This is a genomic window from Clostridium chromiireducens, assembly GCF_003575225.1.
GTDB classification, from domain to species: Bacteria; Bacillota; Clostridia; order Clostridiales; family Clostridiaceae; genus Clostridium; species Clostridium chromiireducens.
In genome coordinates this window covers 1-57,671 of sequence record NZ_QXDJ01000010.1, presented here as the reverse complement: position 1 = coordinate 57,671, position 57,671 = coordinate 1, and the positions used below count along the sequence as shown (strand labels likewise).

At 28.9% G+C, this 57,671-nt stretch carries 45 protein-coding genes, 7 tRNA genes, 1 rRNA gene and 1 riboswitch (1 of these 54 running past the window's edge); of the genes, 10 read left to right on the top strand and 43 right to left on the bottom strand.

What is annotated here, in order from left to right; all coding sequences use genetic code 11:
- Positions 1–104, bottom strand: partial view of a spore maturation protein gene (locus D2A34_RS25200; protein WP_119368249.1) — the start only. The gene continues 421 nt to the left of window position 1, outside the view; 104 of the gene's 525 nt are visible here — the first part of the coding sequence; its start codon is at positions 102–104; its stop codon lies off the left edge, out of view.
- Positions 105–156: 52 nt separating this feature from the next.
- Positions 157–732, bottom strand: coding sequence for a nucleoside recognition domain-containing protein (locus tag D2A34_RS25195; RefSeq protein ID WP_119368248.1), 576 nt, complete (start codon positions 730–732; stop codon positions 157–159).
- Between the two features lie 110 nt (positions 733–842).
- Here D2A34_RS25195 and D2A34_RS25190 point away from each other — a divergent pair, with 110 nt between their 5' ends.
- The gene (locus tag D2A34_RS25190; protein ID WP_119368247.1) at positions 843–1,028 is read left to right on the top strand and encodes a hypothetical protein; all 186 of its coding nucleotides are present in this window, start codon (positions 843–845) and stop codon (positions 1,026–1,028) included.
- A 136-nt stretch (positions 1,029–1,164) separates the two neighbouring features.
- Here the strand turns inward: D2A34_RS25190 and D2A34_RS25185 are convergent, their stop codons facing one another.
- From D2A34_RS25185 to D2A34_RS25165, 5 genes are all read right to left on the bottom strand, one after another.
- A complete protein-coding gene (locus D2A34_RS25185; RefSeq protein WP_119368246.1) occupies positions 1,165–2,538 on the bottom strand; it encodes an MATE family efflux transporter in 1,374 nt (457 codons plus the stop codon).
- On the bottom strand, positions 2,531–2,974 hold the full coding sequence (locus D2A34_RS25180) for a MarR family winged helix-turn-helix transcriptional regulator (protein WP_119368245.1): 444 nt from the start codon (positions 2,972–2,974) through the stop codon (positions 2,531–2,533). The genes D2A34_RS25185 and D2A34_RS25180 overlap by 8 nt, the downstream gene beginning before the upstream one ends.
- Before the next feature lie 260 nt (positions 2,975–3,234).
- Positions 3,235–4,233, bottom strand: a complete 999-nt coding sequence (locus D2A34_RS25175; protein ID WP_079438552.1) for a LacI family DNA-binding transcriptional regulator — start codon at positions 4,231–4,233, stop codon at positions 3,235–3,237.
- A gap of 252 nt (positions 4,234–4,485) precedes the next feature.
- Positions 4,486–7,599, bottom strand: a complete 3,114-nt coding sequence (ileS, locus tag D2A34_RS25170; RefSeq protein ID WP_119368244.1) for an isoleucine--tRNA ligase — start codon at positions 7,597–7,599, stop codon at positions 4,486–4,488.
- A 704-nt stretch (positions 7,600–8,303) separates the two neighbouring features.
- Positions 8,304–9,356, bottom strand: coding sequence for an FtsZ/tubulin family protein (locus D2A34_RS25165; RefSeq protein WP_079438550.1), 1,053 nt, complete (start codon positions 9,354–9,356; stop codon positions 8,304–8,306).
- A gap of 450 nt (positions 9,357–9,806) precedes the next feature.
- Positions 9,807–9,896: riboswitch (cyclic di-GMP riboswitch) on the top strand.
- Positions 9,897–10,171: 275 nt separating this feature from the next.
- Between D2A34_RS25165 and D2A34_RS25160 the strand changes: the two genes are divergently transcribed.
- Positions 10,172–10,981, top strand: a complete 810-nt coding sequence (locus D2A34_RS25160) for a helix-turn-helix domain-containing protein (RefSeq protein ID WP_079438549.1) — start codon at positions 10,172–10,174, stop codon at positions 10,979–10,981.
- A gap of 64 nt (positions 10,982–11,045) precedes the next feature.
- On the opposite strand, the gene D2A34_RS25155 is transcribed toward D2A34_RS25160, so the two are convergent.
- Entirely contained in the window at positions 11,046–12,389 is a 1,344-nt protein-coding gene (locus D2A34_RS25155; RefSeq protein ID WP_079438548.1) for a sensor histidine kinase, read from the bottom strand.
- A 3-nt stretch (positions 12,390–12,392) separates the two neighbouring features.
- Positions 12,393–13,076, bottom strand: coding sequence for a response regulator transcription factor (locus tag D2A34_RS25150; protein WP_079438547.1), 684 nt, complete (start codon positions 13,074–13,076; stop codon positions 12,393–12,395).
- Between the two features lie 343 nt (positions 13,077–13,419).
- On the opposite strand from D2A34_RS25150, the gene D2A34_RS25145 reads away from it, so the two are divergent.
- Positions 13,420–13,641 (top strand): (2Fe-2S)-binding protein, encoded by a 222-nt coding sequence (locus D2A34_RS25145; RefSeq protein ID WP_079438546.1) that lies wholly within the window; start codon positions 13,420–13,422, stop codon positions 13,639–13,641.
- A 157-nt stretch (positions 13,642–13,798) separates the two neighbouring features.
- On the opposite strand, the gene D2A34_RS25140 is transcribed toward D2A34_RS25145, so the two are convergent.
- The gene (locus D2A34_RS25140) at positions 13,799–14,518 is read right to left on the bottom strand and encodes a 2-phosphosulfolactate phosphatase family protein (RefSeq protein ID WP_079438545.1); all 720 of its coding nucleotides are present in this window, start codon (positions 14,516–14,518) and stop codon (positions 13,799–13,801) included.
- A gap of 59 nt (positions 14,519–14,577) precedes the next feature.
- The gene (gene mnmL / locus D2A34_RS25135; protein ID WP_079438544.1) at positions 14,578–15,504 is read right to left on the bottom strand and encodes a tRNA modification radical SAM protein MnmL/YtqA; all 927 of its coding nucleotides are present in this window, start codon (positions 15,502–15,504) and stop codon (positions 14,578–14,580) included.
- 279 nt (positions 15,505–15,783) lie between these two features.
- Here mnmL and D2A34_RS25130 point away from each other — a divergent pair, with 279 nt between their 5' ends.
- Positions 15,784–16,860 carry a YkvI family membrane protein gene (locus tag D2A34_RS25130; RefSeq protein ID WP_079438543.1) on the top strand — a complete coding sequence of 359 codons (1,077 nt, stop codon included), beginning with the start codon at positions 15,784–15,786 and terminating at the stop codon, positions 16,858–16,860.
- Between the two features lie 55 nt (positions 16,861–16,915).
- Complete coding sequence (locus tag D2A34_RS25125) at positions 16,916–17,872, top strand: radical SAM protein (protein WP_079438542.1); 957 nt, start codon at positions 16,916–16,918, stop codon at positions 17,870–17,872.
- 139 nt (positions 17,873–18,011) lie between these two features.
- On the opposite strand, the gene D2A34_RS25120 is transcribed toward D2A34_RS25125, so the two are convergent.
- The 5 genes from D2A34_RS25120 to murI all read right to left on the bottom strand — a co-directional run bounded on the left by D2A34_RS25120 (position 18,012) and on the right by murI (position 23,816).
- Positions 18,012–21,182, bottom strand: a complete 3,171-nt coding sequence (locus tag D2A34_RS25120; RefSeq protein WP_079438541.1) for a S8 family serine peptidase — start codon at positions 21,180–21,182, stop codon at positions 18,012–18,014.
- A gap of 110 nt (positions 21,183–21,292) precedes the next feature.
- Positions 21,293–21,961, bottom strand: a complete 669-nt coding sequence (locus D2A34_RS25115; protein ID WP_079438540.1) for a helix-turn-helix domain-containing protein — start codon at positions 21,959–21,961, stop codon at positions 21,293–21,295.
- 2 nt (positions 21,962–21,963) lie between these two features.
- Entirely contained in the window at positions 21,964–22,335 is a 372-nt protein-coding gene (locus D2A34_RS25110) for a DUF3783 domain-containing protein (RefSeq protein ID WP_079438539.1), read from the bottom strand.
- Between the two features lie 45 nt (positions 22,336–22,380).
- Positions 22,381–22,905 carry a peptidylprolyl isomerase gene (locus tag D2A34_RS25105; RefSeq protein WP_119368243.1) on the bottom strand — a complete coding sequence of 175 codons (525 nt, stop codon included), beginning with the start codon at positions 22,903–22,905 and terminating at the stop codon, positions 22,381–22,383.
- A 101-nt stretch (positions 22,906–23,006) separates the two neighbouring features.
- Positions 23,007–23,816, bottom strand: coding sequence for a glutamate racemase (gene murI, locus D2A34_RS25100; RefSeq protein WP_079438537.1), 810 nt, complete (start codon positions 23,814–23,816; stop codon positions 23,007–23,009).
- 330 nt (positions 23,817–24,146) lie between these two features.
- On the opposite strand from murI, the gene D2A34_RS25095 reads away from it, so the two are divergent.
- Positions 24,147–25,256, top strand: coding sequence for an HD-GYP domain-containing protein (locus tag D2A34_RS25095; protein WP_079438536.1), 1,110 nt, complete (start codon positions 24,147–24,149; stop codon positions 25,254–25,256).
- A 120-nt stretch (positions 25,257–25,376) separates the two neighbouring features.
- On the opposite strand, the gene D2A34_RS25090 is transcribed toward D2A34_RS25095, so the two are convergent.
- The 7 genes from D2A34_RS25090 to trhA form a co-directional block, all read right to left on the bottom strand.
- Positions 25,377–25,613 (bottom strand): hypothetical protein, encoded by a 237-nt coding sequence (locus D2A34_RS25090; protein ID WP_079438535.1) that lies wholly within the window; start codon positions 25,611–25,613, stop codon positions 25,377–25,379.
- Between the two features lie 156 nt (positions 25,614–25,769).
- The gene (gene carB, locus D2A34_RS25085) at positions 25,770–28,979 is read right to left on the bottom strand and encodes a carbamoyl-phosphate synthase large subunit (protein ID WP_079438534.1); all 3,210 of its coding nucleotides are present in this window, start codon (positions 28,977–28,979) and stop codon (positions 25,770–25,772) included.
- A gap of 14 nt (positions 28,980–28,993) precedes the next feature.
- On the bottom strand, positions 28,994–30,043 hold the full coding sequence (carA, locus tag D2A34_RS25080) for a glutamine-hydrolyzing carbamoyl-phosphate synthase small subunit (RefSeq protein WP_079438533.1): 1,050 nt from the start codon (positions 30,041–30,043) through the stop codon (positions 28,994–28,996).
- A 1,067-nt stretch (positions 30,044–31,110) separates the two neighbouring features.
- Complete coding sequence (mgsA, locus tag D2A34_RS25075) at positions 31,111–31,470, bottom strand: methylglyoxal synthase (RefSeq protein WP_079442219.1); 360 nt, start codon at positions 31,468–31,470, stop codon at positions 31,111–31,113.
- Positions 31,471–31,798: 328 nt separating this feature from the next.
- Positions 31,799–33,043 carry a glutamate-5-semialdehyde dehydrogenase gene (locus tag D2A34_RS25070; protein WP_119368242.1) on the bottom strand — a complete coding sequence of 415 codons (1,245 nt, stop codon included), beginning with the start codon at positions 33,041–33,043 and terminating at the stop codon, positions 31,799–31,801.
- Between the two features lie 18 nt (positions 33,044–33,061).
- The gene (gene proB, locus D2A34_RS25065) at positions 33,062–33,874 is read right to left on the bottom strand and encodes a glutamate 5-kinase (protein WP_119368241.1); all 813 of its coding nucleotides are present in this window, start codon (positions 33,872–33,874) and stop codon (positions 33,062–33,064) included.
- A gap of 227 nt (positions 33,875–34,101) precedes the next feature.
- Positions 34,102–34,749, bottom strand: a complete 648-nt coding sequence (gene trhA / locus D2A34_RS25060; RefSeq protein ID WP_079442216.1) for a PAQR family membrane homeostasis protein TrhA — start codon at positions 34,747–34,749, stop codon at positions 34,102–34,104.
- 223 nt (positions 34,750–34,972) lie between these two features.
- Here trhA and D2A34_RS25055 point away from each other — a divergent pair, with 223 nt between their 5' ends.
- Complete coding sequence (locus D2A34_RS25055; protein WP_079442215.1) at positions 34,973–35,566, top strand: DUF1836 domain-containing protein; 594 nt, start codon at positions 34,973–34,975, stop codon at positions 35,564–35,566.
- A gap of 254 nt (positions 35,567–35,820) precedes the next feature.
- Positions 35,821–37,416 carry an ABC-F family ATP-binding cassette domain-containing protein gene (locus tag D2A34_RS25050; RefSeq protein ID WP_079442214.1) on the top strand — a complete coding sequence of 532 codons (1,596 nt, stop codon included), beginning with the start codon at positions 35,821–35,823 and terminating at the stop codon, positions 37,414–37,416.
- Between the two features lie 109 nt (positions 37,417–37,525).
- Here the strand turns inward: D2A34_RS25050 and D2A34_RS25045 are convergent, their stop codons facing one another.
- The 3 genes from D2A34_RS25045 to D2A34_RS25035 form a co-directional block, all read right to left on the bottom strand.
- Positions 37,526–38,314 carry a Cof-type HAD-IIB family hydrolase gene (locus D2A34_RS25045; protein WP_079442213.1) on the bottom strand — a complete coding sequence of 263 codons (789 nt, stop codon included), beginning with the start codon at positions 38,312–38,314 and terminating at the stop codon, positions 37,526–37,528.
- A 26-nt stretch (positions 38,315–38,340) separates the two neighbouring features.
- Complete coding sequence (locus D2A34_RS25040; protein WP_079442212.1) at positions 38,341–40,068, bottom strand: ferredoxin hydrogenase; 1,728 nt, start codon at positions 40,066–40,068, stop codon at positions 38,341–38,343.
- 237 nt (positions 40,069–40,305) lie between these two features.
- Complete coding sequence (locus D2A34_RS25035; protein ID WP_119368240.1) at positions 40,306–40,902, bottom strand: TetR/AcrR family transcriptional regulator; 597 nt, start codon at positions 40,900–40,902, stop codon at positions 40,306–40,308.
- Between the two features lie 391 nt (positions 40,903–41,293).
- On the opposite strand from D2A34_RS25035, the gene D2A34_RS25030 reads away from it, so the two are divergent.
- The gene (locus tag D2A34_RS25030) at positions 41,294–42,184 is read left to right on the top strand and encodes a phosphatidylserine decarboxylase (protein WP_079441908.1); all 891 of its coding nucleotides are present in this window, start codon (positions 41,294–41,296) and stop codon (positions 42,182–42,184) included.
- A 45-nt stretch (positions 42,185–42,229) separates the two neighbouring features.
- On the opposite strand, the gene D2A34_RS25025 is transcribed toward D2A34_RS25030, so the two are convergent.
- The 3 genes from D2A34_RS25025 to D2A34_RS25015 form a co-directional block, all read right to left on the bottom strand.
- Positions 42,230–42,304: transfer RNA gene (locus tag D2A34_RS25025), tRNA-Arg, on the bottom strand.
- A 182-nt stretch (positions 42,305–42,486) separates the two neighbouring features.
- Positions 42,487–43,392, bottom strand: coding sequence for a sensor histidine kinase (locus D2A34_RS25020; protein ID WP_119368239.1), 906 nt, complete (start codon positions 43,390–43,392; stop codon positions 42,487–42,489).
- 279 nt (positions 43,393–43,671) lie between these two features.
- Positions 43,672–44,154 carry a DUF1189 family protein gene (locus D2A34_RS25015; protein WP_079441906.1) on the bottom strand — a complete coding sequence of 161 codons (483 nt, stop codon included), beginning with the start codon at positions 44,152–44,154 and terminating at the stop codon, positions 43,672–43,674.
- Positions 44,155–44,375: 221 nt separating this feature from the next.
- On the opposite strand from D2A34_RS25015, the gene D2A34_RS25010 reads away from it, so the two are divergent.
- Positions 44,376–45,554 (top strand): L,D-transpeptidase, encoded by a 1,179-nt coding sequence (locus tag D2A34_RS25010; protein ID WP_079441905.1) that lies wholly within the window; start codon positions 44,376–44,378, stop codon positions 45,552–45,554.
- A gap of 86 nt (positions 45,555–45,640) precedes the next feature.
- Here the strand turns inward: D2A34_RS25010 and addA are convergent, their stop codons facing one another.
- The 14 genes from addA to rrf all read right to left on the bottom strand — a co-directional run bounded on the left by addA (position 45,641) and on the right by rrf (position 57,612).
- Positions 45,641–49,372, bottom strand: a complete 3,732-nt coding sequence (gene addA / locus D2A34_RS25005) for a helicase-exonuclease AddAB subunit AddA (RefSeq protein ID WP_119368238.1) — start codon at positions 49,370–49,372, stop codon at positions 45,641–45,643.
- Positions 49,373–49,428: 56 nt separating this feature from the next.
- Positions 49,429–52,926: a helicase-exonuclease AddAB subunit AddB gene (addB, locus tag D2A34_RS25000; RefSeq protein WP_119368237.1), complete on the bottom strand. Its 3,498-nt coding sequence runs from the start codon at positions 52,924–52,926 to the stop codon at positions 49,429–49,431.
- A 22-nt stretch (positions 52,927–52,948) separates the two neighbouring features.
- Positions 52,949–53,446: a GNAT family N-acetyltransferase gene (locus D2A34_RS24995; protein WP_119368236.1), complete on the bottom strand. Its 498-nt coding sequence runs from the start codon at positions 53,444–53,446 to the stop codon at positions 52,949–52,951.
- Between the two features lie 173 nt (positions 53,447–53,619).
- A tRNA-Ser gene (locus D2A34_RS24990) sits at positions 53,620–53,710 on the bottom strand.
- 32 nt (positions 53,711–53,742) lie between these two features.
- Positions 53,743–53,833: transfer RNA gene (locus D2A34_RS24985), tRNA-Ser, on the bottom strand.
- 201 nt (positions 53,834–54,034) lie between these two features.
- Positions 54,035–54,125: transfer RNA gene (locus D2A34_RS24980), tRNA-Ser, on the bottom strand.
- 35 nt (positions 54,126–54,160) lie between these two features.
- Positions 54,161–54,251 (bottom strand) — tRNA-Ser (locus tag D2A34_RS24975).
- Positions 54,252–54,401: 150 nt separating this feature from the next.
- Positions 54,402–54,629, bottom strand: coding sequence for a DUF1667 domain-containing protein (locus D2A34_RS24970; protein WP_119368260.1), 228 nt, complete (start codon positions 54,627–54,629; stop codon positions 54,402–54,404).
- 16 nt (positions 54,630–54,645) lie between these two features.
- Positions 54,646–56,040 (bottom strand): NAD(P)/FAD-dependent oxidoreductase, encoded by a 1,395-nt coding sequence (locus tag D2A34_RS24965; protein ID WP_119368235.1) that lies wholly within the window; start codon positions 56,038–56,040, stop codon positions 54,646–54,648.
- Between the two features lie 2 nt (positions 56,041–56,042).
- On the bottom strand, positions 56,043–56,564 hold the full coding sequence (locus D2A34_RS24960) for a transcription repressor NadR (protein ID WP_119368234.1): 522 nt from the start codon (positions 56,562–56,564) through the stop codon (positions 56,043–56,045).
- Positions 56,565–56,580: 16 nt separating this feature from the next.
- A complete protein-coding gene (locus D2A34_RS24955; protein WP_119368233.1) occupies positions 56,581–57,087 on the bottom strand; it encodes an HD domain-containing protein in 507 nt (168 codons plus the stop codon).
- 243 nt (positions 57,088–57,330) lie between these two features.
- Positions 57,331–57,406, bottom strand: a tRNA-Ala gene (locus tag D2A34_RS24950).
- A 1-nt stretch (position 57,407) separates the two neighbouring features.
- Positions 57,408–57,484, bottom strand: a tRNA-Ile gene (locus D2A34_RS24945).
- 11 nt (positions 57,485–57,495) lie between these two features.
- A 5S ribosomal RNA gene (gene rrf / locus D2A34_RS24940) occupies positions 57,496–57,612 on the bottom strand.
- Positions 57,613–57,671 lie beyond the last annotated feature (59 nt).

Below are 57,671 nucleotides of genomic sequence, written 5' to 3'. Positions count from 1 at the left end.
CCTTCAATAAACCACTCATAGACCTTTCGTCCCTTAAACATTCCATATGTTATAATAAGTAAAAATATTATTGGTATTATGCTTTTACTCAAATAATTGAACATACTATTTATTATTCCTCCTGTACAATTAATTATGATGATACTATTACATTTCCTAAAAATATCTCTGCAAAATTTTACAACATATGACTCCAACTATTGCTGCAGTTGTGGTAGATACTAGCGTGGGTAGTATTATTACTCCTGCATTTGCTGAATTACAAGCTGCCCTTATTGAAATTATCGTAGACGGTATTAACTGAATACATGTCGCATTTAAGACTAAAAAAAGTGCCATGTCATTAGTTGCAGTTCCTTTATCCCTATTAAGCCTATCCATTTCTTCCATTGCTTTAATTCCGAAAGGCGTTGCAGCATTAGAGAGTCCCATCATATTGGCAGTAAGATTCATCACTATAGCACCTAGAGCCTTTTCATCCTTAGCTACTTCTTTAAATATACGTTTAAGAATAGGCTTTAACAATTTAGATATTTTTCCTGTAAGACCACTATTTTCCGCAACCTTCATAACTCCACACCAGAAACACATTATTCCTGTAAGTTCTATAATGAAAGTTACGGTACTGCTACTAGAATTTACTATAGCCTTAGAAATTACTTCTCCATTTCCACTTAGTAATCCAACTAAAATACCAAAAAATATTAAGATGAACCAAATATAATTTATCATATTCTCCCCCATAGTATAATTGTTCTTTACATTTATATTCCTTGCACTTATTTTTTAGTAGTGATAGGATATAGTTACTAAACATAATTATATTTAAGAGGAGAACTTTTATGGACGATTTAAATTTAAAAATAGCTCAACAAGATGTAGAGGAAGCTTTAAAAACTGTAGAAGATATAGAAAAATTTATAACTGATAGTGAACCTTCAAAGGAACTACTAAAAGAAAAATTTATTAATCTATCATCTAGAGTTCAGAAATTAGAGAATATTTTAAAAACCGAAGGAATCCTTTAAACTACATATAATATAATTAAAAGCACAGGTATACTACTGTATTCCTGTGCTTTATATATTGTTTTTATATACCCATTCCCTAGATATAAGTTGTTATTTCGATAAAGTTTAAGGCAAATATTTAAATTCAAATCCTTTAATTTTCAAGTATAACTTTTTGTGATTTTTTATTTTCTACTAGTTCCCTTGATTTTCTTACAAACACCACATATGTTATTATCACTGATAAAAAGTCAGAAGTCGCTCCTGCAATCCATACTCCATCTAATCCCTTAAACATAGGGATTATTAAGAGACATGGAATCAATATTATAACCTGCCTTAACAGACTTAATAACATTGATATTTTAACTTTTCCAGTAGATTGGAAGTAATTAGTGACTATAATTTGCCCTCCTACAAATGGAAGCATAAGTAAAAATATTCTCATTCCGTGGGATGTAACTTCTATAAGAGAAGGATCATTGTTAAACACTTTAACTAATAGCTCTGAAGCTGATTCTATAACTATAAATCCTGCTGTAACAATTATAGTTGCCGCAATAACTCCATATCTTACAGCTTGCTTTACTCTATCATATTTTTTGGCTCCAAAGTTATATCCTATTATAGGCTGAAGACCTTGATTTAATCCAAAAATCGGCATTAAAAACACCATAGCTAGACTAACTATTATTGTCATAGCGCTTACTGCTATATCTCCACCATATATTTGCAAAGAATTATTTGCAATTATTTGCACGGCGCTTTGGGCAATTTGCATGCTAAATGGACTTATCCCTATAGCAATTATACCCATTACAGATTTTTTATCGAGTCTTAAATTCTTCTTCCTAATTTTAAGGGTACTAGATCCTTTAGTAAAATAATATAAAATCCAAATACTGCTTATTAATTGTGCAACAACGGTTCCAAGTGCTCCTCCTCTAACTCCTAAATTAAAACCAAATATAAATATAGGGTCTAATATAATATTTATAATAGCGCTCATAAGCATTGATGCCATTGCTATTTTAGGACTTCCATCGCTTCTAATTGAATGATTAAGACCAAAGCTAATCATATTAAATATACATCCAATAAAAATTACTTGAATAAAATCTTCTCCGTAACCTATAATATTTTCGCTTGCTCCAAACATTTTTAATAATGGATTTGAAAATACTAGTCCAAATACTGTTAAAAAAATACTTATTATTATTATTAGTGTGAATGCATTCCCTAGTAACTTTTCAGCGCTTTCTTTATCATGCTCTCCAAGCTTTATTGATATCTTTGTAGCTGTACCAATTCCAATTAACATACCAAATGCTAATATTATAGTCATAAGTGGCATAGTTACTCCAACACCAGCCATAGCTAGATTTCCTATTCCTTCTATATGCCCAATAAATATTCTATCAATAATATTATATAAAGTATTTACTAACATACCTATAATAGCTGGAATAGAAAACTCCAACAATAATTTCCCTACACTCATTTCTTCTAATCTCTTTTGATTATTCATATAATTCCCCCTTACTTATCAAAGAACTTTTAGATAGTTTATTTAATAATTTCATTAATTCTTCAGATTCCTCATTGGTAAAACAATTTCTAATTTTATCTTCCCATTCTTCCATTATTAAAAATACTTCTTCTCTTATTTGCTCTGATTTTTCTGTGAGTTCCAGCATATAAGCCCGTCTATCACTTTCCTTTTTAATTCTCCTGACATAACCTTTATCTTCTAGTTTCTTTATAGCTCTCGCTGTAGTTGCTTTATCTAGCTTAACCTTCTCTGTTAATTCTTCCTGTGTTATTCCTGGATTCTTATAAAGATTTAACAAGAATAGGTATTGGCCTGAACCTATTTCAAACTTACTAAATCTTTTGCTAAAATACATACAGCTAGATCTATGAATCTCACCAATATATTTGCCTATATGTTGGTAACCTTCCATCTCTCTTCTCTCCTATCATACAATTAGATAAATATAGTCTCATACACTGCCCATATTTATCACATATTCAAATTAATGGTTGCACTAATTATATTAACATTAGATAGTTGCGAATGCAACTACCTGGATTTTGCACAATAAATGACTGTTTCAAAATAATTAAGTATTATTTTGAAACAGTCATCTTAAAACTTATAGATTAATTATTTTAGTAATCATTAAAATCAAATATAGATTTTAGAAATTACTTTTATTCCTTACTAGACAGTACTTTCTCTTTCAACTAACTGATGCTCTAAAACATAATGTGGTTCATCTAATTCTTTTTTATTTAACATTTTAATAAGCATTCTCATTGCAACTGATCCCATGTCATAAGTTGGTTGAGAAATTGTTGTAATCTTTGGATAGAATATTGATGCTGCAAAATTATCATTAAATCCAACCACGCTAACATCTTTAGGAACTTTTATTTTATTGTCTCTTAGAGCATTTATTGCGCCCATTGCTATATCATCTGATGCACATATGACACCCTTAAACTTCTTATTTTGTTTTAAGAATTTTTGTATTCCTTCGTATCCACTTTTTACTTTCATTGAGCTTAGGTACACTAACTCAGAATCTATTTCAATTCCTGATTCTTTCATGGCATTTTCATACCCGATATACCTATCTCCCCATGCATTTCTGCTTTCCTTTTCTGGTCCTATAAAAGCAATTTCTTTTATTCCTTTTTCAATTAATAACTTTGTGCTATCATAACTAGCCTTAACGTTATCAATTGTTACACTCGGTAATAGTCCTTCTTTATCTCTAGTTTCAACTAACACGGTTTTTAAATCTAATTCATTGATTAATTCTAATATTTCTTCATTTAAAGAACTACTCATGTAAATTACACCATCAACCATTTTTTCTTTAAGTACTCTTAAATATTCTTTTTCCTTTTCTATATCAAGGTCTGAATTACACAATATTATATTGTAATCGTATATATTTGAAACGTCCTCAGCACCTCTTACAATCTCTGGATAGAATTGATTTGATATATCCGGAAGTAAAATTCCTATTGTTTTTGTTCTTTGAGTTTTTAAACTTCTTGCGACTATATTAGGTCTATATCCAAGTTTCTTAATTGCATCTAATACCTTTTTCTTAGTATCTTCGTTTACTACATCGATATCATTTAAAACTCTAGAAACAGTTGCAATTGATACTCCAGCCTCTTTTGCAACATCCTTAATAGAAGTAGCCATTATTATTCCTCCTTTGAATTTTTCTAGATAATTTCATTATACTAATATATTACATTATAAATCAACAGAACTTACAATAATTTATTATTTTATTCTAAGTTTTGTCAGAAATCATAGTTTTTAAACTTAAATTCATAATTTTATTAAAAGATCTTAAGTATAATAATAAGTTAGTATTATTTTAACTAGAATTAATATAAAACAAAATGGCTAGGAACTCCAAGAGAATCTTTTTATTCCTAGCCGATTTCATTATTTTATTACTTCGACATTCATATTTAGCACTTCACCATTTATAACTGTTTCTGAGTAATCAGTTTCTTGGTTATAAATAATTTCAGAAGTTAAAGTTTCTTTCTTAATTGTTTCTTCAAATTTTCTAATAATATCTATTAACATATTATTATTTGCTACATAAAGGTTAATCCTATCTGCAACTTCAAACCCTTTATCTTTTCTCATGTTCTGAATCTTTGAAATAATTTCTCTTACATGCCCTTCTTCTTGAAGTTCTGGTGTTACTGTTGTATCTAAAACAACTCCTAGTTCACCTTCCCCTGCAAATGCATAACCTTCTAATCCCTGCATAGTAACTAAAAGATTTTCGTTTGTAAGAACTATTTCTATATCATTGACAACTATAGTTTCGCTTCCACCATTTTGAATCTTTTGAGCTAATTCCATTTGATTCTTTTCTGAAATTGCCTTTCTGATTTGAGGAATTAATTTACCGTACATTTTACCTATAACAGGTAGGTTAGGTTTAATTTCGAAGTTAACATATTTAGAAAGGTCAGCTCCTAATTCAACCATCTTGATATTTAATTCTTCTTTTACTATATCTCCATAATATTCTGGAAGTGATTTTGTTGAAATAAGCAGCTCTGAAAGCGGCTGTCTATTTTTAATGTTAGCAGCATTTCTAGCACTTCTTCCAAGCTTAACTAATGTGTAAGCTAAATCCATTTCCTTTTCTAATTCTTCATTTATAGCTTCTTTATTCACTTCTGGCCATGTGCATAAGTGAATACTTTCTGGAGCATTCTTATCAAGATTTAAAACTAAATTTTGATAAATCTCTTCTGTCATAAATGGTACAAATGGCGATGCTACCTTAACTAGGTTAACTAACACTTTATATAATGTTACATAAGCACCAATTTTATCATCTGTTAATTCTTGTGTCCAGTATCTAGATCTGTTTCTTCTTACATACCAGTTTGATAATTCATCTGTAAAGTCTTCAATAGCTAAAGCTGCTTGAGTAATCTTATAAGTGTTTAATCCATCATCAACTGTTTCAATTAATGTGTTTAGCTTAGATATAATCCATTTATCCATCACGTTGTCTGAAACAAAATCAGCATAATTAGTTGGATCAAAATTATCTATTTCAGCATATAAAACATAGAATGAATATACGTTCCATAAAGTACCTAAGAACTTTCTTTGAGTTTCTGCAACATCATCAACTGAGAATCTTGTTGGAAGCCATGGAGCACTTGCAGTATAGAAATGCCATCTTGTAGCATCTGCACCTTGACTGTTTAACACTTCAAATGGATCAACAACATTTCCTTTAGACTTAGACATCTTAAGTCCCTTTTTATCTAATACGTGACCTAATACTATACAGTTTTCAAATGGATTTGTATCAAATAAACATGTTGATAAAGCCATTAATGTATAGAACCATCCTCTTGTTTGGTCAACAGCTTCTGATATAAATTGAGCTGGAAAATTCTTTTCAAATTTTTCTTTATTTTCAAATGGATAGTGCCATTGTGCAAAAGGCATTGACCCTGAATCAAACCAACAGTCAATTACTTCATTAGTTCTACTCATTTCCTTTCCGCATTCAGAACATTTTAACTTGATTCCATCTACATAAGGTTTGTGTAATTCTATTCCCTTGCAATCTGTAGTTGCCTTTTCTTCTAATTCAGCTCTGCTTCCTATACAATCTCTGTGACCACATTCACATTGCCATATTGGAAGTGGTGTACCCCAGTATCTATCTCTTGAAATACCCCAGTCAATAACATTTTCAAGGAACTTACCAAATCTTCCTGTTCTAATGTTATCAGGATACCAATTTACTTTATTATTATTTTCAAGTAATTTATCTCTCATTTGAGTCATTGCAACAAACCAACTATCTTTTGGATAGTATAAAAGAGGTGTGTCACATCTCCAGCAATGAGGATATGAGTGAAGATGTTTGTGCTTATTAAATAATTTATTATTTTCTTCTAAGTAATTACAGATACTTTCATCGCACTTCTTAACAAATTTTCCTGCCCATGGAGTTACTTCTTCAACAAAGTTACCACTTGCATCTACTAAGTTTACAAATGTAATACCATTTTGCTTTGCAACAAGACTATCGTCTTCACCATAAGCTGGTGCAATGTGTACTATACCAGTACCATCTGAAAGTGTTACATAATCTCCATGAATTACTACAAATGCTTTACCTTCAACCTTAGCAAAAGGTAATAATTGTTCATATTCAGTACCTAGTAATTCTTCACCTTTATATTCTTTGATTACTTCATGTTCTGTATCTCCAAGAACAGTTCCAATTAAGTCCTTAGCTAATACATAAACTTCCTCACCAACTTTAACATCAGCATATGTGTATGCTTTATTTATACATAATGCTAAGTTAGATGGTAATGTCCAAGGAGTTGTTGTCCAAGCAAGAATGTACTTGTTTTCTTCTCCTTTAACTTTAAACTTTGCAGTTGCAGTTAAATCTTTAACATCTTTATACCCTTGAGCAACTTCATGAGATGATAAAGCCGTTCCACATCTTGGACAGTAAGGCATTACCTTATGACCTTTATATAATAAACCTTTATCCCATAACTTCTTTAATGCCCACCATTCTGATTCTATATAATCATCATGATAAGTTACATATGGATCTTCCATATCAACCCAGAATCCTATTTGATGTGACATCTCTTCCCATAAACTAACATATGAAAATACACTATCTTTACATTCTTTAATGAAATTTTCTACACCGAAATCTTCAATTTGCTCTTTTCCTGAAATTCCAAGCTTCTTTTCTATTTCAAGTTCAACTGGAAGACCATGAGTATCCCATCCTGCTTTTCTTAGAACTCTATGTCCCTTCATAACTTTATATCTTGGAATAATATCTTTCATAACTCTAGTTAAAATATGACCAACGTGAGGTCTTCCATTTGCTGTTGGAGGTCCATCATAGAAAGTAAAATATTCTCCATCCTGATTTGAATCAAAGCTTTTTTTGATAATATCTCTTTCTTTCCAAAGCTTTGCTATGTCTTTTTCCATGTTGACGGTACCTTTTGACGAATCTACCTTATTGTACATTAAAAATTCCCCTTTCATTCTGAGTAAACTATATATTTTCCTCAATAATTTTTCAAAATTTATATATTTTTCTAAACGTAAAAAAACTCCATCCTACAGGACGAAGTTGAATTCGCAAACCACCTAAGGCAAAACATCTAAAAAATAATATTAAATGCTTTATTTCAAGTACATACATACTCTATCCTTTAACGCAGGCTGTTACGTGATAACTTATTGGGCATTAATGCTTTTCAGTCTCCAACTCCTAGGTGATTTTCTCCGAGATTTATTATAGCTTTGCACCATACAGCTACTCTCTAAAAATAATATCTAAGGTACTTTTCCTAATCATAGTCTTTTATTGTAATATTATATATTAATGATTTTTAAATGTCAATTAATAGTATCTTGTAAGATAAAGTTCTATTAATATTAATACACTTATTTATTTACCTATAGTTTACCTAAATGTTATATTGTATTCATTAACATCAAATATAACAGAGAAAAGGTAACCATGATGTTTTTTCAATAATTGTGGACAAATAATAGATTATGATATTGGCACATGCATACCTTGCAATAAGGTTTATAATTGTATATATTGATCCATAAATTTATTATAAAGTACTAATATATACTTTTAATATAAAATAAAAAAGCTATTTCTACGTAGGTGTAGTAATTCCTACTTAGAAATAGCTTTTTATATTATTATATATTTAATCAAAAGAGAATTCTAATTCATCATTATTATACTCACTTAACTCTTCAATTTTAGGGTTATTTTCCTTACCAACATTCTCATCAATATTTATAATGATTCCCCTGTCCCTGCTCCTTGATAATTTTCTTTTAGATTTATCATCTAACGCCATTTTAACTAACTTAATTGACTCAGTAGGTGTGTCACATCCACCTAGAACAACTATATTGAAATCATTGTTATAGGTAATATATGTGCTTTTATAAACTTCAAAGCATTTTGATACTTCATTTGGATCGTATCCGTCTATTTTTAAATTTATCCCTAAATAATCACAATCATATGTGTCAGGTTGAGCAAATACACTGTTTTTTATAGCCAGATCTATTGCCGTCTTTTCATCCTTTAAACCATCATAAAGCTTTAAAACAATACCAGATCCTTCAGCAGTATTTATTCTAAACGAATCCTTTTTATCAATATTTCCATCAATATGAATTCCCATTAGATTGTATGCTAAATCTAAGCTTTCAATCACTTCATTGTTTATTTCTTTATAAGTATTTCTTTTATTATTATCAACAAACTTAATATCACTAATTGAATCAATTACACCATTAATGTCATTCCAACATTCTATTGTATTCTTAAATGATAGTTGATCTTCTGTCAGGCTTGGAAGAATTGCTACTACATTAATTTTTGTAGTTGGAATAGCAGCTGAAGCTATCTGTATGAACGTCTTGATTGCGCCAGATCCCGTCCCCCCTGCCATGCTTGTAAAAACAACCATAACTTCTGTTTGAGGATACTTTCTTAATAAAGTTCCTATTGCATTTGCATTATCTTTTATCATCTCTTTTGATTTATTTCTATCTCTGCCAGATCCATCTGTCCCTGGATATAAATAAACGTTTTTATCTATATTTGCATTTTTTAATGGTTTAATATCAAATAAACTACTATTAAAAAATAATCCATTATAATTCTTATTTCTACCTAACAGACCATCAACAATGTTACCAGCACCTTGTCCTAATGCAACTAATAATATTTTGCTCTTTTCCATAATAATCCCCCTATTTAATCAATATATATCGGATTTTTTACTATTCTAAAAGATTTTTTGATTTTTTGATTTTTATATGCCTGTATTTATTGTATAATAGTTATTAGAAATATTTTATTACATTACAATTTTATACTATATTTATTAATATTTAAAGGATATTTAATATAAATAAGTAATTTAAGGTTAAAATAAGTAATATAATCGAATAAGGTAAAAACACTTTATAATCTGTCGATAATATTAATGAATGTACAATTTTAATATTACTTATTACATATTACTAACTTTATATTATAAAGTTAACTTTACATACTAAAATATATTTATTTTCGAAAGTTATTTCTTGAGTTTCATGGAAATTAGAAAATATTTATAGATAAGATGTTTTAATTATTCTATAATTAAAACATAAACAAGCTCTTTTAAAATATAATTTTTTATAACTATAAATGATACTAGCACACTTATTGAAAAGTAGGGTCGCAAAGCCATGAGTCTAAGGAAAATTTAATTTTCTATGATTGTCAGGTTGCCAAAATATAATTATAATAAGATGTTTTTTTACTTTTGTTATATTTAGGTGACTATTATTATATAGTCACCTTTATTTTTTGAAAACTTATTGAACGCAACTAATCTTATAGTTAATTGCCTACAATATTCTCAAATACTCTATTTCAAAAAACTATTTGTATTTAAAAATAATTTATATAAATTTTCTCTTATACTTTTACTTTCCAATATACATCAGAATAACTTAACTGCGATAATTAATACTTTACTTTAACCTAAAAGAGGGGGTTTAAAATATTATGGATTATGAAGATAAATATATGCATATTCCTGATAAGTTAACTGTAAAAAACATAAAAAGGGGGGATATATTACATTATTCAATTAATCAAGTAGCCAGTTTATTAGGGGAAGAAGATAGTAGTATACGGTATTATACTAATGTTTTTGATAACATTCTAAAAATTGAAATTTTAAATAAAGAGTTTAGATATACCAATAGTGATATAGATAAACTTGAGTTTTTAATTAACTTGAAAAATAAAGGAATGACTGTTAAGGAGATTCAAAAATACTGTGAATCACTACCATTGAACCTGGAAGAATTAGTTGAAGTTAAAGAAAGTAATTCCTTATCTGTTAAAGAAATAATATCAACGATAATTGATCTTGAAAATAAAGAGATTAGTAGTTTAAAGGAAACTTTATCAAACAAGATTAAAGAAGATAATGAATTACGCATTAAAAAAATTGTTGACCTCGCATCGGAACAAAATGATCAATTAAAACTATTTAAGGAAGATATGTTAAAAGAAATAAAAGAATACATTGACTATAAATTTGAGAAAGCTTATGAAGAAAAAAATAACCTATATAATGAGCTATCTCTAAAAATAGATAATTTAATTTCAGAGAAACTTTCCTTAGAAGATATTCTAAAATTACAATTTGATAAGTTTAATGAAGCTTCTAATTCTAGGGATATAAATTTAATTGATGAAATTAGAAGATTCAAAAATGTTATAGAGCGCGCTTATTATGTCCAACAGGAAATGGATACTACTAAAGAGAAATTAAGTTTTATGGGTAGGCTGTTTGGGCTTAGATAATTTATTAATAAAATAAGAACAAGTTAAAATCATTATTCTAACTTGTTCTTATTTTGTTATATTCTTACTTTATTATCTTTGGGATTATTAAAATAAACTCTGATCCACTACCATACTCTGAGTTAACTTTCAGTTTTATCCCAAAATTTTTCGAAATTGATTTCAATAAACTTAATCCAATTCCAGTACCACCAATATTTTCTCCTCTAACAGCTTCACTTCTATAAAATCTATCAAATATACGAGATTGTTCTTCTTCCTTAATTCCTATTCCATTATCTTTTACCGATATCTTAACATATTTGTTCATATCCTCTACACTTAATATTATCTCACCATTTTCATTAGTATATTTAAATGCATTTTCAATTAAAATTACTATTGATCTTTTTACCTTATCATAATCCCATTGAACAGATATATTTTCTTCTAATCCATTTACTTTAAAGGTCTTTTCCTTAATCTCCGCTAAATCCAAATAAAATTCACTTAAATCATCAATAAAATCATTTAGTTTAAAACTCGTGATATTAACAGCTAAATCTAAATCTTCTTTTGACAATAGTAATAAATCACTGTTTAGTTTTTCTAGTCCTCTTACCTCCGTCATCATCTTAGAAATATGTTCAAAGTGATTATCTATAGTATCTCCCCATGAATGAGCTAATAGTTCCAGTTTTCCTTTAATTACAGCCAATGGAGTTCTCATTTCATGAGATGCATCTTGAACGAAATAAACCTGTTTCTCATAAGCTTCCCTAATTGGCTTTATTACTTTAGAAGCTAGATATGCTGAAAGTAATGTTGCTAGTATAATAAGTATAATTAAACTTGCTATAATAGAATTTCTTAATCTGCTTAATGAACGTTCTTCAGCATCAATATTAGCAAGAACTTGTATTTTATATTCGCCATTATTAACTACTATACCCCTGAAACTATACCCACCACTTGTAATTGTAACTATCTCATCCTCTGCACTTAATGGAATCACTGGTAAATTCTCTTCACTAAAGTATAAATTTTTACTCATGGCTTCAAAAGTATTATTTTTATATATAATAACAATTAAATTGGGAGGGATATGTGCTGGTTTTCCATCTAATCTTCCACTAAAACCTTCAGGTTTATTTTGTTGTTGCAATGATTTATCCTTAAATTTATCGCCTAATCCATTTTCTCTTGTAATAACATCATTTTTGTTTAGACCCTGTTCATAACTAAAATCCGATTCCTGTTGAAGAAAGAATTTTTTTTGTTCTATAAGTTGGTGATCTATATTATCTAAAACCGTTGATGAGTATAATATTTGAGTTATTATTGCAAATACAATTAAGCATGTAAATACTACAATTGTACTTGTAGCTATAATTTTTTTCTTTGTTGATAAAAATATATCCTTTTTCATGTTTTAATCCTCTATACTTTCGTCTAGTAAATATCCCATCCCTCTCTTAGTTATAAGATACTTACCATACCCGAATGCGGATAGTTGTTTTCTTAACCTACTTATATAGACCTCGATAATTTCAGTTGCTGCATCACTATTGTATCCACACACATTATCAAATATTTGTTCCTTAAATAATAATACACCTTTATTTATTACCATATACTCAATAAGTCTGTATAATTTCTCATTTAATTCTAGCTCTTTGTTATTTATAAACACTTTTTTTACCTTCATATCTATTTCCATGTTCTTAAATTCAAGGATATTAGGCTTTTTAACTTTTCCCATGCTTTTTAAAATTGAATTAATACGAGCTTTTAATTCTTCCATAAAGAACGGCTTAGTTAGATAATCATTAGCCCCCAAATTAAAAGCCTTAAGTTTATCTCCAAGCTCTTCCTTAGCTGTTAATATGATCACTCCAGTATTTAAACAATTTTTAGAGATGTGCTTTAAAACACCCATTCCACTTACTTCTGGTAACATAAGATCTAAAATTACAATATCATAATCATATGCTCCCAGATATTCAATTGCATCTGAGCCATTATAAACAGCCTGAATTTCTACCTCTCCTTTAAAATATTCCTCTATATTTTTACTTATTTCTATGTTATCTTCAACGAGCAACACATTTACCATTATCATCACCTCTAGTTTAATAATCATATATCAGTTAGTAGATGAACTAACTTCTCCATTATCCTCTAATTTTATTTCAATTATATAATAATTTTCTTAATAATAGCTTAATCTCCTCATGTTTTGCAGTTTTCAAAATTCTAAATAGCAAAATCTATAGCCTTCAATTTTAAATAAGCATATTAAAAGCTTCTATTACATATAATTAAATAATTAGTATATTAAAATAAAATCAATAATATTACTTTCTTAAATAATTTTCTTTAAACTTTTTATCTAAACTGTATAATTGAGTTAAAGAATATTTTCTTTAACTTTAATAATGTATTTTAGGAGAATTAATATGGATAATAATTTGAATGAAGCTATTTTAGATAAATTAACAAAAACTTGCACTTGTAAGGCAATTCCTAGATCTAAAATTAAAGAAGCAATTAGAAATGGTGCTTCAACAGTAAAAGAAGTTCAGGCCGCTACTGGAGCAGGCAGCGGTGCTTGTAAAGGGAGAAATTGCTCTCCTCGAATATATGAACTGTTAAAAAAACATAAAGACGATAACTATTAAATTAATTTGATTATTTATAAAAATCAAGTTCTAAAATTAAGTAAAGAAGAACACATACTTTTTATTTATGACTTGTATGTGTTCTTCTCATATTAAAGGTTATTTATACATACTCTCAATAACTACATCTATTTAATAATTTATTTTATTAGCTATCTTATTTTGTATAAGTAATTCTCTCCCCATCATATTCTGGCACTATCTCTATAATACTTTTTCTAACGCAATATTCGATATCAGAATCTAACTTTAAAGACTTCATCACAGTATAGTGTGTTGCTTTTCTCACATAACTTAAAATATCGGAATTTTCCTTATATATTATATTTGCTGTTTTTGATATATCTGTAAGTTCCATACTCTTATTATATTTTAACATTTCATTAATTATATATCCGCTGCAAATAAAATCATCCATTGAAAAATTCCCATTCGTCCCTGCATTGATGATTACTACATCCTCATTAATGTTAATCAGCTTCTTTGCTACAGATTCTGCATTTATCATAGCTGCTATAAATACCTTTTTTGCTGAAACTGATTTTGCAAGAGTCCTAGTTCCATTTGTTGTGGTAAATAAAACTGTTTTATTTCTTATTAATTCTTTAGTATATTCTAGTGGAGAGTTAGATAGATCAAAACCTTCTATTTTAACTGCTTTTCTTTCTCCCCCTAGCACATAATCTTCTCTATTTAATTTCTTAGCAAATTCTAATGTCTCTTCAATAGTTAAATAAGGAATAACTTCCTTGCATCCATTATTCAGTGCTGTAATAATTACAGAAGTTGCCCTAAATATATCTATTACAACAACTATCTTATTTTTAATTTTACTATCATGTATGTCCTCAGCGGATATTATAACATCTATCTTCATTGTTGAATCCCTCCTTTATTTTTAAATACCTATTAACAGTATTTGATCTCTAAAATTTCTCATTTAAAGTTCTTTCCCTGCCACATATCATTATCTTCTAAAGCTTTATCTATGGAATTTAAAATCTCCCACTTTTTTAGACTCCACATTGGACCAATTAAAAGTTCTCTCGGTGCATCTCCTGTCAGTCTATGCACAACCATCTCTTTTGGCAAAAGAGTTATTCCTTTTGTTATTAGCTCAATATAATCCTCTTGGGACAAAAATTCAAGCTCACCAACATCATATAACTTCACCATAGGTGTTTGCTTCATTAAATGTAAAAGATGAAATTTGATCCCCTTAGCGCCTGAATGAGCAATATAATTTATTGTTTTTATCATATCATCTTTGGTTTCACCTGGTAATCCCAAAATATCATGTACAACTACATCTATATTTCTTTCTTTTAGTTTCTTCATTGCATTCTCAAAAACGTCTAATCTATAACCTCTATTTATTTTCTTTGCAGTTTCATCGTTGCATGTTTGAAGACCAAGTTCTATCCAAAGATAAACCTTACCATTTATATCTTCTAATAAGTCTAATACGTCGTCATCTAGACAATCTGGCCTTGTAGCTATTGCAATTGCTACAACCCCCTCTTGATTCAGTGACTCTTCATATTTTCTTCTTAATTCACTAACAGGTGCGTATGTATTAGTGTAAGCCTGGAAGTAAGCTATGTACTTCCCACCTTTCCACTTCTGTGCCATCATTTTTTTTATATCATCAAATTGATTTGCTATTGATACTTCTCTATCGCCTGCATAATCTCCAGAACCTCTTTCACTACAAAAAAGACAACCACCCTTACTAATCTTTCCGTCTCTATTAGGGCAAGAAAAGCCTCCGTCTAATGATATTTTGAATACTTTTTCTCCAAATTTGTTTCTTAAAAAATAGTTTAAACTATGATATCTCTTTCCTGACCAAAAATTATTCATGTTTCCTCCTAGTATTATGTGAAGTCATTTTATTTACTACAACACTTTTTATATATTAATTTTATCTTTGTTAATTTATGTAACTAAATTTTTATTCTTTATTAATTCTACATTTTAAATTAATAAATGTACATTATGAATGTTACTTATAAATTGTAACCTAAAAAAATACCTATGTCTTTTTAATATACTTTCTTTAAATATTGTAACATTTAAAGAATAAATCAAAAGTAAAGCTTATATAATTAGTAAAAGAAACATTCTTCAAGGGGGATAAATTTGAAAAAGGAATTATTGAAGGTATTTCAAGTTGCCACTGTATTTATTGGAACGATTGTTGGTGCTGGACTTGCCTCTGGAAAAGAAATCACAGAATTTTTCACTCAATATGGACTATCTAGCTTTTTAGGTATCATAGGTTGTGGTATATTTTATATTTTGATGAGTTCAATAATCTCGAAAATAAGTATTCATTACAACCTTAGTTCATATAGTGACGTTATGAATATAATAAGTCCAAATATATTTGGTAAGTTTACTGGCGTAATAACTACCTTATTCTTAATCTCTAGTGCCTCAATAATACTTGCTGGAAGTGGGGCTTTAATTCACCAATTCTTTGGAATTCCAAAAATAATTGGTTCATTAATAATGATTTTAGTTGGTATCTTTTTTTTACTTAGGGATACAGAAGGCCTGATTGAAGTAAACTCATTCATTGTACCTGGATTAGTTTGCACTCTTTCTTTAATTACAGTTTTATATTTTACATTTTGTAAGGATTCTGTTTCACTTAATAATATATCTAGTTTCCCACCTAGGAAATCTGGAATCTTATTTTCAACAATATTATATGCAGGATACAATACACTTTCGGCATCCGGTGTTTTAGTTCCACTTAGTACACAAATGAAAAAAACTAGAACCATGATTATGGGAATTATAGTTGGTTCAATTGGTCTTACTATACTTTGCTTAATGATTAATTTATTACTAACAGTTAATCAGCCTTATATATATAAATATGAAATTCCATTACTTTTTGTAGCAAATAGATTTGGTAATATAATTCAAGCTCTGCTACTTGTAATTATTTGGCTAGAGATGTTTTCAACTGAAGTATCAGATATATATTCAATTAGTAAAACTATAGAACGCTCATTTAATATCAAATTTAAAAAGGCTATATTCATAGTAATTGGTATTGCCCTTGTAATTTCTCAATTTGGATTTGGAAACCTAATAACTAAGTTATATCCAATGTTCGGGTTATTAAGCTTAATATTTATATTTCAATGCATATTTTTCTTTTTCAAACATAAAAAAGAACTTTCTAATATGCCTGAAGAAAAATAAATATGATATACTTTATTAATATAAAGTTTAATTACCATCAGAAGGATTGATACAAATGAATTATTTAAGCTTATTAGACGAGTGTACTCTCTGTTCTAGAAATTGCAAAGTTAATAGAAATAATAGTGAAATAGGATTTTGCAGAGCATCAAATAAAGTAAAAATTGCCAGAGCCTCTCTGCACCTTTGGGAAGAACCTCCTATATCACAAGGAAAAGGTTCTGGTACTGTATTCTTTTCTCATTGTAACCTTAAGTGTGTATTTTGTCAGAATTACAACATAAGTCAAGGTATAGAATGTAATTTAGATATTCAACCTCCAAATTCCAATCCATTAGTTACTGGAATTGAAGTATCTATAGATCGTCTTTCAGAAATATTCTTAGAGCTTCAAGAAAAAGGTGCTAATAATATTAATTTGGTTACTCCAACTCACTTTGTTCCTCAAATAATTGACTCATTAAAAATTGCAAAGAAAAATGGATTAATTATACCAATCTTATATAATACTAATAGTTATGATTCCATTGAGACTATAAAATTATTAGATGGATATATTGATGTTTATTTACCAGATTTTAAGTACTTCAATGATAAATATGCTAAAAAATATTCTAATGTTGATAATTATGCTGACAATACAATACAAATAATAAGTGAAATGGTTAGTCAAGTTGGAATACCTAAATTTGATTCAAAGGGAAATATGATCAAAGGAGTTATTGTAAGACACTTAATGTTACCAGGACTTCTTTTTGATTCAAAGAAGATTATAGATTTTTTATATAATAGGTATAAGGATGATATTTATATAAGTTTAATGAACCAATACATTCCTATGTTTAAAGCTCACAACTTTCCAGAGATTAATAGGCCACTTAATTCCAAACATTATGACAGCTTAATTAATTACGCTTTGGAACTTGGAATTAAAAATGGTTTTATTCAAGACGAAGGTACTAATACATCTGACTTTATTCCTGAATTTAATTTAGATGGTGTAAAAAAATAGATGTATTTTCAATTGCATTAAATATACAGGGATGTATTTGTGATAATAATAAATCAAACCTCTTACAAATACATCCCTATTAACCTTATTTGCTTCATATACCAAAAGTATTTCACATTCAAAATTAGATAAAATCAAATTAGTAATAAAATTTTGGTATTCCTCTTTTATTATCTAATCCTGGTATAACTGGTGGAATAAACTCACGCATTCCTAATGTTCCTCTAAGCTCCGCTATTCTACTTACTCCAACATAAATATCTGAAATTCTGTACCATGTTGCATAATCAACTATACCTGTTTGTGGTAATGTAAATATCTGTTGAAATGTTTTTACTGCATCTGCAGTCTTTTGGTTGAACTGCCCATCTTCGGCTACTTTAGGTATTAAAGGGTAGTTTCTAGCTATTCTATTCAATTGATTTTGTATTGTTCTTACAGGTTGGCCTGAAGATCCTATAGTAAGTGGTTTTCCTGGATATGATTGAGGACTTCCAGAAACCTTTTCAGCTGTAGTTAATTCAATATCACTTCCATAATAATTTCTTAGTATTTCAAAAGGTACCATACCTTGTTGTGCTAATTTCTGGCTTCCCCATTGACTTAACCACTGCGGACAAGTAACATTCTTACCATCACAATATTGTGATAAAAGTGGCTGCTTAGCTCCAACTCGTCTTATATAAGTAGAGAATATTTCATCTACGATTTCACTTATACTGTCGTAAATATTTCTTCCGAAATTAAATGCATGATCATAGGCTGTTGAGCTAGTAATATCAAAATTCTTTCCTTTTCCCCTATACCATTCAGTATAAATTCTATTTAATGTAAATGATACAATGCAAAAAATATTTGCTCTTATAGCAGATTCATTCCATGTTGAATATATTTCACTAGAAGCAACATTTTTTACATAATCTTTAAATGGAACTTTGTAATTTGGTGCTGATGGATCATCAGGTCCTCCTTGGTGTACAATAATATACTCTGGAACTATAGGCTGAGGCAATACGACCCCTGAAGTTGGTGCTGGTAATGGTTTCTCTGGATCCTCTGGTATCTTAGGTGGAAAATTACCATTTAACCTATTTGGTTGTATATTTATAACTTCTTGCCGCATACTTCCCCTTCCTGAGTTACTTGTTAAATTACATATCTGATAAGCAACTTGTGTAGGAAATACCTGACATCCGCGTATTATAATCGGATTAAACCCATCTCTTTCAACTGTTATATCATATAGGCTATAAGGCATCTGGTTACTGTTCGGATTTAGAGAATATTCTAAAGGTGGTGCATTTAATTCTATTATTTGTGTCAAGCCAACAGTATCTGTAACTAGCTGAACACTATTTACATTATCAGAGCCTTCTCCTCCTCTTACAGTTATTCTAGCACCATCAATTGGAATATAATCAGATCCTCTGAAACATTGAATTTTTAATCTACCAATATTTTGTGTAGAACTTCCACTACTTGTACTCTCCATAAACTTCCTCTTTATATTTTTTCTCAGAATATTATATTTACTTAGGTTGATATTTATTACTGGTATATCTTTATTAGATATATATCTCCTAGTTAAAATGGAACTTAAATCATTTTGAAGTAGTTTTAAACTATTAAATGCGCATACTTCTCCATACCCCCACAAAGGGTTAGGATATGTTACATCTATGCGTCTTCTTTGCGCCCCCTTTATTAAATAGTACTTTAACCTTTGTCCAAATAAATAAGGATCATTTCCTCGGATAATCCCCCACTGCATCATTAGTGCACATATTCCTGCAACTTGAGGTGTGGCCATGGATGTACCCGTTTTACTATCATATCCTCCATTTGGCACTGGCCCAACTATCTCCTCTCCAGGAGCAGCCAAATCCGGTCTCACTAAATTCCCCTGATTTTGTGCTCCTCTTCCACTGAACGATGATAAGTTATTAGTTCGATAGTTATAACTTCCTACTGCAATTATATTATCCACTGTAGCAGGTATCCCCAGCGTATTAAATTGATTTGGTTCTAAAAATCTTGTTGCTGGATTAAGACCTTCTAATACTGGAAGCCATATTGAATATGTTCCCAAATATTCATTTATAACATTTAATTCCAAAGCCCATACTCCCTGAGCTAGAAAATTAGTTCTCGCTGAAAGTATTATTTTTATTTCACTATTCAACTCAAAAGGTTTTGGACCTGATACATATATATCGTACCTATCACTTCCTATTGCTCCTTGGATATATCCCTCTTGTATAGTAATATTTCCACTACTTTGGCTTGTTGGATTTGTTATCGTCATTGACATATTTGACAGAATTGGTTTATATAAATTCATAACTATGGACTTTTCTTCACTTGCTATATTGAAAATTTTCCTTTGTGTTTTAAGTAATTCTCCTCCAACATGATGCCCGGCATCTCCCTCATTCCCAGCTGCAATAGTTATAGATACCCGCTCTAAATTTGAAACTGTTCTAATATACTGTTCAAGTAAGCTGCTTCCATCATGAGCTCCATCGTTTGTACTTAAGCTAATACTAATAACTAAAGGCATATTTAGTTCCTTACTCTTATCTAACAAAAATTTAATACCTTGCATTATCTGTGAACTTAAAATTGTGGTTCCTCTTGCAGCTTTAACCATAGCTATTGACGCAGTAGGTGCTACACCTTTGTACATTGGGTTAATATTTCCTCCACCACATGCAATACCTGCTACGTGCGTTCCATGCCCTGTATTATCAAGTGAAGGAACTATTGAAAATGGATTAGAAGAATTTATTGCCTCATTAATGGTTTGTTTGTTATAAACCTGACCTCCAGTGCTCAAATCATAAATATACTCTATTCTAGTAGTTCCTTGTGTATTCATAAATGCCGGATGAGTATAATCTATTCCTGAATCAACAAATCCAACTAATACACCTTCACCTGAAACATTAAAATCAGGAGATAATTGAGGTATACATGATACTCTATTACTTTCTTGATCTTGCTCGTATAGACTTTTAGGTAATTCTATATATTGAATTGTAGTACTAGCTGCCAATTGCTCTAGCATATTAGCAGGTATAATAACTACTGCAAAGTTAAACCCCAAGTCTTGAAAACTCCCACCTATTCCTTCAACGAATGCTCTTGTTTCCTCTTCATTACCTCTATACAGAATTGTAAGTTCTATGTTGTTACCTTGACTTTGATATTTATAGCCTAACTCATCTAGTATTGCTTTTGGTACATTAGTTAATAATCCTATTGATGCATCTACCTTTGAGGGTAATTGCCTTTCTAATGCCACTATCATAATCACATCCCAAATAATTCTATCTTTAAATTATATTACTCATAAAATATTCTTATGTAATAAAAAAGAGCATAACTGGAAGATCCAGTTATACTCTTTTCATTATTTAGTTATAGTTTGATTTCAACTCTTTCTAATTTTGCAATTACGTCTATTTCTTTTAATTCCATAGTTTCAGTGATCAAACTTCCTGCATTACTTACCAAAAGCAACTTGGCATTTCCTAGAACTTTTACTTGTCGTATTTTCCTCTTCCCCTTATAGTCAACTAAGAAAAAACCATTGTTGCTTACTTCCTTTACACTATGAGCAAAAGCAATATCTCCCTTTAACATTCTAAAACCGTTCATTTCATCATCTTCTATTTCTAAATAGAAGACTTTGTCTTGTGGGTAATTATCTATCTTATTTGAATGAACAGGCATTTCTTTTGATCCTTTTTTATTAGATAAAGAGTAATCATATATAGGAACACTTCTAAGTACTGATGAAAAGGCATCTGTCCACACTTCTGAACTTTCTACATTTCTTTTTGGAAGTTCCTTTAAAGTCTTTTTTTCTTCCATTAAAGCTTCATCAGTAACCACCATGCTGATATCATTTAAATCAGCTTTTAAAACCTTAGCTGCTTTATCAATGAACGATTCTGGTGCGACTTTTCTTCCCATTTCAACTTCATTCAAATATTTTTCCGCTACACCTAGCTTCTTTGCTAGAGCTTTAACTGTCATACCACTTTTTTCTCTAGCCTGCTTAATATTTTCTCCTACACGACTCACTTTTACTTTCTCCCCTTTTGTTGTTCTTTAAACCATTCTCTTTCTTCAATCAAATGTTCTAATAAATAGCTAAATGTCCATCTATAGTTTTGTGGTGTAGATATAGCTAATACTCCACCTTGAACAAACCCTCTGATGTATCGAATAGTAACTTTTAATTGTTCGTCTTTAAATCCATTAAAAATAAGTGCCTTCTCATTTAATGGCAATTCATCATAAGAATTATCATTGGTATTCCCATTAATTATATCTTCTATTTTCATTAAAGCCATCTTATTATTTACTTCTATGACTTTAATATTCTGTCCTTTAATTTTATCAATTTGTTCTTGATCTAACCCATATGCTAATATACACTTATTATTTGTAGCCATTTATGACACCTCTTTTCATTTTTATAACTTAAATTAATATGTCTTTTAATCTTCTATTATTTCAGGTGCCTTCATTTCTTCGCCTTGCATATCAACTGTAACACTTTTAATAACTTGATCTTCATATGGTCTATCTGACCTATCAGTCTTTTGAGCAACAATTTTATCTGCTACTTCCATTCCTTCAATAACCTTACCAAATGATGCATATTGCCCATCTAAATGTGGCGAATCTGCTACCATTATAAAGAATTGGCTACCTGCTGAATTTGGATTCATTGCTCTAGCCATTGATAGTACACCTCTTGAATGTTTTAAAGTATTCTTAAATCCATTACTTGTGAATTCTCCCTTTATAGAATATCCTGGACCACCCATACCGCTACCTTCTGGGCATCCCCCTTGAATCATAAAGTTTGGAATAACTCTATGAAAAATTAATCCATCATAAAATCCTCTATTAATTAAATCTATAAAATTATTTACCGTATTTGGTGCTATTTCAGGATATAATTCTGCTTTAATAACTCCACCATTTTCCATAGTCATTGTAATAATTGGATTCTTCATCTTAATAATTTCTCCTCTCGAAATCAATCTTAAATAGTATTATTATCTAAAATATAAAATTAAATTCATAACTCATGTGCATTTATAAATCTAAATTATATTTATATATTAATTAGATTATAACAGAAATCTATAATATTATTATCATTTATAGAATTATAGATCATTACCTCTCCTTTTGACTTTGAATCATTTAATAGATCCTTTTCTAAAAGTTTTCTTTTTAATTCTTGAGCGGTACCCTTTCCCCCATCAATAAGAGGCACATTTTCTCCAACAACGCTAGCTAAAGCCTTTTTAATAAAAGGATAATGTGTGCATCCTAAAACTATTGCACTTATATCATCTTCCAGATATATTTTAAACTTTTCTTTTAAATAATTTTCTAATTCTTTACCTTCTAGAATTCCTCGCTCTATAAACTCTACAAGTCCAGCGCAAGGTAAAGATATTATACTCGCTTCACTTTTATATCTCTCCATTAATGATTTAAATTTCTTTTCTCTTAACGTCATGGGCGTTGCCATTATTATTATATTACCTTTTCTATTAAGCTTTACTGCCGGCTTTAATGCCGGCTCTATTCCTATTATTGGAATATGCTTATATTGACTTCTAACTAATTCAATAGCTGCACTAGTCGCAGTATTACAAGCCACTACAATTGCCTTAACTTCTTTATTTAATAAAAAATCTACCGCTTTCAAAGTAAGATCTTTAACTTCATCCAACTCCTTAGTTCCATAAGGAGCATTTTTTGAATCTCCAAAATATATATAATTTTCATTGGGCATGACGAAAATAGCTTCTTTCATTACACTTAATCCACCGACCCCTGAGTCAAAAAATCCTATTGGATTATTATTAATATACAAAGTGCCCTCACTCCATCTTTCTCTAAAATTAGGCATGTAAAATGATATAACTATATTTAAAACATGCTCATTTTATAATAAATATTTACGAAAATATAGACAAAACTGAACAACACATAGTTTGCTTTTATTACTTAAGAAATTATAAATTTAATCAGTTAAATCTAAAAACTTATCATAATAAATATTTTATTACTTTATCTACCTGATGTCTAGCGATTGTAGTATTCATTTATATATTAGATTTAATTCTTTTGCTAATTATATTAAAATCCTATACCTTAGCATTTTTTTCATTATTATACTATAATTTTACACAATTTTTATGATATAATTGTTATTATTATTGCAGCGAGGTATATAATTATGCGTTTAATTCCTATTGAATGTGTTAGAGAAAGTTCTTTATTGGGTAAAAATATATATACTTCTGATGGGCGATGCTTGCTTAAAGCTGGAGTTGTATTGACTGATGCTATATTAAAAAAAGTTAAAGAATATAAAATATTTTCACTTTATATAGTTGATGACTACAGTACTGCTGAAATTGAAGATATAATAAAACCAGAATTAAGGCAAAAATCTATATCTGTTATTAAGGAAACTTTTTCCGATATAGAAAGGATAGCTTCGGTTCATAAATTTGAGCAACGTAGTATCAAAGAGTATTCAAAGCAAGAGAAAAAATACTTTAACTCAATTAATAAAATAGCAGATGAATTATTAGAAAATGTTTTGTCAAATAAAAATGTACTTCTTTCATTAGTTGATATAAAAAGCATGGATAACTACACTTATTCCCATTGTGTTAACGTTGCTGTTATATCACTTATACTTGGAATTAGTTTAAATCTTTCGAAAAGAAATTTAACTTATCTTTGTATTGGTGCGCTAATTCATGATATTGGAAAGTCATTCATCCCACGAGAGGTTCTTCAAAAACCTGGAAAATTAACGCCAGAAGAATTTGATATAATAAAAAATCATTCAAGATATGGATATAATTTTCTAAATAGATTTTTTACTTTAAGTGCTCATATTAAATTAATAGTTTTACAACATCACGAAAGATTTGATGGATTAGGTTATCCTAATGGTATAAATGGTAAAGAAATTAGCTACTTGGCTAGAATTGTTAGTATTGCGGATGTATATGATGCATTAACATCTGATAGGCCATATAAAAGAGCTATGTGCCCAAGTGATGCACTAGAATATTTAATGTCTAATGCAGGAACACTATTTGATTATGATATGATTAGTGTATTTTGCAAAATTGTTATTCCTTTTCCTCAAGGCACAATTGTAAGTTTGAGTAATGGCGACATAGGGGTAGTTGAAGAAACTCTTCCGAACTTTCCATTAAGACCAGTTGTAAAAATACTTAAAAGTAATCTACCAAATAAAGTTGGCTCTAAGATTAATTTAGTGGACAACCTTTCAGTAGTTATATCTAATATAAAATATGAAGTATAAAATAAGCTGCCGATTTATTATATTTGTAGCTTGTTTTTCTATCTATTAATATTTATTTGAAAATAATATTATATATCATACTTTTACAACACTTATAAATAGTGCTTGTTAAATATTACTTTAATTAATTCTTTGTTTCTTATGTTCAAATGGATTCAAATTTGCTAATTCTTCTGCTTCTTTATAGCTTCTAGCTCTAAAAACTAATGTCCATCCATTTTTGTCATACTTTCCTGCACACATTATATACTTCTCTTGTTGACTCATAAAATTCCCTTGTCTATCTATTATTAAACTTCTAATATTATCAACATTCTTACAATTAACTTTAACAAAAAAATTTCCTATTTCACTCACAATACACATCTCCTAACCAAACATATGTTCATTAATTGTATTATATAGAACATATGTTCATTTGTCAACAATTCTATCTAAACAACATTTTTTTACAAAAAACCTCTAAAGACTAGATATATTAATCTTAAGTCCTTAGAGGTCCATTTATGTTTCTTATTCTGCTATATTAAATACTTCTAAATCTTTACTTTCATCAAACTTCTCAAGTTCTACATCCGCAATAGCTCTTAATGTATCTAATGCAGTAATTACTCCTAAGTTTCTCTCAACAGCTGCTCTTCTTATTAAGAATCCGTCTCTTTTTGAGTCATTTCCCTTAGTTGGGGTATTTACAACCAGGTCCACTTCTCTATTCTTAACTATATCTAAAATATTTGGTTCTTCTTCATCTATTTTTCTAATTTCTTCAGCTTCTATACCTGCTTCCCTTAATAACTCACAAGTTCCCGATGTTGCAATAAATTTATATCCTACTGATGCTAAATCTTTTGCTATTGGTAAGAATTCTGCCTTATCATGCTTGTTAATTGTAGCAAGTATTTTTCCCTTTTCCTTTGAAGGGTACATATACGCCCCAACAAATCCTTTATAAAGTGCTTCCTTTAGATTTCTACCAACTCCCAAAACTTCTCCTGTAGATCTCATTTCAGGCCCTAAGCTTACTTCAACATTAGGTAATTTTTGAGTTGAGAATACAGGTACTTTAACTGAAACTAATTTAGGCTCTTTATATACATCTACTCCATATCCCAAATCCTTTAATTTAGCACCAAGCATTACTCGTGTTGCTAAATCTACTATTGGAACTCCACTTACCTTACTTATATATGGTACTGTTCTTGATGCTCTTGGATTAACTTCAATTACATATAATTCTCCTTCAAATTCTATGAATTGAATATTTATCATACCCTTTATTCCAATTTCTAGAGCTAACTTTCTAGTATATTCTAATACATCAGCTTTAATGTTGTCAGAAATATTTTGGCTTGGGTACATAGTTACACTATCCCCTGAATGAACTCCAGCTCTTTCTAAGTGCTCCATGATACCTGGTATTAAAATATCTTCTCCATCTGATATAGCATCTACTTCTATTTCTCTACCCATTAGATATTTATCTATAAGTATTGGATTCTTACTGTCTTTAGCAAAAGCATTCTCTAAATAGTATGATAACTCTTCTTCATCATGAGTTATCTCCATTCCTTGACCTCCAATTACATATGAAGGTCTAACAAGTACTGGGAACTTTAATCTTCTAGCTTCTTCTAATCCTTCTTCTAAAGACCATATTCCCTTACCCTTTGGTCTTGTTATTCCTAATCTCTCTAATAAATCATCAAACTTTTCTCTGTCTTCAGCCATATCTATTTGATCAGCTGTAGTTCCAAGTGTTACAATATTTTGTTCTTTCAAGAAGTTTGCAAGCTTAATAGCTGTTTGACCTCCAAATTGAAGTATTACACCATCTGGCTTTTCTTTTTCTATTATATTTAAAACATCTTCTTCAGTTAATGGTTCAAAGTATAATTTATCTGATACATCAAAGTCAGTACTTACTGTTTCTGGGTTATTATTAACTATAATAGTTTCAATTCCAAGTTTCTTTAATGCTTTTACGCAGTGTACTGACGCATAGTCAAATTCAATTCCTTGACCTATTCTTATTGGACCTGAACCTATAACTATAACCTTTTTATTGTCTGATACCTCAACTTCATCATATTGCTCATATGTTGAGTAATAGTAAGGTGATAATGCTTCAAATTCTCCTCCACAAGTATCAACCATTTTATACGAAGGTTTTATATTCCATATATCTCTTAATCTATAAATGTCATCTGGGCTAACCTTCAACATATCTGCAATAGCTTTATCTGAAAATCCTTTTTTCTTTAAGTTGTGTAACCATTCTTTATCTAAATCTTCTATTTTACTAAGTTTTAATCTTTGTTCTTCTTCAACTATCCATTTGATCTTTTCTAAAAAGAACATATCAATACCTGTAATTTTGTTTATTCTATCTATCATATAGTCTCTTCTTATCATCTCAGATAGCGCAAATATTCTTTCATCGTCTGGTTTCATTACTATATCTTTTAAATCTGCAATACTATATTCCTTAAATTTCTTATGGTCTAAAGAATATTTTCCTATTTCTAAACTTCTAATACCTTTTAAAAACGCTTGCTCAAAATTAGCTCCGATAGCCATAATTTCTCCTGTAGCCATCATTTTAGTTCCCAATTGTCTATCAGCGCCAAAGAATTTATCAAAAGGCCATTTTGGTATCTTAACAACAACATAATCAAGTGTTGGTTCAAAACATGCATAAGTCTTTTGAGTTACTGCATTTTTTATTTCATCTAATCCATATCCAAGTGCTATTTTAGCTGCAAGCTTTGCAATAGGATACCCTGTTGCCTTTGATGCTAAAGCTGAACTTCTTGATACTCTAGGATTAATTTCTATAACTGCATATTCAAAGGAATTTGGATTTAATGAAAATTGTACATTACATCCACCTTCAATTCCAACTGCATTAATTATATTTATTGATGCTGTTCTAAGCATTTGATATTCTTTATCTGAAAGAGTTTGTGATGGTGCAACTACTATACTATCACCAGTATGTATACCAACAGGATCTATGTTTTCCATGTTACATACAGTAATGCAGTTTCCATAAGAGTCCCTCATTACTTCGTATTCTACTTCTTTCCATCCCTTAACGCTCTTTTCAAGTAAAACTTGACCTATTGTACTTAATTGAAGTCCTAATCTTAATATAGTTTCAAGTTCTTCTTCATCATTAGCAATACCGCCGCCAGATCCACCTAAAGTATACGCTGGTCTAACTATAACTGGATATCCAATTTTATTTGCAAAATCCATACCTTCTTCTAAACTGGTTACAATTTCGCTCTTTATAACTGGTTCCCCAATTTTATTCATCATATTTCTGAATAATTCTCTATCTTCACCTTCTTTAATAGATGCAATAGATGTTCCAATTACTTTTACGTTATATTTTTCTAAAGTACCAGAATCATGTAATTCTACAGCCAGGTTAAGTCCTGTTTGACCACCCATTCCTGCAAGTAAACTATCTGGTCTTTCTTTAGCAATAACTTTCTCAACAAACTCTAATGTTAACGGCTCTAAATAAACTTTATCCGCTACTTCCTTATCTGTCATTATTGTCGCAGGATTTGAATTCACAAGTACAACTTCTATTCCTTCTGATTTTAACGCTTCACAAGCTTGAGTTCCTGAGTAGTCAAACTCTGCCGCTTGACCTATGACTATAGGACCCGATCCTATAACTAAAACTTTTTTTATATCTTTATTTAATGGCATTTTACTTACCCCTCCTATAGTGCATATTCTAAGAATTTATCAAATATGTATTCACTGTCTTTTGGACCTGCTGATGCTTCTGGATGGAATTGAACTGAATATATTGGTAAAGTCTTGTGCTTCATTCCTTCTACAGTTCCATCATTTATATTAACGTGAGTAATTTCCATATCATCTGGTAACTTTTCTACTACATAACCGTGGTTTTGAGAAGTTATATGCACAATGTTAGCTTCCAAATCCTTAACAGGATGATTACATCCTCTGTGCCCAAATTTTAATTTAGTAGTTTTACCACCTAGCGCTAAACCTAATAATTGATGACCTAAGCAAATACCAGTTATTGGTTTCTTTCCAACTAATTTTTTAATATTTTCTATAGCAAAATCTAAATCTTCTGGATCCCCAGGACCATTAGATAAGAATACTAAATCTGGATTAACATTTAAAACTTCTTCAGCTGTAGTTGTGGCTGGGAATACAGTTAACTTGCATCCTCTCTTTTTAAAGTTCCTTATTATATTAGTCTTTATACCAAAATCCATAACTGCGATATGCTTTCCTGTGCCTTCAACAGTATAAGATTTTTCTGTAGTAACAGTTCTTACAGCTTCCTTAGTAGAAAAGCCCGCAACTTTTTCTTTAACATATTCATCATCAACATCTTCGAGTGTAATAATTCCTCTCATAGTACCACTATTTCTTAATACTTTAGTTAAAGCTCTTGTATCTATTCCTTCTAACCCAATAACCTTTCCTTGTTTTAAGAAATCTTCAAGTTCTAATTCACATCTAAAGTTACTAGGCATATTACACTTTTCTCTTACAATAAAGCCCCTTACTTTTATTGAATCTGATTCCATATCTTCAAGATTGATTCCGTAATTACCTATTAAAGGGTAAGTCATAGTTACTATTTGTCCGTAATAAGATGGATCTGTAAGTACTTCTTGATAACCTGTCATACCAGTTGTAAATACTACTTCTCCAACACTTTCCTTCAGGTATCCAAAAGCCTTCCCTTCAAAAACCATGCCATTTTCTAATATAAGCTTTGCCTTCATGCTCAAGCCTCCTACAAATATATTTTTGCTAAAACTACACCTTATAAATTTTTGTTTATATAAAACAAAAGGATAATAAAGAGACTGCAGTAAAAACTACGCTCTTCACTATCCTGTGATATACCTTACAAATATTTGAATTCAAAAAATAAGCTATGAAATTTTTCAACGCTTCCAAATATCATAGTCGTGTTCCCTTTTTGGCCTCACAGGACCAAGTTAAAGTGCATCTTAACTTTTAAATTTTCTCTTTCTCAATATTTTAGTTGATAGATCATTCTATGTCAAGATAAATTAAGGATAGTTTAATATTTTATATAATTTTTTCTTTGTTTATCATATCGTTTTATTAGTTATATTTATAAATTTATTTTTAAATATTCATCTCACATATCAATCTTATCATATATACATAATAATATAAAGCATAAAAATTCATTTAATATGAATTTTTATTCACAAACGTACCGATATACAGTTAAGCAATTCGCAAAATGTGATTCATTTTTATATCTAGTATTATATTCAATAACTTATATACAAATTCATATATTGAAAATAACACATTATTTATTTGTATATTAATAAAAAGTAATAGTTGATATTCGGTCACTGATTTCTTATCCATCGACAAAGTTCTAGATATATAGATCTAATAATTTTTATTTTTTCTATAACGTTCTTTATTGTAATTTAATTTAATTTGTGTTATAATTTAATTAAGTAAATATTCAGAATATTTAGGCAGTTACAGTTAATTCTGAACTGACCTTCTCCAAATCTGAATCTCAATCAACACTACTTTTTCTAAAAAACACTTATCATGAATTTGATAAGTGTTTTTTTATTCCAAATTAAATTTTTATATACTTTAAATAAATTCCCAATATATGCTATGATCCAATTAAAATTTACCAATATAATTTAATAAAAAAAATAGATTAATAACCATAATAGATATGAAATCGTTCTTTACAAATAATAACTTAATTCATAATCTACATACTAATTATTAATCCTATTTTTTAATAATATTTAATTCTTTTGCAACAGCAGCATGTCCTTAATTAAAATTCTTTAATTATAATTTCTGCAGTCTTTATATTCGTAACTACCGCTACATTATGTACATTACAAACTCTAAGTAATGCTGATACGTCTGGTTCATGCGGTTGTGAAGTTAGTGGGTCTGTAAGGAATACTACTAAATCAATTTTTCCTTCTGCAATTCTTCCACCTAGTTGTTGATCTCCTCCATATGGTCCTGAAAGATATCTTTTAACTTTAAGTCCAGTTGCTTCAGATATTAACTTTCCTGTTGTTCCTGTTGCAACTAACTCGTACTTTGCTAATACATCCTTATATTTTTTCGAAAATTCAATGATTTCTTCTTTCTTTTTATCATGTGCTATTAAAGCAATTTTCATAATTTCATCCCCTTTATTAAATTTTACTCTGATACGTTTTCACTTGAAATTATACTACAACTCTTTATTATAAAAAAGATTATTTATACCTTAAAAATAACTTTATATATCATAAAATTATAATAAATAATTTTTTATAATTTTGAGTATTTCCTAGGTAATATATTTTCATTAAAATCTTTTATTGTCAATTTTCCTTTCACAAATAATATCTTCTTAACAATTAATCTTAGATTATAGTAGCATCCTTAAGTGCCTTATAAATAATTAAGGAACATTTCTAAAAGAAATATTCCTTAATATCCAAAACTAAACAAATTAAAGTACTCTACCTTATTTGACCATTTCCATATATGATATATTTTATTGTTGTTAGTTCTTTAAGCCCCATTGGACCCCTAGCATGTAACTTTTGAGTGCTTATACCTATTTCAGCACCAAATCCAAATTCAGATCCATCAGTAAATCTTGTAGATGCATTTACATAAACGGCAGCCGCATCTACTCTTTGCAAGAATTTTTGAGAATTTTTATAGCTTTCTGTAACTATGGCTTCTGAATGGCCTGTTCCATATTTATTAATATGTGTAATTGCTTCATCCACATCTTTAACTATTTTAACAGCCATTACATAATCTAAGTATTCTTTTCCCCAATCTTCTTCATTTGTCTTTTCAATATCATTAATTATGGTCTGTGATGCATCATCGCCTTTAACTGCAACTCCATTTTCTCTTAACGCTTTAACCACTGTTGGCAAAAATTCACCAGCTATCTTTTCATTTACTAGCAACTTTTCAGCAGAATTACAAACAGAAGGCCTTGATGCTTTTGCATTAACAGTTATATCCTTTGCCATTTCAAAATCACAATTCTCATCTATATATATATGACAATTGCCTGTACCTGTTTCTATAACTGGAACAGTTGCATTTTTAAGAACTGCTTGAATAAGTCCTGCTCCTCCTCTTGGAATAAGAACATCTATAAATTCATTTAATCTCATCATTTCAGTTGCAACTTCTCTGCTTGTATCTTCAATTAACTGAACCGATTCCTTAGGCAATCCTGCCTTCTCCATTCCCTTAACTAACGCTTTAACTATAGCCTTATTTGAATTTATAGCTTCACTACCACCTCTTAAAATAACAGAATTTCCTGTTTTCAAACACAATCCAGCTGCATCACATGTCACATTAGGTCTAGCTTCATAAATTATTCCAATAACTCCTAATGGCACTCTTTTTTGACCTATTTGTAATCCATTTGGTCTTTGCCACATTGAAATTACTTCTCCAATCGGATCTTGTAATTTCACTACATCTTTAAGCCCATCAGCCATACCTTTAATTCTATCATCACATAAAGCTAATCTATCTAACATAGCCTCTGATGTACCTTTTGATTTTGCAGTTTCCAAATCTATTTCATTTGCTTTAATAATATCATTTTTTGCATTAATCAATTCTTCTGCCATAAGAATTAAAGCATTATCTTTTTGTTCAGTAGATGCAATACTTAATTCATAAGATGCTTCTTTTGCCTTCTGGCCAATAATTATTAATTCACTCATATTTATAGCCCCCTTTTTTTATTTTTTTTCTGATATAAATAACGTTCCTATTTCTTCAGCATTTAATATATCTAATAATATACTTGGTTCATTACCATTAGACAAAACCATATCTACTCCTGCTTTTGTAGCTGTCTTAGCAGCCGTTAGTTTTGTAATCATACCACCAGTACCTACACTTGAGCCAGCTCCACCAGCGCATTCTTCTAACTCTGGAGTTATCTCTTTAACCTCATTTAATAAAGTTGCATTATCATTGTTTCTAGGATCTGAATCGTAGAAACCATCTATATCTGATAATATTATTAATAAGTCTGCATCAACTAAACATGCGACTATTGCCGATAAATTATCATTATCTCCAAACCTAACTATATTCTCAATCTCATCTATAGAAACAGTATCATTTTCATTTACTATTGGAATTATTCTTTTCTCTAATAATGTTTCAAAAGTATTACATACATTTTCTCTAATATGATCATCTTCAACTACATCTCTTGTTAATAAAACTTGACCTACTATATGACTATACTCCCCAAAAAACTTACTATATATATGCATCAATTCACATTGTCCTACTGACGCAACAGCTTGTTTTTCTCTTATACTTTCGGGCTTTTCTTTAAGCTTCAATTTATTCACACCAACAGCAACTGCACCTGATGTTACCAATACAACCTGTTTACCAGAATTAACTATATCTGATAAAGTTCTTGTTAACTTTTCAATTCTACTTAAATTAATGTTTCCATTATCATAAGTTAGTGTTGATGATCCCACTTTTACAACTATTCTATTTGCATCTTTTAACCTTTGACGAAAGCCCATTTTTACATCCCCTTAAAAGTCATATTTATTCTTTATCTTTTATCTTACTATACCAAATATATCTTATCAAGTTATAAAATCCTTTTTAATATAAATTCCCTAATGATATGATATCTACTTAAAAATACAAAATCATTTTTATATGAAAAGAGAACCTCTTAAAAATTAATTTTAAGAAGTTCTCTAAGCATTCTGCTTATATGTTAACATCATAATAATATGAAAAACTAAATTATATATACAAAAACACAGATAAAGTGGCAAAGTGTCCCTAACATTATAAATACATGGAATATTTCATGTCTTCCAAATAGCCATATTCTTATTTTATCTGATTTCAATGCATATATTACTCCACCAACTGTATACATCACGCCACCTAAAACCAGCCACATTAACCCTATTAATGACAATACTTGTGACATAGGATATATTGCAAATATTGCAAACCAGCCAATTCCAATATACATTGTGCTACTAAGCCATCTTGGACAAGTTACCCAACATAATTTAAATGCAATTCCCACAACTGCACATATTGTTACTGCTGAAAATAAGTTAAATCCTACTTTCCCATTCAATGCTACCAAGCAAAATGGAGCATATGATCCAGCAATTAAAATGAATATCATTGAATGATCTAATCTTTTTAGAGCTTTTATAACTTTATCATTAGCTATAACTGAATGATATGTTGCCGATGCACTATATAATAAAATCATACTTACTCCAAAAAATAAAACTGAAAATATTGTTATTGCAGAACTTCCTCTTTCATATGCTCTAAATAGCATTGCAATTAAAGCAACTAATGATAGTACTGCTCCCACAAAGTGAGTTAGCCCATTTATAGGTTCTCTTAAATATTTCTCCATTCTTTTACCCTCCTATTTATTACCACATAGTTTTTATAACTACATGTTATTATATATATAATTATTTCATATATTTATTTGTATTGCAAAAGTTATTTTCGCTTATATTTTATTATCTATTAGTATTTTACCCATAAATGCTTGAATTATCTACCTCTTTCCATTAATATTGAAATTGTAATAATGAACATAGTTTTTATTACTATGTGAGGAGTGAAATCTTATGAGTGACTTTAATATTGATAACTATATAAATTCACAAAAATCATCTAATAATATAAATTTAAATGACTTTCCTGAAATTGATCTTTATATGGATCAAGTTATGCAGCTATTCGAAAGTAAATTAAATTATACTAAAAGAAATGATGACGATAAAGTATTAACTAAAACCATGATTAATAATTATGCAAAAGGTAATCTCTTGATGAAAATTAAAAATAAAAAATATACTAAGAATCATCTTATCTTAATGGGCTTAATTTATAATCTGAAAGGTGCCTTATCTCTAACAGATGTCAAAACTCTTCTGACACCTATAATAGACTCTTTTGAAAAAGATCAAAACTATCCACTACATGATGTATATCAATCATTTTTAGATATATATGATTTAAATTTAGATGATTTAAATTTATCTTCTAATAAAATTTATGAGAATATACAAGAATTAATAAAATCTAAAGAGGATACATTAGGTGATTATGAGGAAAACTTCTTACTTATATGTGCCTATGTTAATATGAGTAATCTATATAGGCGTATGAGTGAAAAAATATTAGATGAATGTTTTAATATTCCAAAGAATTGTAAATAATACGAGTATTGTTTAAACTTTAATCTAATACAAATTTTTTAAATTATAGCAATACTTAAAAATGCAAAATTTGTTGATTATGTGGTATAATAAGCAACATGAAGTGAAACTACTTGAACAATATATAATTAAGAATTAAATTCAACATAATTTCTAAACACATATATTTATTACAACTAAGAATTTTCTTCTTAAAAACATATATTGTAGATTTTTATAGTAATTACAATAATAAGAAATGAGGTCGAAATATATTGATAAACGTATCAAATGTTAGTCTGAGATTTGGTGGACGTAAACTTTTTGAAGATGTCAACCTTAAATTTACTCCTGGAAATTGTTATGGAGTTATTGGTGCTAATGGAGCTGGAAAGAGTACATTCTTAAAAATATTATCAGGTGAAATAGAACCTAATACTGGAGAAGTTACAATTGCTCCTAATTTAAGAATGTCTGTTTTAAAACAAGAACATTATAAATATGACGATTTTCAAGTTTTGGAAACTGTGATAATGGGTAATGAAAGACTATATCAAATAATGAAGGAAAAAGATGAGATATATGCTAAACCTGATTTTTCTGATGAAGATGGAATTAAAGCATCTGAATTAGAAGGAGAATTTGCTGAACTTAATGGTTGGGAAGCCGAATCTGAAGCTTCTTCAGTTCTACAGGGATTAGGAATAGGAACAGAAATGCATTTTAAAAATGTATCGGAATTAACTGGTGGAGAGAAGGTTAAAGTTCTTTTAGCTCAGGCTCTATTCGGAAATCCTGGAATCTTAATTCTAGACGAACCTACTAACGGCTTAGATTTAAAAGCTGTAAACTGGTTAGAAGACTTCTTAGGAAACTTTGATGGAACTGTTATAGTAGTATCACATGATAGACATTTCTTAAATGCAGTTTGTACTCAAATGGCTGATGTTGATTTTGGGAAAATTAAAATTTATGTTGGTAACTATGACTTCTGGTATGAATCAAGTCAATTAGCTCTTCAATTATCAAAAGATCAAAACAAGAAGAAAGAAGAAAAAATTAAAGATTTACAAGACTTTATTGCAAGATTCAGTGCTAATGCATCTAAATCTAAGCAAGCTACTTCTCGTAAAAAGTTATTAGATAAAATCACCTTAGATGATATTCAACCTTCAAGTAGAAAATATCCTTTTGTAGGGTTTAAACCTGAAAGAGAAGTTGGTAATGATATATTAATGGTTAAAGATTTATCTAAAACTGTTGATGGTGTTAAATTATTAGATAATATAAATTTCATGGTTAATAAAGGTGATAAAATTGCTCTTATTGGAAATGAAATAGCTGTAACTACATTATTTAAAATCTTAGCTGGAGAAATGGAACCAGATAGTGGAGAATTTAAATGGGGAATAACTATAACTAACGCTTACTTCCCAACTGATAATTCTGCATTCTTTGATGGCTGCAATCTTTCATTAGTAGATTGGCTTAGACAATATTCTGAAGAAAAATCCGAAAGCTATATTAGAGGTTTCTTAGGTAGAATGCTATTCTCAGGTGAGGAAGCCTTAAAAGAGGCTAGTGTATTATCAGGAGGAGAAAAGGTTAGATGTATGTTGTCTAAAATGATGCTATCTAACGCTAATGTATTAATGCTAGATCAACCAACTAATCACCTTGATCTTGAATCAATTACAGCTGTAAATAATGGTTTAAGAGATTATAATAGTAACATATTATTTGCTTCTCACGACCACCAATTCGTTCAAACTATAGCAAATAGAATTATCGACATAAAAGATGATGGTTCTATAGTTGATAGAACTATGACATTTGATGAATACTTAGAATTTTCTAATTCTAATAAATAATAAATTTATTATTTAAAATGCCTAAATAAAAGATTTAATAACCTTTTATTTAGGCATTTTCTATTATGCTTAAACTTTTTATTGTGTTTTATTAATAACCACTTAAAAGCTACTCTAGCATGTCCCCTATAACTTCATACACATAATCAACGAAATTATTTGCATGATGCTTAACTATCTCTTCTACATTATTAAATGTATAGCTATTATTTGTGATTTTGAACATTGATACATCATTTAAAGAATCACCAACTGTATATAAATTATCAGTTGTCATATTCTCATTTTCTAATATCATCTCTATAGCAATTCCTTTTGAACAATTTTTAGGAACTATATCTACAAAAAACTGATTTCTAAATACTTCTATATATTCACTATAATCCACTAATAATTTTTCTTTCACCAATTCAGACATAGATATTGATTGAGATACATTAAAAATACTCATAATTTGTGAGTCTGCTGTATTGCTTAATGCCATATCTAAATTTACTCTATCAGAAAAATGATTGAAAAAATCAGCATCAACCTTAGATGTATCTACATTATCATTTTGAATCATATATGTAGCACTTCCATCATCATAGTAAATAAGTGAATCGTCCCAATTATAAAAGCTTTCAATTATCTTATTTTGAATTTTATTAGGAATTACTTTTTCATGGATTATTTTATTATTACTATCAGCTATTAATGCACCATTACACATAACTAAATAATCATATTCAAAAGGATATTCTCTTAAAATATCGTTAACTCCCTTAAAACTTCTTCCAGTTGAAACTATAACCTTATTACCTAATTCTTTCAGTCTTCTTAATGCTCTCAAATCTTTTTCACTAATCTTATTATCCCTAAATAATGTTCCATCTAAATCACTTGCTAGAAATCTCATTTTAATATTATCCCCCATTAACTGCGTTATTTATCATATTTTATGTGTAGTAACTTATGAGCTTTGCCTTGTCCTGGTGCTCCCATATATTCATGATACATTTTCAATAATGCTGAATTCTTATGGGATTTTCTCTTTTCTAAATTTTTATCTTGATTATATAGTACAGATGCTCTTAAAGCTCTTACATCTATATTTTCCCTGTCCTTTGCATTTACGTGAGGTTGTCCTCCACCATTAATGCATCCTCCTGGGCAAGACATTACTTCAATAAAGTGATATTGTTTTCCAATTACTTTTCCACTCTTCATAAATTCAAATAAATTAGAAGAACCGTTTATTACAGCTACATTATAATTTTCTCCACCAATTTGCACTGTAGCTTCTTTAATTCCTTCAAATCCTCTGACTTGTGAATATTCTACATTTGTTAAATCTTTATCCTCTATGAAATCTTTAGCAGTTCTAAGAGCCGCCTCCATAACTCCACCCGTAGTTCCAAATATAACACCAGCTCCAGTATATTCTCCCATAGCTAAGTCTGCTTCGCCATCTTCTAAACTAGCAAAGTTAATCTTTGCATCCTTAATCATTTTCGCTAGTTCTCTTGTGGTAATAACAGCATCTATATTTCTTATTCCATCATTAGCCATTTCTTTTCTATCTGCCTCAAATTTCTTTGAGGTACAAGGCATTACAGTTACAGTAAATACATCCTTAGGGTTTAATCCTTCTATTTCTGGATAATATGTTTTACTTGCTGCACCAAATATTTGTTGAGGTGATTTTGCTGATGACAGATTCTCTAAAAATTCTGGGTAGTAATTTTCAAGAAGTCTTACCCATGACGGACAACATGATGTAAACATAGGGAATGGGCCATTATTCTTTATTCTTTCAATAAATTCTGTTGCCTCTTCCATTATTGTCATATCGGCTCCAAAGTTGATATCAAAGACCTTATCAAAACCTAACATTCTTAATGATGTATATAGTTTTCCTGTAACATCTACCCCGTACCCTAATTTAAATAGCTCTCCCATAGAAGTTCTAATTGATGGAGCCATTGCAACTATTACATGTTTATTTTGATCCTCTAGTGCTTCCTTTACTCTATCCATATGCGATTTTTCAGATAAAGCCGCAACTGGACACGCAACAACACATTGACCACATAATAAGCAGTTAGTATCATCAAAACACTCATTTCCTATAGACGAGACTTTTCTCTCCGCACCTTTGCCTACAATTTTAATCATTTCAGTTCCTGTCTTTTCTTTGCAGGCAGCAACACATCTTCCGCATAGAACACATTTACTTCTATCTATAACAATTGATTTACTTCTTTCATCAATATATTCTAGTTTATCAGTAACAACAAAAGGCGTATTAGCCTTCGCTTTCGTTTTAATAACCAGTTTTAGAAACTCACAATTTTCTCTTCTATTACAAGGTCCACATTTAAATTCATGTTTATCTAGCAATGTACTCACTCTTGACTTTATTCTTTCTTGAACTTTTTCTGAGTTTGTTTTTATAATCATTCCATCTTCAACTTTAGTTATGCAAGCTAAAGATAAATTATTCTTTCCTTCAACTTCTACAGCACATACGCCACATTTTCCTACATTTCCGCAATCGTTTAAATAACATAATGTAGGTATATCTATTCCATTATCTAATGCTGCCTTTAAAACAGTTGTTTTTTCATCTTCTATTTTTATAATCTTACCATCTATTACTATATTTATCATAAAAAAGAATCCTCCATCTTAGTGTTCTATTTTAGTTAATAAATAGCCTATTCTCTAGGCCACCGAATACTATTTTAACACAATCATAATGAAGAATTAAATATTAATTAATAACTTTTATTGATAATATTATTTATTTAACCAAATTTTACAACTAAAAATACATGTTTTCTCACAATTCTAGAGTTAATATATTAACAAAGTTATATGGTTCTTAATTCTTAACTATTTTAGATATTATTTATCATTATAATTTACTTCTTTATAATTTATCCCTAAACCATTTAATGTAAACTTTATTGTGCTTTCTATAATGTTCTCTAAGTCTATCTTTTCAATACGAATAGACTCATATATTGCAGATGAGCATAATGAACCAAAAAACTCAAATGCCATAAGCTCAATATCCCCTTTTTCAATCAACCCATTTTCCATAGCAATTTTTATGTTAATTTCAATTTCATATATATATTTTCTTATTTTTTGTCTTAATTCATTTTGCCTTCTTTCAGTTCCCCATAACTGACTCATTACTATCTTGAAGAAATCTGTATATCCATAAAGAAAAGTTAATTGTATTCTACATATCCTTATTAATTTTTCAATTGGATCTATACTCGTATTTTGAACTTCAACAACTTGATTTTCTAATATCTGAAGTCCTTCCTCAACAATAAAATTAAATATTTCTTCTTTACTTTTGAAATGATAATACAATGTTCCCTTAGCGAGACCTGCATTTAAAGCTATTTCATCCATTGTAGCTCCTCTATATCCTGATTCCGAAAATATTTTTATTGCTGATTGAAATATTAATTTTTTTGTCTTGTTCATAATACTTTTCCTCGTTTCCCCTATATAATCTTACAATAACATGCAACTAATATTATACCATCAAGTTCAATAGTAGGCCATAACTCTATAACTCTCTCGTCAACAAGATTTAAAATCTCATTCATTTATATCTCTTTTGAATTTCTTATTATATGTGATAAAATTAGTATTAAGAGTTAAAATAAATTATGTATGTTACACATTATTTATTAATGCATATTTTATATTAATCTAAATTTATATTAATTCCTATTATGGCTAATAATATAAATAGGATCTATAAAAATTATAAAATTAAATAAGAAATGGAGGATACTTGTCATAACTGTAACATTATAAGTTTATCTGGCTTTTGCCTACAATATTCTATAAAGTTTTGACAATTGTATTTATGATTCAAGTTTATAATAGAAAAACAAAATCTTATGAAGAAGAGCTTATAGCGGGGAAAAAGTATATTGAATGGACATATGAATCCCCAATTGGCAAAAACGTTACTGAACTTATCGCAAAAAAGAAGCTATTTTCTAAATTGTATGGAACATACTGTGATACAAAACTAAGTGCAAGTAAAATTCCATCATTTATAGAAAGCTTTAATATCGATATGACTTTATCAAAGAAAAAGATTAATGAATTTAATTCCTTTAATGATTTTTTTACTCGGGAACTGCATTCTGAAGCTAGACCAATAAATAAAAACAAAGATATATTGATTTCACCTGGAGATGGAAGACTTACTGCATATGAAAACATTGATCTTGATAATATAGTTCAAATCAAAGGATTAACTTATAGTCTAAAAGAATTAATTGATGATGAATCTATTGCTAGTAAATACAGTAATGGTGTATGTGTTATTTTAAGACTGTGTCCAACAGATTATCACAGGTTTCACTTTATAGATTCTGGTATTCCATATGAAAGTCACCATATTAAAGGACATTATTACTCAGTAAATCCAATAGCACTTAAGGCTGTCCCTAAGCTTTTTTGTGAGAATAAACGAGAATGGTCATTGTTTAAGTCAGATAATTTTAAAGATGTATTGCATGTAGAAGTTGGTGCTACTTGTGTTGGCTCAATAATTCAATCTTATTCGCCTAATGTTAAAGTAAATAAAGGCGATGAAAAAGGATATTTCAAATTTGGAGGTTCAACTACAATATTATTTTTTGAGAAAGATTCTATCAAAATTGATAGCGATATTTTAGAACAATCTAAATTAGGCTTTGAATGCAAAGTTTTATTCGGTGAAAACATAGGCACTAAAATTATATAAAAAAATGTCTTAACTTAATTAAGTTAAGACATTTTTTTATATAAATGGCAGAGCGTAAAGGAATCGAACCCTTAATGTACCGTCCGTAGCGGTAAGTTATATCCGTTTAACTAACGCTCCATACTTATTTTTAACAACAGAACTATATTATCACAAGCTACTACAATAATCAAGTTTATAATAACTTATTATAATAAATTTATTTGATTTCCTAATTATAGTTTAGATAAATTATATAATAAGTTATCTAAAAATAGAATATGTTAGATAACTTACTATACCTTCATAATTTTCTAAGTAATTTATAGATAAATATCTGAAAATTCCACTTCAAGTATTTCTACTTTGCTCTTAGAATTTAAACATTTATTTTTCACAATTTCATTTTCTTCTAGCTTCTCTATTGGTAACTTAATAATAAACTCACAACCCTTGTTCATTTCACTTTTAAGTTCTATACTTCCATTATGAGCCTTTGTCAGATATCTAACCAAATCTAAACCTATTCCACTACCAGAATGTTCACTCTTTTTATTTCTAGAAGATTGAACAAATCTATTAAAAATATTACTTTGTTCTTCTTTAGGTATTCCAATTCCTTCGTCTTTAATTGAAATTGTTAGCTGATTAATACTCTTCCATGTGTTTATATATATACTGCTGCCCTCAGGCGAGAACTTTATGGCATTAGATATTAAATTCATTATTATTCTGTCTATTGCTTCAGGATCAATTGCCATAATACATTCTTCAACATTTGTATCAAAAACTAAAGATATATCCTTTTGTTTAGCATACTTATCTATAGATGATATATTCCACTCTATTAAATTGATTATATCTAAATTTTCTTTCTTCATGTTATAATACTTTTTTTCTAGTTTTGTAGTATCAATAAGATTATTTATAAGTTTTAATATCTTATAAGAATTTCTTTTTATAATCTCTATATGATCTTGGCATTGATCTCCTTTTTTATTATTTTTATATTCATCTTTATAACACTGCAATATACTTAATATTACATTTAGTGGTGATCTTAAATCATGAGAAATATTTAAAATAAAATCTTCTTGAATCTTTTTACACTCTGATATATTAATAAGTATATTAATCAAATCTTCTTTTGATAATTTAATAAGCTCAGCTTTATTTAGTGTATTCTCTTCACTTATTCCACCATCTTTTAAAATATCGACCTCAACCATTTCTTAATCCCCTTTTGTAATTTTTTTTACTTTTTTTACCATATACCCTTAATATATAATATCATATTATTTTCCATATAACAACTCCTTGTTATACAGTATATCCAGTTGTTAGATAATAGATTTAGATTCAAAATGAAACTTGATTAATTGGACACTAAAAAATAAATAGAATATATATTCAATAAATTAATTTTTCCTTCATTGAATATATATTCTATTTATTTCAGCATCTATATAATATCCTTTAGCCACTCTTTAATTAATTTATAGTAGTTTTTAAGTTAATTTCTTTATTATTTCATCTTTTATATACTTTAATATTAATATAACATAAGTTAGCGTCCCAACTATAAACATTGTATCAAAACTCATATTGGGATTAAATATTTCTAATATAATTTGAACCATCAGTGGTAATGTGGCCGCATATAAAGTCAATGAATATAAAGCTATATGTTTAACTACCATCCGCATGAATATTGCAAAAAGAGAGGATACAACAGATACAATTAAGCAGTCAAATAACAAGTTAAGAAAACTCATACCAAAATTGGTAATAATAGTAGATGTAAAAAAATTTAATTCAAAATTATTATTTCTATATACCGCAAAAGCACTTCTTATTATTGCCAAGATTAATGTAAGCAGCATTGCATACGAAATTGATCTAAAAAATCCTTCCTTAGCATATTTAGAAAAAACTTTTATGTCATATATAGAAGTTATAACTTTTTTTAAAAAATTAGTTCTATGGTCCATCTTACCCTCCGAATTAATACTCTTTAGTTTTATAAACTCTATTCACTATATTAACATATATTAAATTTAGTTAAAACCTTAAGGTTTATTTTTTGTGTTTCTTGTCAATATTATAGATAAAAAGGACTACTATTATTTAATGTGTATAAAAAACCAAATGATTATATGCACATTTTTTAAACGTTATTCGATTAATAAGTATTAAATTAGGAGGCATTTCTTTGAATATAAATAGAATTCCTTATAATAAAGTAAACAAGAAGAGGAAAGCTAAAATAATCATACGCATATTATTATTTATATTTATTTGCTTTAGTACCTTTTATGGTTTCTATAAGTACAATAAATTTATTGACTCTTTTAAAACAAGCTTTGATAATTATAAATTTTCTCAAGCAAATAACATCTTATTAACTCAACAAAAGTTTAATCCATTTAAAGTATTTATGATGGATAATGATATTTCTAAATACTTTAGTTATAAATTAAATAGTCTAACTGAAGATATTAATAACCAAAAAATATCTTCTGAGAATGCATTGATACAGGTAAAAGAGATTCAACGATACAATATTATAGATAATAATAAATTACATAGCATTTCCGATTCAATAGATTTAATTAAAGAATCAACTAATAATTATAATACTGCTATAGACCATTTTAATAATAGACAATATGCTGAATCTATCCCTTACTTTAATAAAGTTTCTGCTCTAGATTTAAATTATATTGATTCATTGATATATTTAAATGATGCTAAGAGTAAATTCAAGGAATCCTTATTTGCAGATTGTGATAATTTAGTGAGCAGTGATTATTACAGTGAAGCTCTATCTAAGATTTCAGATAATAACAATATTTTGGGCAATGATTCTGATGTAAAAGAAAAAATAATAGATATAAAAGAAAAACAACAAGATTACCTAGATAAAAATTCTGCTATTGCCGAAGCTTCATCTCGTGCATTAACAAACTCAATATCACCTAAAAATATTAATACATTAAATATTGAAAGCATCACATCATATTTTGTTAATGTAAATCTAAAAGAACAGAAGACCTATGTCTATAAAGGAAAAGCAGATAAATGGCAATTAATTAAAACTTTCCTATGCTCTACTGGTGTAAATGGTGAGGATACTCCTTCTGGCTCTTTTTCAATTAAAGAAAAAGGTGATTGGTTCTTTTCAGACAAATATGAGCAGGGCGGAAAGTACTGGTCCCAAATTACAGGCGATATCTTATTCCACTCTGTCCCTTTTGCTAAGGATAAAACAACGGTCTTGGACTATACTATGAATAAACCATCTTCTCATGGATGTATTAGACTTTCTTTGGACGATGCTAAATGGATCTATACTAATATTCCTAAAGGAAGCAAAGTAATAATAAAATAATATATTGTATTAAATAAAAGAGCAAGATTGTAAACTCATTACTACTATCTTGCTCTTAATTTATTAAATTGTCACTTTTGCATCAATTATAATAGGACTTCTTTCTCTAGAGAAAATGAATATAAATATTTATACTTAACACTTTTGCCTGTCATTTTAAATACAGCATGACTGTAATATTCTAATTGTTTTTTATATTTTTCTTTTAAATTATTCTCATCGCCCTTTTTTACATAATCAGTTTTATAATCCAATAATATAATATCTCCATCATATTCAAAAAAGCAATCAATTATTCCTTGTAATCTAACTTTCTCATCCTTATATTTATCTTGTTCTAATGTTTTATCTATTTGTAAACTACTTATTTCAGTATAAAATGGAACTTCTCTATAAATTATTCCGCCGTTCATATTTAATTCAATAATTTTTCTTCCTAAATCAGATTCGAAAAAATTTAATATCTTATATGGATTAATAGCCTTTAACTCTTCATTAAGTATGAATTCGCCTTCATATAATTCCAGCAATTGTACTTCTATTTCATTTATAGATGATACTCTATTAAGATCTAGCTTTTTCATTACAAAGTGAACTGCCGTCCCCTTCTCTGATGGTGTCAATCCTCTCTTCTCTTGAAGAAACTTAGGGGTTGTTACTACTTTTTCTCTATAAATTTCTTGAGTATTATTATTTTCTTCAGAATTCCTTCGCTTTAAGTCTGAAACAGAAATGTTACTTTTAAGAGTAGTTGACGCCTTTAAAGGATATTCGTATGATAGCCTTCTATTTATCTCATATGAAACTGAATCATTTAATGAGTTAGTATTAGTTATTGTAGTCTCATACTTTTCCTCTTCAATACTTTCTAACTCCAATTTATTAATTAAATGACCTTTATTCCATAAATTAATTTTCCATTTTGATTCATCATCTTTTGATATTTCATTAGAACCTCCAGCAATATCTCTAATTACTGTTCCATCACTATGATGGCATAACGTCATTCCGACCCAATCTAAATACGATCTACATTTTAATACTTCAGAAGGTAGTATATAATCATGCTCCAATGATGCTGAGCTCAACCATCTTTCTACTGATTTTTCAACATTAGTGACTGTTCCTGTCATAATCAGCTTTTCTTTCGCTCGAGTGCATGCAACGTAAAGTATTCTCATTTCTTCTGATAGTGTTTCAAGTTTCATTTTCTTTTTTATTGATTCTTTAGCCAAAGTTCCAATACTAAATCGCTTTTCTATATCTACAAAATCTGGTCCAAGTCCTAATTCATCATGATATACCATATTCTTATTTAAATCCATTAGATTAAAACTCTTTCCCATTCCACATAAGAATACAACCGGAAATTCTAATCCCTTACTTTTATGGATGCTCATAATTCTTACTACATCTTCATTCTCCCCTAACATTTTGGCACTTCCCATATCACCTGACGACTTTGTAAGCTTATTTATGAAATTAATAAAATTAAATAATCCTTTAAAACTTGTTTTTTCAAATTGTTTAGCTCTTTGGAAAAGTATTTTTAAATTGGCCTGTCTGAATACCCCATTAGGCATTGCTCCAACATATCCATAATAAGCAGTATCCATATATAAATGCCATATAAATTCATCAATTGCCATATAAATTGACTTGTTTCTCCAAATTTCAATACGCTCAATTAAATACTTGCATTTGTCGATTAATTCCTTAGAATAAATTTCCTCTCTATTATCATGAGCTTCTTCACTTATATATTTTATATTCTCATAAAAATATTTATCTTTATTAACAAGCCTGACATCACTTATTTCTTCTGCTGAAAAACCTGCAATTGGTGATCTCATTAAGGCTAACATTGGAACATCTTGCATAGGGTTATCTATAACTTTTAAAAGAGAAATTATTGTTCTAATTTCAATTGATTCAAAATATCCTGTTCCTGTATCTGAATATACCGGAATTCCTTCTTCCCCTAATTCATCTAAAATACTTTCAGCCCAATTTTTCGTTGCCCTAAGGAGAATTACTATATCTTTGTACATTACTGGTCTATATTCGCCTATTTCCTTATCTAAAACCTTAAATGTTTTTCCATCCTTTGACGACATTAATTCTTTAATTTTCCTAGCAACGATTCTTCCTTCCATAATTACATTATTTATTTCTTCTTGTTCTTCAACAACTTCTTCAGCTGATTCTTCATAGTTTTTATCTATTATATTAAGCTCAATAGCGCCACCAAGTATTATATCCTCATCTTCTGATTCCCTATAATTTGCCCCCAAATTTAAAGCCTCATCATTAGAATATTCTAATTCACCAACTGTCTTAGACATTAATTCTTTAAATATATAATTTACACCATCAATAATCTCTTTTCTGCTTCTGAAATTCTTATATAGCTGAATCTTTCTACTGTTACCTTCGTCTAATTTATATGTATTATATTTTTCAATAAACAGTTCTGGTTTTGCTTGTCTAAATCTATATATACTTTGTTTTACATCTCCAACCATAAATACATTAGGATTATTACTTTCTTTTCTAGATACTAAATTTATTATTGTTTCTTGAACATTATTAGAGTCTTGATACTCATCTACTAAAACTTCATCAAAATATTCTCTAAAGTTTTTAGCAATATTAGAAGGTATAATATTACAATTTTCATCATTTTCAATTAGTATTTTTAAGCACAAATGCTCTAAATCATTAAAATCCAAAATATTTCTATCTCTTTTCTTTTTACTGAATCTATCCCCAAACTCCAAAACAATATTTGTTAATTTTCTCATATGGGGATATGCTCCTTGTATATTACTTAACATTTGCTGCGGTGTCACTGAGAATGTATTATTCACCAACTCAGATATTTTCTTTTTAATATCATCTCTAATTTTTCTAACAATGTTTTGAGCATTTTCATCTGAAACTTTATCTTTTTTAATAGATTTAAGCCTATTAAATTCTACTGCTAACAATGCTTTATAAATTTCTTCTAAACCATTGCTAGTTGATTCATAGATCCTTTTTATACACATTAATTCGCTAGTATAATTATCTATGTATGGTTCTAAGCCATCTGTTTCATTAATTATTTCAATGGCCTTCTCCATCATCTTTATATAACCTTCAATCTCAATTCTAACATTATCAGCTAACACTTTAACCCATTTAGTTCTATTTAATTCTTCTATAGATTTAATATTGAAAGCTTCAGTACTATCATTAAGCCATTTTTCAGGCCATGGACCTGACATAGTGAAATTAAATAAATCTAAAACTAACTCTTTTAGATTATCATCATTCTTGTAACTGCTAAACGCTTCAACTAAATCTGTAAATTCTAAATCGTCATCATTATATTTGTCTTCAAAAAGTTCATCTATAACTTCTGACTTAATAAGTATGCCTTCTGTTTGATCTCCAATTCTAAATGATGGATCAAGATCAATTCTATGAAAATTATTTTTAATTACATCTAAACAAAATGAATGCATCGTTGTAATATTAGCTCTATTTAGTAGTGTTAATTGCTTTTGGAGATTTCTAGAATTCGGATTTTTATCTAATTCCTTTGATATTGCTGTGGCTATTCTCTCTCTCATCTCAGCTGCTGCTGCATTAGTAAATGTAACAACTAATAATCTATCTATATCAACCGGATTCTCTTCATTTGTAATTATTTTAATAATCCGTTCTACAAGCACTGCAGTTTTACCTGAACCAGCTGCTGCTGCTACTAATAAATTGCAATTCCTTGTTTCTATTGCTTTTAATTGTTCATCAGTCCATTGTGTCTTTCCCATAAATTAATCTCTCCTATCACTAATCAAAGTCTCTTTTGAGTTTTATCAATAATCTTCTAAGCTTCCTCATTGGTCTCTTTAATTAGTTTATTAGAATCATTTATATCATCTACATTATAAATTTCTTTTCTTATACTATTCCAAATATCATTCTGAGATTTCTTAGCAATAACTTTATACTTGTTATCCTGTATAGATGTATCAAATTGACAAATTGCTGAAAAATCACAATACTCGCAACGAGTTCTGTTAGCATTTTTAGTTGGTTGTATTTTAATTTCACCACTTAACATCTCTTCGCAAATTTCCACCATCTTCTTATTAACATATTCTCTAAGTAATATAAATTCTTCTTCCGTAACTACATCACTATTTGACTTGAAATCCCCATCATTCTTAAATGCAGCCGGTATAATTAATGAATAGCCTTCAATATCTCTATCCATAGCCTTAACAACCCTAGCATCCTTTAAAATTAGCCCTTTCATCTTTAAAGCATCTAGAACTTCTTCCTGAACCTCTTCTGTAGTCATTTCCTTCTTACTCTTTATTATTGGATCATCTATTTTAAAATATAGTATAGCTCCCGGCTTTGCTTGACGCTCCAATATATATTTAGAATTTTTAATTAGTGCATCTAAATATACTAATAATTGCATCTGTAATCCATTATAAAGTTCATTCAAATCAAACTTATTAGTACCAGTCTTATAGTCTATAATCCTAATATATGTTTCTCCATCTAAATCCAGTGTATCTATTCTATCAATTCTTCCTTGAAGATACACTTTTTCATTGTTTTCTAAATCTAGTGTTATAGCTTCTCCTGAACTATAGCTTCCAAAATTAAATTCTGTTTTAAAAACTTCAAATTCACCTTTTCCTATTTGATTTGCAATAACTGAAACAGATTTAGAGATTACTCTCTTAAATCTTTGAGCTAGATACTTAAACTTCTTAGAACTATTCAAAATTGAATTACTTTGTTCATTTAACTTTTTATCAATGATATTAGATATCATTTCTTTACATCTTTCATTATTTAGTTCAGACCATAGTATTCCCTCTTCTTTAACTCTCTTCGTAAATGAATCTAACATTTCGTGTACAAATGAACCTAAGTCTGGTGGAGTGAACTCATATACTTTTCTATTTTTTGCTTTTAAACCATATTGTATAAAATATGAAAATGGACATTCAGCATAATTCTCTAATCTTGAAACGCTAAAGACTAAATTTCCCATATCATTTTGATATAATTTTCTAAGTTTATTCTTTGCAACTTTATCCCCTACATTTGAATATGTAAGTCCTTTAAATATACTTTGAACCTTTTTCTTAAATTGCTCATTTTCTTTAAACCAGTTATATACTTGTGGCCAGTATGGCTCTATATCCTCTTTGTCAAAATCTCTTCTTACAGCAAGTATAAGTTCATTAAACGTTGCTATTGGTGCAATAACCTTACTAAAAGGATTTCTTTGATCTTCTAAATTATAAATTGAACTTTCTTCTACTAACTTAGGAAGTATTTTTTTTATTCTAGGTATTACTATAGATGGTCTTAATGATTTTCCTTCAAAATCAGACATTGGATATGACAACATTAAATATTCACTACTTATTGTTAAAGCTATGTATAAGAGGTATTGCTCCTCAAATACTTTATTTCTAGTTGTTGTGGCTAAGATTATACCTATATCATTTAGTATCTCCCTATCCCTATCAGATATAATTCCTTCATCCTTCTTAGATGCAGGTAGCACTCCATCATTAATTCCTACTATATAAAGAATCTTTACATCTCTACCCTTAATTCTTGCAATATCACCTATATTAACTTGATCTAAGGCTACAGGTATTACTCCTATTTCCTCATTAGTAAATCCTGAATTTAATATCTTAAAGAACTCAAAGTAATCTAGCGTTTCTTCTCCAATTACATCAACTGCTTGATCCAATATATCTATAACTATACTCTCAACTTGGCTATACTCTTTTACCTTATCTTCTAACCCTAATTTTTCAAAGTTATCAATCCACTCTTCTATTCTTTCAAAAGCTTTAATCTCAAGCAAAAATTCATAAATAGCTGTGCATATATCTCTAACTTTATATTTTCCATTTATTTTATTATGAAAATTTATTAGCGGCCTCCTGATTTCTTCCATGATTTCAGATATCAATATCTTTTCATCAGTTAATTCATCATTATCATTAAACCAACTTTCTCTGATTATCTCTTCTACTGTCCACTTATATCCCCTTATTCCATGCTCTAAAACAAAGTTTTCTAAAACATCAATATATGAATTAATTACTCCCGTTAATCCACTTTTTAAATATTTAAATACGCTTTCGTATGACCAATTCTTGGATAATATTTCAAATGCAGAACTTATAAGTATAACTAGTGGATTACTTAGTAATTGAATCTTCTTGTCAAGAAAATAAGGAATATCATAATCCTTAAATATTACTGATGTTATTTTCTCATAGTCATCTATATTTCTACAAACTACAGATATATCTCTATATCTGTATCCATCATCTCTTACAAGTCTTGTTATACTTTTAGCTATATTCTCAATTTCATCATAAATATTATTTGCCTTATATAATGATACTCCTCTACAATCCTTCCTATATTCATTAAATGGATAAGTAAAAAAGTACTTTTCTATATGCCTAAGTTCCTCATTATCTTTAAATCTATATGGCTCATTGTTATTTAGATAAACTGGCTTATCATATGCTATATTATTATCTTTCATTAATTTTAATAATTTGTTTTCTGTATTCTTTATTATATTAAAGATATCAGTTACATCTTCATTCCCATTCTCTGTAGATTTTCTATCCATACAAAGAGTTATATTTACTCTATTACACCTCTTAGCCAATAATCTTATTATTTCCATTTGTTGAGGTGTGAAACTAGTAAATTCATCTATCCATATTTCTGAGCCTTCATAAGCGTTAGTTTCTAATATTTTTTTACTTAATAAAGTTAACTCATCATCTCCATCAATATAATTCTCATGCATTTTGGAATTAAATGCTTCATAAATTACTGTTAATTCTCTAATTTTTTTAATTAACTCAGGATCGCCTGTCTTTTCATCAATTTTTTTCAAGTTATCAATATCAACACTATACTTTTTAAACTCTGAAATTATCTCTGATACAATTTCATTGAAACCCTGTTCTCTAGATATTTTTTTAAAATACTCTAAAGAATCTAAATTCTCATTTAATACTTTATGAATAAGCATATTTCTACCAGATTCTTTAATTATTTCTTTAACACGCCCACCATATTCATCAAAAACTTCATGAGCCATCTTTTTAAAGCTAAGCACCTCTGATCTCAAAAAAGCATGTTCTCCAATAAACTTTAATATTTTATTTTCAGTAGTAAATGTGTATTGTTCTGGAACCAATAAAATTAATTTATTCCCTAAAGCATTATCATTTATATGACTTTTTATTTCATCAATGCAAAATTTACTTTTTCCTGCTCCAGCTCTTCCGTAAATAAATCTTATACTCATTGTATCTTCACACCCTTACATCTTAAATATAAATCAGTTCTTCTCTAAGTATACCCATAATTATGGTGTCTAAATATTCTCCATCTATATAAACATTATTTCTCTTTATGACTTCTTCAATAAGTCCACACTTTTTATAACAATTTATAGCTCTTAAATTAGTGCTTATAACTTCTAGCTCAACCCGTATAGCATTTAATTTCATAAATAGATACGCTAGTAAAGTTTTTATAGCATCTTCACCATATTTATGCCCCCAATAGCTGCTTCCAATTGTTATTCCAATAGAGTATACCCCTATATGGCAGTTACTCTCCTTGTAAGTTATAAAACCAATTAAAATATCTTTATCATTTAATATACTCAATGCTTTTCTTAAGTTATCACCTTCATCATTGCTATGGATATCATTAGGAATAATACTATACCTTTTTACAATATTTTCATTAAATAACCTATATAAAATAATAATATCCTTTCTTTCTACATCTCTTAAATATATTTTCTTACCCTTAATCATAATTCACCTTCTTAAGTAAATTAAGTATTTATATATCTATGCTTATCATTAATTATAATGTTTTAATTTCAAAACTTAAATCAATATTTATCTCAGCAAACTATGAGCACACAATTCTAATAAAGTAAATTTATTTAAAACAAAAAAACACCTAACAAAACGTTAGATGTTTTTGGCGGAGGATCCGGGATTTGAACCCGGGCGCCAGTTACCCGACCTACGCCCTTAGCAGGGGCGCCTCTTCAGCCACTTGAGTAATCCTCCATGTGCCCTCTATATTTAAATTAAAAAATATATGGCGGAAAGATAGGGATTCGAACCCTAGGTACGCTCACACGCACGCCGGTTTTCAAGACCGGTGCCTTAAACCAACTCGACCATCTTTCCGTAACTCACAAAAATTATTATATCAAGCAATATGATAACTGTCAACATTTTTATTATAATATTTTTAATTTTAACATATATAATTTATAATGCCCTATAATCTATTATAAATTCCAATTCATAATAGATTAAAATCTCCTACAATTTATTATGAATATATCTTTAAATAAAAAAAAACATCTAATAAAATATTAGATGTTTTGGCGGAGGATCCGGGATTTGAACCCGGGCGCCAGTTACCCGACCTACGCCCTTAGCAGGGGCGCCTCTTCAGCCACTTGAGTAATCCTCCATGTGCCCTCTAAAATACTTTTTTAGACAAAAAAATGGCGGAAAGATAGGGATTCGAACCCTAGGTACGCTCACACGCACGCCGGTTTTCAAGACCGGTGCCTTAAACCAACTCGACCATCTTTCCACGTCTAACAACAAATATGATTATATCAGTGAATTATAATTATGTCAACTAATTTTTATATTTTTTATTTATAATTTATTAATGTCTCCACTTAGTAATACATATTATATTTTAGGTCACCTGCAAAACTTATATTAATTCTATAAATTATTAATCTATTTTTTTTGTGCATATTATATCTACGCCTGTATTCATTATATTTCTGCAAATAACATCTCCAATATTAATAGGAGCACTGGCATAAATTCTACTAAGAACTTTAGAGAATTCTCTCCACAATCTTTTTTCGATAGGCTTTGTACTTTTAACCGAAACAACCTTATAATTTTGATTTCCTTTTATTCTAACTAGACTTGTAAATATATCTCTATCATCCACCATTAATTCCTCCTGTCTAGATTTCATTAAATTCCTTAATTCTTCCTACTAAAATTCTAGAATCCATAGAATCATCCACTATGCTTAAAACACTTTTATTCATTTCTCTTGCTAATATCTTTATAATCTTCATATTACAGGATGCACCATTACAATTGCCAAGACCTATGCCCGTGCGTCTTTTCACCCCTTCAACTGTTCTTGCACCCAAAGGTCTTCTTATAGAATCAATAATTTCTCCCTCCGAAACATTATTGCAACTACAAATAATATTACCATATCGTTTATCTAATGCAATTATCTTATTTCTTTGTTCATTTGACATATTTCTGAATACATATATTTCTCTTTTTTTATCTATATAATCTCTCTTCTCAGTCATGTTCATGCTTATTTTAAGTTTTTCTTCAATATCCTTTGCGATAGCAGGTGCGATTGTCACTTTAGCATAATGATTTCCTATAACCTTTATATACCCATCATTGAGACTACTATCATCTATAATGATACTATTTTCATTATATGTTTCTGTAAATATATTAGCTATGAGTTCTTTCTTTATATATTCCAAAATACTTTTTGATAACTCTAATTCGCTCTCTAGCCCTAAATAATCATCACTTTTTATTCCAATTAAATTTCTTCTCGATGATGTTGGAATACTCATGACAAATGTCTCTTTATTTATATCATTTATAATAATAGTACTTTTACTATTTTCTAACTTGTCGTTTAATAATATATATTTCATTTTATTATTTTTTCTATTAGACATTGTACCACAACACTTATCATTAAAATTTTCATTCGGTATTGTATTTATAACAAATTTACAAGTAAACTTATTTTTATTTGTAGTTACTTTAAAACCTTTTGAAATATTCTTAATATCAATAACTTCCTCTTCTAGTCTAAAGTTAACCCCATTATCAGATGCGACTTCTGCGTAAGATACTACTAAATTATAAGGAGATATTACTGCAGTATTCTCAGAGTATAGGGCTTTAGTTACCTTCATTTTTAAATTAGGTTCTATCTCATATATTTCATCTGCATTCAATATGCGTATGCCGTCTATCCCTCTCTTTTTAGAGTTTTTATACATATACTCGATTGTATTGTAATTGGAATCATTTTGTGAAATTCTTAGTGAACCAATCTTGTCATACTTTATGTTAAATTTTTGGCAGTGTTCCTTAATCAATCTAGTTCCCATGCTTTCTAGATTAGCCATATATTCATCTTTTGCTTCTGATCCATCGTAAGTAATTGCTGCGTTAGTAAAGGATATGTCATTAGCTACATCATAATCCTTTTCAATTAGAGCTATATTTATGTTATATTTTGATAGTTCATACGCAACAGCACATCCAATAATTCCACCACCTAAAATCAATACATCATAATCCATTATTAATCCTCCAAATCTGAAACTATAAAGTTATTTTTTTTAAGTTCACCTATAATTAAATCAATATCTTCCTGGCTTTCTGCTGAAATGGTATGTAGATGAACTCCATTAGTTAGTGCAGATAATAATTTGGCTCGCTGCTCCTGATACTTCTGAATAAACTTATTTAATTCATTATAATTTTTAATCATAAGCATACCTTTTATTTCTCCATACAATGGATGTTCTACTATAACATCTTCAATTGTTCCCCCGTATTTAATCACTATGCCTAATTCATTAAACATTTCTTCTTCAGTATGAATTACAGCAATAATAGCTTTAATTTTATGTTCATTAGCATTGATTATATATCCATCTGGAGTAGCTATTATATTTTTTCCTTTTGCCCTAAGAATAGCTATGTCTCTTACAATAACTTGCCTTGTAACGCAATATTTTTTGGCTATGACACTACCTTTTAGTGGTTCATTACTATCTGACAATAACCTAACTATGCATTCTCTTCTCTCAATAGAATTCATAACTTCCTCCTATATTCTAATTTAAATTATCACACCTCTTTAATATCTTTAAATATGTATTATCCTTTGCATTATTGTCATCGTGATGATATCTGATGCAATTTATTATATCTATATTATCTTCGTTTATATTCTTCAATAAATCTGCTCCAATTTGAGGATGATTATAATAATTATTAATTCTTTGACTTTGAGTGTATTTTAGAAAATTACCATATGTAATTTTATTTATAATAATAATAATACTTTTATAAAATATATTTAATCTTGCCTTAGATTTTCCTATATCATGCAATAATGCACATTTGCACATTATACATTTATCTATATCCAATATATTTTCATCCCTGATATACTCCAAAGCAGCTTTGCATACCCTTATTGAATGATTTCTCTCTGACTTAGTAACTTTCATAAATAAACTTAATTCAGATTTGCTGAGGTACTTATTTGGTATCTCACAATCTGTATTTTGAAATACAGATTGTATTGCCCAATGGAATTGCTTAATTCTGTAAATCATTGCATATCATGACCCCTTATTAACATTTATATTAGATTAGTATTCATAGTTTATTATAATACTTCCCTATTATACAAATTTACGCTGTAATGTTTTACTTTCTAGTTCTTAACTATTCATTAATATATATTATAATATAAAATCTAATTATTTATCATAATTCCAATTAAAAATATACTTATAAAATGTAAACTATTTATTTAACTATAAAAAAAAAGTTATGAATTTCTTCATAACTTTTTTTGGTGGAGATAAAGAGATTCGAACTCTTGACCCCCTGCGTGCAAGGCAGGTGCTCTCCCAACTGAGCTATACCCCCATGGTGGACCTTCAGGGACTCGAACCCTAGACCTACCGGTTATGAGCCGGTTGCTCTAACCAACTGAGCTAAAGATCCCTTTTGTATTTACCTGGCAACTTCCTACTCTCCCACACAGTCACCCATGCAGTACCATCAGCGTAATAGACCTTAACTTTCCTGTTCGGAATGGGAAGGAGTGTTACCTCTATGCCATCATCACCAGATATTACAAAAATATTATACTTATTAAAATATAATATGTCAAGTATTTTGAAAGATTTTA

Excerpts from the sequence above, each read along its gene's own strand:
- trhA (WP_079442216.1), bottom strand. The coding sequence starts at position 34,749 with ATGGAGAAATATTTAAGAGAACCTATAAATGGGCTAACTCACTTTGTG.
- D2A34_RS25020 (WP_119368239.1), bottom strand. The coding sequence starts at position 43,392 with ATGGTTGAGGTCGATATTTTAAAAGATGGTGGAATAAGTGAAGAGAAT.
- mnmL (WP_079438544.1), bottom strand. The coding sequence starts at position 15,504 with ATGAATAATTTTTGGTCAGGAAAGAGATATCATAGTTTAAACTATTTT.
- carB (WP_079438534.1), bottom strand. The coding sequence starts at position 28,979 with ATGCCATTAAATAAAGATATAAAAAAAGTTTTAGTTATAGGATCGGGT.
- D2A34_RS25180 (WP_119368245.1), bottom strand. The coding sequence starts at position 2,974 with ATGGAAGGTTACCAACATATAGGCAAATATATTGGTGAGATTCATAGA.
- D2A34_RS25160 (WP_079438549.1), top strand. The coding sequence starts at position 10,172 with ATGGATTATGAAGATAAATATATGCATATTCCTGATAAGTTAACTGTA.
- D2A34_RS25120 (WP_079438541.1), bottom strand. The coding sequence starts at position 21,182 with ATGATAGTGGCATTAGAAAGGCAATTACCCTCAAAGGTAGATGCATCA.
- proB (WP_119368241.1), bottom strand. The coding sequence starts at position 33,874 with ATGGGCTTTCGTCAAAGGTTAAAAGATGCAAATAGAATAGTTGTAAAA.
- D2A34_RS25185 (WP_119368246.1), bottom strand. The coding sequence starts at position 2,538 with ATGAATAATCAAAAGAGATTAGAAGAAATGAGTGTAGGGAAATTATTG.
- addA (WP_119368238.1), bottom strand. The coding sequence starts at position 49,372 with ATGGGAAAGACACAATGGACTGATGAACAATTAAAAGCAATAGAAACA.
- D2A34_RS25195 (WP_119368248.1), bottom strand. The coding sequence starts at position 732 with ATGATAAATTATATTTGGTTCATCTTAATATTTTTTGGTATTTTAGTT.
- carA (WP_079438533.1), bottom strand. The coding sequence starts at position 30,043 with ATGAAGGCAAAGCTTATATTAGAAAATGGCATGGTTTTTGAAGGGAAG.
- D2A34_RS25125 (WP_079438542.1), top strand. The coding sequence starts at position 16,916 with ATGAATTATTTAAGCTTATTAGACGAGTGTACTCTCTGTTCTAGAAAT.
- D2A34_RS25040 (WP_079442212.1), bottom strand. The coding sequence starts at position 40,068 with ATGATAAATATAGTAATAGATGGTAAGATTATAAAAATAGAAGATGAA.
- murI (WP_079438537.1), bottom strand. The coding sequence starts at position 23,816 with ATGCCTAATTTTAGAGAAAGATGGAGTGAGGGCACTTTGTATATTAAT.
- D2A34_RS25035 (WP_119368240.1), bottom strand. The coding sequence starts at position 40,902 with ATGAACAAGACAAAAAAATTAATATTTCAATCAGCAATAAAAATATTT.
- ileS (WP_119368244.1), bottom strand. The coding sequence starts at position 7,599 with ATGTACAATAAGGTAGATTCGTCAAAAGGTACCGTCAACATGGAAAAA.
- mgsA (WP_079442219.1), bottom strand. The coding sequence starts at position 31,470 with ATGAAAATTGCTTTAATAGCACATGATAAAAAGAAAGAAGAAATCATT.
- D2A34_RS25175 (WP_079438552.1), bottom strand. The coding sequence starts at position 4,233 with ATGGCTACTTCTATTAAGGATGTTGCAAAAGAGGCTGGAGTATCAATT.
- D2A34_RS25155 (WP_079438548.1), bottom strand. The coding sequence starts at position 12,389 with ATGAAAAAGGATATATTTTTATCAACAAAGAAAAAAATTATAGCTACA.
- D2A34_RS24995 (WP_119368236.1), bottom strand. The coding sequence starts at position 53,446 with ATGATTAAGGGTAAGAAAATATATTTAAGAGATGTAGAAAGAAAGGAT.
- D2A34_RS25070 (WP_119368242.1), bottom strand. The coding sequence starts at position 33,043 with ATGAGTGAATTAATAATTATTGGCCAGAAGGCAAAAGAAGCATCTTAT.
- D2A34_RS25165 (WP_079438550.1), bottom strand. The coding sequence starts at position 9,356 with ATGGAAAAGAGCAAAATATTATTAGTTGCATTAGGACAAGGTGCTGGT.
- D2A34_RS25045 (WP_079442213.1), bottom strand. The coding sequence starts at position 38,314 with ATGAGATTTCTAGCAAGTGATTTAGATGGAACATTATTTAGGGATAAT.
- D2A34_RS24960 (WP_119368234.1), bottom strand. The coding sequence starts at position 56,564 with ATGAATTCTATTGAGAGAAGAGAATGCATAGTTAGGTTATTGTCAGAT.
- D2A34_RS25145 (WP_079438546.1), top strand. The coding sequence starts at position 13,420 with ATGGATAATAATTTGAATGAAGCTATTTTAGATAAATTAACAAAAACT.
- D2A34_RS24965 (WP_119368235.1), bottom strand. The coding sequence starts at position 56,040 with ATGGATTATGATGTATTGATTTTAGGTGGTGGAATTATTGGATGTGCT.
- D2A34_RS25015 (WP_079441906.1), bottom strand. The coding sequence starts at position 44,154 with ATGGACCATAGAACTAATTTTTTAAAAAAAGTTATAACTTCTATATAT.
- addB (WP_119368237.1), bottom strand. The coding sequence starts at position 52,926 with ATGAGTATAAGATTTATTTACGGAAGAGCTGGAGCAGGAAAAAGTAAA.
- D2A34_RS25105 (WP_119368243.1), bottom strand. The coding sequence starts at position 22,905 with ATGAAGAATCCAATTATTACAATGACTATGGAAAATGGTGGAGTTATT.
- D2A34_RS25140 (WP_079438545.1), bottom strand. The coding sequence starts at position 14,518 with ATGAAGATAGATGTTATAATATCCGCTGAGGACATACATGATAGTAAA.
- D2A34_RS24955 (WP_119368233.1), bottom strand. The coding sequence starts at position 57,087 with ATGATTTACAGAATTAAGCAATTCCATTGGGCAATACAATCTGTATTT.
- D2A34_RS25110 (WP_079438539.1), bottom strand. The coding sequence starts at position 22,335 with ATGGCTACAAATAATAAGTGTATATTAGCATATGGGTTAGATCAAGAA.
- D2A34_RS25030 (WP_079441908.1), top strand. The coding sequence starts at position 41,294 with ATGATTCAAGTTTATAATAGAAAAACAAAATCTTATGAAGAAGAGCTT.
- D2A34_RS25095 (WP_079438536.1), top strand. The coding sequence starts at position 24,147 with ATGCGTTTAATTCCTATTGAATGTGTTAGAGAAAGTTCTTTATTGGGT.
- D2A34_RS25055 (WP_079442215.1), top strand. The coding sequence starts at position 34,973 with ATGAGTGACTTTAATATTGATAACTATATAAATTCACAAAAATCATCT.
- D2A34_RS25150 (WP_079438547.1), bottom strand. The coding sequence starts at position 13,076 with ATGGTAAATGTGTTGCTCGTTGAAGATAACATAGAAATAAGTAAAAAT.
- D2A34_RS25190 (WP_119368247.1), top strand. The coding sequence starts at position 843 with ATGGACGATTTAAATTTAAAAATAGCTCAACAAGATGTAGAGGAAGCT.